General features: G+C 70.5%; 49 protein-coding genes (2 of these 49 cut by a window edge). 30 read left to right on the forward strand and 19 right to left on the reverse strand.

Annotated elements, in window-relative coordinates:
• Positions 1-371 carry the start of a DEAD/DEAH box helicase gene (locus tag AC5020_RS06180; RefSeq protein WP_464987600.1) on the reverse strand. The gene continues 1,603 nt to the left of window position 1, outside the view, so 371 of the gene's 1,974 nt are visible here — the first part of the coding sequence; it begins with the start codon at positions 369-371; the stop codon falls past the left edge of the window.
• Positions 372-679: 308 nt separating this feature from the next.
• Here AC5020_RS06180 and aspS point away from each other — a divergent pair, with 308 nt between their 5' ends.
• On the forward strand, positions 680-2,476 hold the full coding sequence (aspS, locus tag AC5020_RS06185; protein ID WP_464987601.1) for an aspartate--tRNA ligase: 1,797 nt from the start codon (positions 680-682) through the stop codon (positions 2,474-2,476).
• Positions 2,477-2,667: 191 nt separating this feature from the next.
• Here aspS and AC5020_RS06190 read toward each other — a convergent pair whose 3' ends face one another.
• Positions 2,668-3,258, reverse strand: a complete 591-nt coding sequence (locus AC5020_RS06190; RefSeq protein ID WP_377020079.1) for a DUF3043 domain-containing protein — start codon at positions 3,256-3,258, stop codon at positions 2,668-2,670.
• 104 nt (positions 3,259-3,362) lie between these two features.
• Here AC5020_RS06190 and AC5020_RS06195 point away from each other — a divergent pair, with 104 nt between their 5' ends.
• The 7 genes from AC5020_RS06195 (at position 3,363) to AC5020_RS06225 (ending at position 9,808) form a co-directional block, all read left to right on the forward strand.
• A complete protein-coding gene (locus tag AC5020_RS06195) occupies positions 3,363-4,778 on the forward strand; it encodes a dipeptidase (protein WP_464987602.1) in 1,416 nt (471 codons plus the stop codon).
• Entirely contained in the window at positions 4,775-5,056 is a 282-nt protein-coding gene (locus AC5020_RS06200; protein ID WP_464987603.1) for a hypothetical protein, read from the forward strand. The genes AC5020_RS06195 and AC5020_RS06200 overlap by 4 nt, the downstream gene beginning before the upstream one ends.
• Positions 5,057-5,249: 193 nt before the next feature.
• Positions 5,250-5,606, forward strand: coding sequence for an iron-sulfur cluster insertion protein ErpA (gene erpA, locus AC5020_RS06205; RefSeq protein ID WP_377020076.1), 357 nt, complete (start codon positions 5,250-5,252; stop codon positions 5,604-5,606).
• Positions 5,607-5,981: 375 nt separating this feature from the next.
• Positions 5,982-6,899, forward strand: a complete 918-nt coding sequence (gene ctaC, locus AC5020_RS06210; RefSeq protein ID WP_377020075.1) for an aa3-type cytochrome oxidase subunit II — start codon at positions 5,982-5,984, stop codon at positions 6,897-6,899.
• A 56-nt stretch (positions 6,900-6,955) separates the two neighbouring features.
• A complete protein-coding gene (gene ctaD, locus AC5020_RS06215; protein ID WP_494564404.1) occupies positions 6,956-8,611 on the forward strand; it encodes an aa3-type cytochrome oxidase subunit I in 1,656 nt (551 codons plus the stop codon).
• 1 nt (position 8,612) lies between these two features.
• Entirely contained in the window at positions 8,613-9,029 is a 417-nt protein-coding gene (gene ctaF / locus AC5020_RS06220; RefSeq protein WP_464987604.1) for an aa3-type cytochrome oxidase subunit IV, read from the forward strand.
• A gap of 503 nt (positions 9,030-9,532) precedes the next feature.
• Positions 9,533-9,808 (forward strand): hypothetical protein, encoded by a 276-nt coding sequence (locus AC5020_RS06225; RefSeq protein ID WP_377793853.1) that lies wholly within the window; start codon positions 9,533-9,535, stop codon positions 9,806-9,808.
• Between the two features lie 184 nt (positions 9,809-9,992).
• Here the strand turns inward: AC5020_RS06225 and qcrB are convergent, their stop codons facing one another.
• From qcrB to ctaE, 4 genes are all read right to left on the reverse strand, one after another.
• Positions 9,993-11,678 carry a cytochrome bc1 complex cytochrome b subunit gene (qcrB, locus tag AC5020_RS06230; RefSeq protein WP_377020072.1) on the reverse strand — a complete coding sequence of 562 codons (1,686 nt, stop codon included), beginning with the start codon at positions 11,676-11,678 and terminating at the stop codon, positions 9,993-9,995.
• 4 nt (positions 11,679-11,682) lie between these two features.
• On the reverse strand, positions 11,683-12,756 hold the full coding sequence (qcrA, locus tag AC5020_RS06235; RefSeq protein WP_464987605.1) for a cytochrome bc1 complex Rieske iron-sulfur subunit: 1,074 nt from the start codon (positions 12,754-12,756) through the stop codon (positions 11,683-11,685).
• An 8-nt stretch (positions 12,757-12,764) separates the two neighbouring features.
• Positions 12,765-13,565, reverse strand: a complete 801-nt coding sequence (gene qcrC, locus AC5020_RS06240; protein ID WP_377020070.1) for a cytochrome bc1 complex diheme cytochrome c subunit — start codon at positions 13,563-13,565, stop codon at positions 12,765-12,767.
• Positions 13,566-13,656: 91 nt separating this feature from the next.
• Positions 13,657-14,388, reverse strand: a complete 732-nt coding sequence (gene ctaE / locus AC5020_RS06245; protein WP_377020069.1) for an aa3-type cytochrome oxidase subunit III — start codon at positions 14,386-14,388, stop codon at positions 13,657-13,659.
• A 247-nt stretch (positions 14,389-14,635) separates the two neighbouring features.
• On the opposite strand from ctaE, the gene trpD reads away from it, so the two are divergent.
• Positions 14,636-15,718, forward strand: coding sequence for an anthranilate phosphoribosyltransferase (gene trpD / locus AC5020_RS06250; protein ID WP_464987607.1), 1,083 nt, complete (start codon positions 14,636-14,638; stop codon positions 15,716-15,718).
• Positions 15,719-15,728: 10 nt separating this feature from the next.
• On the opposite strand, the gene AC5020_RS06255 is transcribed toward trpD, so the two are convergent.
• The 3 genes from AC5020_RS06255 to AC5020_RS06265 are packed head-to-tail and all read right to left on the reverse strand — an operon-like array spanning position 15,729 to position 19,595.
• Positions 15,729-16,010 (reverse strand): Lrp/AsnC family transcriptional regulator, encoded by a 282-nt coding sequence (locus tag AC5020_RS06255; protein ID WP_377020067.1) that lies wholly within the window; start codon positions 16,008-16,010, stop codon positions 15,729-15,731.
• Between the two features lie 50 nt (positions 16,011-16,060).
• Positions 16,061-17,731, reverse strand: a complete 1,671-nt coding sequence (locus AC5020_RS06260; protein WP_464987608.1) for a DEDD exonuclease domain-containing protein — start codon at positions 17,729-17,731, stop codon at positions 16,061-16,063.
• 55 nt (positions 17,732-17,786) lie between these two features.
• On the reverse strand, positions 17,787-19,595 hold the full coding sequence (locus AC5020_RS06265) for an AMP-dependent synthetase/ligase (protein ID WP_377020065.1): 1,809 nt from the start codon (positions 19,593-19,595) through the stop codon (positions 17,787-17,789).
• A 214-nt stretch (positions 19,596-19,809) separates the two neighbouring features.
• Here AC5020_RS06265 and AC5020_RS06270 point away from each other — a divergent pair, with 214 nt between their 5' ends.
• Positions 19,810-20,745 carry an ROK family glucokinase gene (locus AC5020_RS06270; protein ID WP_377020064.1) on the forward strand — a complete coding sequence of 312 codons (936 nt, stop codon included), beginning with the start codon at positions 19,810-19,812 and terminating at the stop codon, positions 20,743-20,745.
• A 24-nt stretch (positions 20,746-20,769) separates the two neighbouring features.
• Here AC5020_RS06270 and AC5020_RS06275 read toward each other — a convergent pair whose 3' ends face one another.
• Together AC5020_RS06275 and AC5020_RS06280 are read right to left on the reverse strand one after the other, a co-directional pair.
• A complete protein-coding gene (locus AC5020_RS06275) occupies positions 20,770-21,372 on the reverse strand; it encodes a hypothetical protein (protein WP_377020063.1) in 603 nt (200 codons plus the stop codon).
• Positions 21,369-22,181, reverse strand: a complete 813-nt coding sequence (locus AC5020_RS06280) for an alpha/beta hydrolase (RefSeq protein ID WP_464987609.1) — start codon at positions 22,179-22,181, stop codon at positions 21,369-21,371. The genes AC5020_RS06275 and AC5020_RS06280 overlap by 4 nt, the downstream gene beginning before the upstream one ends.
• Before the next feature lie 58 nt (positions 22,182-22,239).
• On the opposite strand from AC5020_RS06280, the gene AC5020_RS06285 reads away from it, so the two are divergent.
• Entirely contained in the window at positions 22,240-22,974 is a 735-nt protein-coding gene (locus AC5020_RS06285) for a lysophospholipid acyltransferase family protein (protein WP_464987610.1), read from the forward strand.
• A 179-nt stretch (positions 22,975-23,153) separates the two neighbouring features.
• On the forward strand, positions 23,154-24,548 hold the full coding sequence (locus AC5020_RS06290; RefSeq protein WP_464987611.1) for a class II 3-deoxy-7-phosphoheptulonate synthase: 1,395 nt from the start codon (positions 23,154-23,156) through the stop codon (positions 24,546-24,548).
• 71 nt (positions 24,549-24,619) lie between these two features.
• On the opposite strand, the gene AC5020_RS06295 is transcribed toward AC5020_RS06290, so the two are convergent.
• Positions 24,620-26,776: a PASTA domain-containing protein gene (locus AC5020_RS06295; protein WP_464987612.1), complete on the reverse strand. Its 2,157-nt coding sequence runs from the start codon at positions 26,774-26,776 to the stop codon at positions 24,620-24,622.
• A gap of 202 nt (positions 26,777-26,978) precedes the next feature.
• Between AC5020_RS06295 and AC5020_RS06300 the strand changes: the two genes are divergently transcribed.
• Complete coding sequence (locus AC5020_RS06300; RefSeq protein WP_377020058.1) at positions 26,979-27,332, forward strand: Rv2175c family DNA-binding protein; 354 nt, start codon at positions 26,979-26,981, stop codon at positions 27,330-27,332.
• Between the two features lie 128 nt (positions 27,333-27,460).
• On the opposite strand, the gene AC5020_RS06305 is transcribed toward AC5020_RS06300, so the two are convergent.
• Entirely contained in the window at positions 27,461-28,594 is a 1,134-nt protein-coding gene (locus AC5020_RS06305) for a polyprenyl synthetase family protein (protein ID WP_464987613.1), read from the reverse strand.
• Between the two features lie 128 nt (positions 28,595-28,722).
• Here AC5020_RS06305 and AC5020_RS06310 point away from each other — a divergent pair, with 128 nt between their 5' ends.
• From AC5020_RS06310 to AC5020_RS06330, 5 genes are all read left to right on the forward strand, one after another.
• The gene (locus AC5020_RS06310) at positions 28,723-29,886 is read left to right on the forward strand and encodes a hypothetical protein (RefSeq protein ID WP_464987614.1); all 1,164 of its coding nucleotides are present in this window, start codon (positions 28,723-28,725) and stop codon (positions 29,884-29,886) included.
• A gap of 54 nt (positions 29,887-29,940) precedes the next feature.
• Complete coding sequence (metX, locus tag AC5020_RS06315; protein ID WP_464987615.1) at positions 29,941-31,149, forward strand: homoserine O-acetyltransferase MetX; 1,209 nt, start codon at positions 29,941-29,943, stop codon at positions 31,147-31,149.
• A 75-nt stretch (positions 31,150-31,224) separates the two neighbouring features.
• Positions 31,225-31,650, forward strand: coding sequence for a universal stress protein (locus tag AC5020_RS06320; protein ID WP_464987616.1), 426 nt, complete (start codon positions 31,225-31,227; stop codon positions 31,648-31,650).
• A gap of 257 nt (positions 31,651-31,907) precedes the next feature.
• Positions 31,908-33,266, forward strand: a complete 1,359-nt coding sequence (locus tag AC5020_RS06325) for an RNA polymerase sigma factor (RefSeq protein WP_377020053.1) — start codon at positions 31,908-31,910, stop codon at positions 33,264-33,266.
• Positions 33,267-33,338: 72 nt separating this feature from the next.
• Positions 33,339-33,914, forward strand: a complete 576-nt coding sequence (locus tag AC5020_RS06330; protein ID WP_464987617.1) for a GNAT family N-acetyltransferase — start codon at positions 33,339-33,341, stop codon at positions 33,912-33,914.
• Between the two features lie 178 nt (positions 33,915-34,092).
• Here the strand turns inward: AC5020_RS06330 and AC5020_RS06335 are convergent, their stop codons facing one another.
• On the reverse strand, positions 34,093-34,311 hold the full coding sequence (locus tag AC5020_RS06335) for a DUF7455 domain-containing protein (protein ID WP_377020051.1): 219 nt from the start codon (positions 34,309-34,311) through the stop codon (positions 34,093-34,095).
• Positions 34,312-34,441: 130 nt separating this feature from the next.
• Between AC5020_RS06335 and AC5020_RS06340 the strand changes: the two genes are divergently transcribed.
• From AC5020_RS06340 to AC5020_RS06350, 3 genes are read left to right on the forward strand one after another with little or no spacing between them, the layout of a single operon-like run.
• Positions 34,442-36,574: a DNA gyrase/topoisomerase IV subunit B gene (locus tag AC5020_RS06340; protein WP_494564402.1), complete on the forward strand. Its 2,133-nt coding sequence runs from the start codon at positions 34,442-34,444 to the stop codon at positions 36,572-36,574.
• A complete protein-coding gene (gene hisF / locus AC5020_RS06345; protein WP_377020049.1) occupies positions 36,571-37,356 on the forward strand; it encodes an imidazole glycerol phosphate synthase subunit HisF in 786 nt (261 codons plus the stop codon). Before AC5020_RS06340 ends, hisF begins: the two co-directional genes overlap by 4 nt.
• Positions 37,353-38,255 (forward strand): metallophosphoesterase, encoded by a 903-nt coding sequence (locus AC5020_RS06350; RefSeq protein WP_464987618.1) that lies wholly within the window; start codon positions 37,353-37,355, stop codon positions 38,253-38,255. Before hisF ends, AC5020_RS06350 begins: the two co-directional genes overlap by 4 nt.
• Positions 38,256-38,468: 213 nt before the next feature.
• On the opposite strand, the gene AC5020_RS06355 is transcribed toward AC5020_RS06350, so the two are convergent.
• From AC5020_RS06355 to AC5020_RS06365, 3 genes are all read right to left on the reverse strand, one after another.
• Positions 38,469-38,684 carry a hypothetical protein gene (locus AC5020_RS06355; protein WP_464987619.1) on the reverse strand — a complete coding sequence of 72 codons (216 nt, stop codon included), beginning with the start codon at positions 38,682-38,684 and terminating at the stop codon, positions 38,469-38,471.
• A 1,134-nt stretch (positions 38,685-39,818) separates the two neighbouring features.
• Complete coding sequence (locus AC5020_RS06360) at positions 39,819-40,691, reverse strand: D-hexose-6-phosphate mutarotase (RefSeq protein ID WP_464987620.1); 873 nt, start codon at positions 40,689-40,691, stop codon at positions 39,819-39,821.
• A 180-nt stretch (positions 40,692-40,871) separates the two neighbouring features.
• A complete protein-coding gene (locus AC5020_RS06365; RefSeq protein WP_464987621.1) occupies positions 40,872-43,328 on the reverse strand; it encodes a DNA gyrase/topoisomerase IV subunit A in 2,457 nt (818 codons plus the stop codon).
• A 120-nt stretch (positions 43,329-43,448) separates the two neighbouring features.
• Here AC5020_RS06365 and AC5020_RS06370 point away from each other — a divergent pair, with 120 nt between their 5' ends.
• The 3 genes from AC5020_RS06370 to AC5020_RS06380 all read left to right on the forward strand — a co-directional run bounded on the left by AC5020_RS06370 (position 43,449) and on the right by AC5020_RS06380 (position 48,035).
• Positions 43,449-46,166, forward strand: a complete 2,718-nt coding sequence (locus AC5020_RS06370) for a GNAT family N-acetyltransferase (protein ID WP_464987622.1) — start codon at positions 43,449-43,451, stop codon at positions 46,164-46,166.
• A gap of 139 nt (positions 46,167-46,305) precedes the next feature.
• Positions 46,306-46,881 carry a DUF5998 family protein gene (locus AC5020_RS06375; protein ID WP_377020041.1) on the forward strand — a complete coding sequence of 192 codons (576 nt, stop codon included), beginning with the start codon at positions 46,306-46,308 and terminating at the stop codon, positions 46,879-46,881.
• Between the two features lie 17 nt (positions 46,882-46,898).
• Positions 46,899-48,035, forward strand: a complete 1,137-nt coding sequence (locus tag AC5020_RS06380; protein ID WP_377020040.1) for an alkaline phosphatase family protein — start codon at positions 46,899-46,901, stop codon at positions 48,033-48,035.
• Positions 48,036-48,130: 95 nt separating this feature from the next.
• Here the strand turns inward: AC5020_RS06380 and sepH are convergent, their stop codons facing one another.
• Positions 48,131-49,510, reverse strand: a complete 1,380-nt coding sequence (sepH, locus tag AC5020_RS06385) for a septation protein SepH (protein WP_377020039.1) — start codon at positions 49,508-49,510, stop codon at positions 48,131-48,133.
• A gap of 512 nt (positions 49,511-50,022) precedes the next feature.
• On the opposite strand from sepH, the gene AC5020_RS06390 reads away from it, so the two are divergent.
• Positions 50,023-50,325, forward strand: a complete 303-nt coding sequence (locus AC5020_RS06390; protein WP_377020038.1) for a DUF4193 domain-containing protein — start codon at positions 50,023-50,025, stop codon at positions 50,323-50,325.
• 169 nt (positions 50,326-50,494) lie between these two features.
• On the opposite strand, the gene AC5020_RS06395 is transcribed toward AC5020_RS06390, so the two are convergent.
• Positions 50,495-51,031 carry a DUF3093 domain-containing protein gene (locus tag AC5020_RS06395; protein ID WP_464987623.1) on the reverse strand — a complete coding sequence of 179 codons (537 nt, stop codon included), beginning with the start codon at positions 51,029-51,031 and terminating at the stop codon, positions 50,495-50,497.
• Positions 51,032-51,092: 61 nt separating this feature from the next.
• Here AC5020_RS06395 and dut point away from each other — a divergent pair, with 61 nt between their 5' ends.
• The 5 genes from dut to acnA form a co-directional block, all read left to right on the forward strand.
• Positions 51,093-51,632, forward strand: coding sequence for a dUTP diphosphatase (dut, locus tag AC5020_RS06400; RefSeq protein ID WP_494564403.1), 540 nt, complete (start codon positions 51,093-51,095; stop codon positions 51,630-51,632).
• Between the two features lie 2 nt (positions 51,633-51,634).
• Positions 51,635-52,414 (forward strand): DUF3710 domain-containing protein, encoded by a 780-nt coding sequence (locus tag AC5020_RS06405; RefSeq protein WP_494564405.1) that lies wholly within the window; start codon positions 51,635-51,637, stop codon positions 52,412-52,414.
• Positions 52,411-53,184 carry a DUF3159 domain-containing protein gene (locus tag AC5020_RS06410; protein WP_377020035.1) on the forward strand — a complete coding sequence of 258 codons (774 nt, stop codon included), beginning with the start codon at positions 52,411-52,413 and terminating at the stop codon, positions 53,182-53,184. Before AC5020_RS06405 ends, AC5020_RS06410 begins: the two co-directional genes overlap by 4 nt.
• 257 nt (positions 53,185-53,441) lie before the next feature.
• Complete coding sequence (locus tag AC5020_RS06415) at positions 53,442-54,764, forward strand: class I SAM-dependent RNA methyltransferase (RefSeq protein ID WP_464987625.1); 1,323 nt, start codon at positions 53,442-53,444, stop codon at positions 54,762-54,764.
• 195 nt (positions 54,765-54,959) lie between these two features.
• On the forward strand, positions 54,960-57,671 hold the 5' portion of the coding sequence (acnA, locus tag AC5020_RS06420; protein ID WP_377020033.1) for an aconitate hydratase AcnA. It continues 78 nt past the right edge of the window; only the first 2,712 of its 2,790 coding nucleotides appear in the window; the start codon lies at positions 54,960-54,962; its stop codon lies off the right edge, out of view.

The raw sequence follows: 57,671 nt of genomic DNA on the forward strand, positions 1-57,671 counted from the left end.
GGATCGATCGCGGCCAGCAGCGGGAGGCCGAAGGCCGCGGTCTTGCCGGTGCCGGTCTGGGCGACGCCGATGATGTCGCGGCCCTCCAGCAGCGGTGGGATGGCGCGCGACTGGATGGCTGACGGGCTGGTGAAGCCGAGGTCGTCGACCGCGCGGCGCAGCGGGCCGGGCAGGTCGATGTCGTCGAAGCTGGGCTCGGCCGGCTCGGCCGACTCGGCGGGAGCAGCCGGGGCGGCCGCCTCTGCGGTGGGGACGGAAGTGTCGGAATCCTGGGCGGCGGTGACCGCGGAGTCTGCGGGGAGGCCGGCTTCGGAGGAGACGGCGGCTTCGGTGGACTCGGCAGGATCAGGGGCAGGGGCGGCGTCAGTCATTGCATCCTTCGGCGGTGGGGTGAAGATGGTGCCCTCACAGATCGCAGGGCGTGGGATCCCTGACAGATGGCAGGGCTGGGTGCCCTGACAGATCACTGGGCGAGGCTCGTGCGAAGCGCGCTCGAGGCTCGTGCGAAGGCGGGCGGGATGGACCCGCAATACCGCAGGTCGGACAACGTTCAGTCTACGGGCGCCGGGCTCGGACCGACAGGGGGCCATGGGCGAGATCGCTCACCCTGCGCGGTACGCTGGTGAGTCCACGCCCCCAGGCGTGCGGACCCCGTCGAACCCATCGTGAAGGACACCTCGTGCTGCGCACCCACTCCGCCGGCGAACTCCGCTCGGAGCACATCGGACAGACCGTCACCCTCACCGGCTGGATCGGCCGCCGTCGCGATCACGGCGGCGTGACGTTCCTGGATCTGCGCGATGCCAGCGGTGTCGCCCAGGTCGTCGTCCGCGAGGACGAGGCGATGCATCTGCGCGTCGAGTACGTGCTCAAGGTCGTCGGGACGGTCGATCGCCGTCCCGAGGGCAACGAGAACCCGCAGCTGCCCACGGGCGACATCGAGGTGACCGCTTCCGAGGTCGAGGTGCTCAGCTCCTCGGCGCCGCTTCCCTTCCAGCTCGATGAGCACTCCGAGGTCGGTGAGGAGACGCGTCTGCGCTACCGCTACCTCGATCTGCGCCGGCAGGGACCGGCCCGGACGCTGCGTCTGCGCTCCGACGTCAACCGCGCCGCGCGCGAGACGCTTCTGGGCCAGGACTTCCTCGAGGTGGAGACGCCGACGCTGACGCGCTCGACTCCCGAGGGAGCCCGCGACTTCCTGGTCCCGGCACGGCTCGCGCCCGGCTCCTGGTATGCGCTGCCGCAGTCGCCGCAGCTGTTCAAGCAGCTGCTGATGGTCGGCGGCGTGGAGAAATACTTCCAGCTCGCCCGCTGCTACCGCGACGAGGACTTCCGTGCGGACCGCCAGCCCGAGTTCACCCAGCTCGACGTCGAGATGAGCTTCGTCGACCAGGAGGACGTGATCGCCCTGGCCGAGGAGATCCTCACCGCGGTGTGGAGGACGGGTGGGCACGAGATCTCCGCGCCGTTCCCGCGCATCACCTACGCCGAGTCGATGAGCCGTTACGGGTCCGACAAGCCCGACCTGCGCTTCGACCTCGAACTGGTCGAGATGACCGAGTACTTCGCCGAGACTCCCTTCCGGGTCTTCCAGGCCCCGTACGTCGGCGCCGTGGTCATGGCCGGAGGCGCGTCCCAGCCGCGCCGGCAGCTCGACGCCTGGCAGGAGTGGGCCAAGCAGCGCGGCCACAAGGGCCTGGCCTACGTCCTGGTCCAGGAGGACGGCACCCTGACCGGGCCCGTCTCCAAGAACATCTCCGAGACGGAGAAGGAGGGCCTGCTGGAGGCCACCGGGGCGAGCACCGGGGACTGCATCTTCTTCGCCGCCGGCGAGCCGAAGTCCGCGCGCGCACTGCTCGGCGCCGCACGCCAGGAGATCGCCGAGCGCTTGGACCTGATCGACCACGACGCGTTCTCGTTCGTGTGGGTCGTGGACGCGCCGATGTTCGAGCCCGCCGCGGAAGCCCGCGCGGCCGGTGACGCGACCGTCGGTGGCGGGTCGTGGACGGCCGTGCATCACGCCTTCACCTCGCCCAAGCCCGAGTTCCTGGACACCTTCGACACCGATCCGGGCTCTGCCCTGGCCTACGCCTACGACATCGTGTGCAACGGCAACGAGATCGGCGGCGGCTCCATCCGTATCCACGACCAGTCCGTGCAGGAGCGCGTGTTCGAGGTCATGGGCATCGGCGAGGAGGACGCACGCGAGAAGTTCGGCTTCCTGCTGGACGCCTTCCAGTTCGGCGCGCCGCCGCACGGCGGCATCGCCTTCGGCTGGGACCGCATCGTCGCCCTGCTCGCGGGTGAGGAGTCCATCCGCGAGGTCATCGCCTTCCCCAAGACCGGCAACGGCTACGACCCGCTGACCGCCGCCCCCGCTCCCATCACGGCGCAGCAGCGCAAGGAGGCCGGTGTGGACACCAAGCCCGCCTCGCGCAGCGAGAAGGCCGCGACTGCGGAGCCCGACGACAGCTGAACGTCCGCGGGACCAGCCGCCCGTGAGGACAGGCCGTCCGAAGGACCGGACTCCCGGACAGACTGAACGGCCCGTGCTCGATGCACGGGCCGTTCAGTCTGTGAGGAGAAGGTGCTGTACCGGGAGCGGGCCGGCCTCTCAGCTGCGGAGGCGACCTCGTGGCCGCGCCGTGCCGTGCTGTTGCGCCGATCTCAGCGAGGTGACTCGCCGTGCTTGACCTGAGCGCGGGGGAGCCGGAAGCGACGGATCTGGATCGCTCGCATGATGCCGTAGCCCACCAGTCCACTGCCGACCTCGCCGTACTCCTCGGACAGGCGCCGGCGCAGACGGCGGCGCAGCATGAACGAATCGATCACGCACAGAGCGATGCCGCCCCACAGCACGACGATCATCCCCGTGCTCATCAGCATGTACAGATCCGGTCGGATCAAGGGCATGATCAGCGCGACCAGCATGAAGATCAGTGCGACGGGGAAGAAGTACTCGGCGATATTGCGGCGCGAGTCCACGAGGTCCCGCACCAGGCGGCGCTCGGGGCCGCGATGCTGGAGCGGCATCTTCTTCTCATCGCCCGTCATCAGCGCCTGCTGCGCTTCCGCGCGCTGCACCCGGGCGCGCTCCCGATCGCGCCGACGGGCTTCCTTGCGGTCATCGACCACGAGCGGACGCCGGCGGGCGGCTTCGGCCTCTTTGCGGGTACGGGTGGGCCGCCCCTTCGATCCGGGGCGGGTGGTCTGCACCGGTTCGGGGGGCTCGGGAGTCTCGGACTTGCGGAATATCACCGGGGCATTCTAGGCGAACCCACCTGGGATTACCCGGTGCGCGCCGCGCAGGGGCCTGGCCCGGCCGCCGCGGCTCGACCCGTGTCAGCGGTACCGTGGCGAGCATGACGAGCTCGAACGAACCTTCCCAGAACCCTGCCGTGACCGGCGATGCCACGTCGGTCGACGCGCTGCGTGAGCGGCTCGAGCCACTGCTGCCGTCGGCGATCGCGGACATCGAGGCCCTGGTGCGCATCCCGTCGGTCGCCTTCGACGGATACGACCGGGAACCGGTGCGGCGCAGCGCGGAAGCGGTCGCCGAGCTGCTCAGGGGCGCCGGGATGGCCGACGTCACGATCGAATCGGTCGCCGACGGGGCTCCCGCAGTCATCGGCCGCACCCCGGCGGCCGAGGGACGCCCGACCGTGCTGCTGTACGCCCACCACGATGTCCAGCCCACCGGCGATCCCGCCGACTGGAGCAGCCCGCCGTTCGAGCCGGTCCAGCGGGGGCGCCGGCTCTACGGCCGCGGCGCCGCCGACGACAAGGCCGGTGTGATGGCCCATGTGACGGCACTGCGCCTGGTGGGGGAGGAGCTGGCGGCCGATGGCATCGGGGTCACCGTCTTCGTCGAGGGCGAGGAGGAGGCGGGATCCCCGACCTTCCGCCCGTTCATCGAAGCGCACCGTGAGGCGCTCGCGGCCGACGTCATCATCGTCGCCGACTCGGCCAACTGGGCCGTGGGCACCCCAGCGCTGACCACCAGCCTGCGCGGCCTGGTGGATGTGGTCGTGGAGGTGCGCACGCTCGAGCATGCAGTGCACTCCGGCCTGTTCGGAGGACCCGTCCTGGACTCCCTCACCCAGCTCTCGAGGCTCCTGGCGACCCTGCACGACGAGAACGGCGAGGTCGCCGTCGACGGACTCGTACGAGGGCCGGACCCCGTGGTCGAGACGGACGAGGCGGATTATCGTCGTGACGCCGGCGTCCCGCAGGGCCTGGAGCTCGCGGGCACAGGTCCGCTCAGTGCACGGCTCTGGACCCGCCCCGCGCTCTCCGTCATCGGAATCGACGCGCCCCCTGTGCGGGAGGCCTCGAACACGCTGGTCCCGGTCTCCCGCGCGAAGCTGTCGCTGCGCATCCCCCCGGGCGAGGACCCGGATTCGGCAATGGAGGCACTGGTCTCGCACCTGGAGCGGCATACCCCGGCCGCGGCCGAGGTCACGGTCCATCGCGGCGAGACGGGCAAGCCGTACAGCGCCCGCCAGGACTCTCCGGCGATGAGGCTTGCCCGCGGCGCGCTCGCGGACGCCTGGGGGACGGAGGCGGTGGACACCGGACTCGGCGGCTCCATTCCGTTCATCGCCGACCTCCTCGAGGTGTTCCCGCAGGCCGACGTCCTGGTCACCGGTGTCGAGGATCCCGAATCGCGAGCCCATGGCATCGACGAGTCCCTGCACCTGGACGAGTTCGCCCGGGTGTGCCTCGCCGAAGCGCTGCTGCTGCGCGGCGCCGGCTCCCTCCGCGGCGACGACGCATGAACGGCTCCGACCGCCGACCCCAGCAGCAGCCGAGCCAGGGCCGGACCACCGTCTCGCCACTGGCCATCCCGCTGCTGTTCGCGGGGCTGATGATCGGCTTCTTCGCGGGATACTTCTTCCTGTGGTGGGGGATCCTCGCCGTCCTCGCCGTCGCCCTGGGCGCGCTGTGGATGGTGCTGGCCGGTCACAGCCGCGAGGCGGCCGCCTCCGCGATCGGCGGCGTCGCGGTCGGCTACGTGATCCTGCTTCTGCTGGCCGTCTTCCGCGGGGTGCTGTGACGGCGTGCTCGGACGGCTTCTCGCGCAGCGGGTCACGGCGTCCCGAGGTCACGGGCACGTCGGTCTCGGGGGGAGGCGGATGCCGCGAGTCCACCGGCGACACGCGGGGTGAGCGGGATCGCCCGCAGCGGGCGGTCCCCTTCCGCGCCGGCGAGGCGTACCCTGGGACCACACGAGCATCGAGGAGGACCTCATGACCACGACCACCGAGCGCCCCGCCGCGACGCACGGCGTCACCCTCACGTCCGGTGCGGCGGAGAAGGTCTCGACCCTGCTGGAGCAGGAGGGCCGCGACGACCTGCGCCTGCGTATCGCCGTGCAGCCCGGAGGCTGCTCCGGCCTGATCTACCAGCTCTACTTCGACGAGCGCCTGATGGACGACGACCTGGTCGCCGACTTCGAGGGCGTGGAGGTCATCGTCGACAAGATGAGCTCCCCGTACCTCACCGGTGCGGTGATCGACTTCGCCGACACGATCGAGAAGCAGGGCTTCACGATCGACAACCCCAACGCGCAGAGCTCTTGCGCGTGCGGCGACTCCTTCGGCTGATCCGCCCTCGCGACCACCCTCAGCAGGGGGTCGCGGCGCTCGGCGCACAGCATGATCGGGCCCGGCCCGGTGACGATCTCGTCACCTGGTCGGGCCCGTTTTTGGTCTCAGCACGGCCGTCTGCGCATCACAGGGCGATGACGGCCCGCCGACGGCGCGTGCCGGTGAGCAACGCACCCCGCGAAAGCCGTATGATGACGACGTGCCGTTATGTGCCGGGCCTGAGCGCGGCACTGCCCGCTCTCCGGAGCGGGCGCGGCACCGTGGGCAGGTCCCCGCCCACACCAGTACCAGCTCCGCAGTCCGGAACCTGGCTCGCGCATCGCGCGGGCCGGCCCCCGAGACACGGAGACGACGAGCGGAAGGTCATTCCCTGTGATCCCCCAGGTCCCCCAGCGCTCACGGCGCGGACGCCGCGTGGCCGCGGCAGGCCTCGCCCTGGCCACCCTGGTCCTCTCCGGCTGCACGGACGAGCAGCTGCGCGGCTTCTTGCCCGGCTACTCCGACGGCGAGGTCACCAACCAGACCGGCCGGATCACGGACCTGTGGGTCGGTTCCTGGGTCGTGCTGGTGGCCGTCGGCCTCATCGTGTGGGGTCTGACCATCTGGTGCGCCATCGCCTACCGTCGTCGCAAGAACGAGACGGGCTACCCGATCCAGCTGCGCTACCACGTGCCGCTGGAGATGATGTTCACCCTGCTCCCGGTGGTCATGGTGCTCACGTTCTTCTACTTCACCTCGCGGGACATCCGGGAGATCGAGCACCTCGAGGAGAACCCGGACGTCACCGTCCACGTCGTGGCCAAGCAGTGGAGCTGGGACTTCAGCTACCTCGAGGAGGACGTGCACGAGCCCGCCGGCGTGCAGTCCTTCGCCACCGGCGAGCTGGGCGCGGCCGAGACGCTGCCCGTGCTGTACCTGCCGGTCGATCGCACCGTGGAGTTCCGTCTGGACTCGCGCGATGTCGCGCACTCCTTCTGGGTCGTCGACTTCCTGTACAAGAAGGACACGCTGCCCGGCTTCACCAACGTCTTCCAGGTGACGCCGACGCGCGAGGGCACCTACTTCGGCAAGTGCGCGGAGCTGTGCGGCGAGTACCACTCCGACATGCTCTTCAACGTGAAGGTCGTCTCCCAGGAGGAGTACGACGCTCACATGCAGGAACTGCGCGAGCAGGGCAACACCGGGGAGCTGGGCGTGGACCTGAACCGCAATCAGAAGGAATGGAGCATGCGGGACGAGAACGACGACATCTATCCCGCACCGCGTGAAGACCAGGAGGCCGAGCAGTGAGCGCGCAGACCCCGGTGAGCAGCCCGCAGACGACTGCTCCGGAGCGGTTCGAGCCGGTGGGTTCCACCAGTCTCGGCAAGCGGATGTTCAATCTGCTGACCACGACCGATCACAAGCTGATCGGCATGATGTACCTCGGAATGGGCTTCGCCTTCTTCGGATTCGCGGGCATCCTCGCGCTGATGATGCGTACCGAGCTGTGGGAGCCCGGTCTGCAGGTGGTGGTCTCCAAGGACCAGTACAACCAGCTGTTCACCATGCACGGCACGCTCATGCTGCTGATGTTCGGCACGCCGCTGTTCAACGGCTTCGCCAACTATCTGATGCCGCTGCAGATCGGTGCGGTGGACATGGCGTTCCCGCGCCTGAACATGTTCGCCTTCTGGGTCACGCTGTTCGGCTCGCTCATCGTCGTCGCCGGCTTCCTCACCCCGCAGGGCGCGGCGTCCTTCGGCTGGTTCGCCTACGCACCGCTGTCGGACACCACGTTCACCCCCGGCCTGGGTGGTGATCTCTGGGTCTTCGGCCTGGCCTTGCAGGGCTTCGGGACGATTCTCGGCTCGGTCAACTTCATCACCACGATCCTGTGCATGCGCATGCCCGGCATGACGATGTTCCGGATGCCGATCTTCACCTGGAACACGCTGATCACTGCGGTTCTGGTGCTGATGGCCTTCCCGCCGCTGGCTTCGGCACTGCTGGCTCTGGGCGCGGATCGCCGTTTCGATGCGCAGATCTTCGACGCCGCGAACGGCGGCCCGATCCTCTGGCAGCACCTGTTCTGGTTCTTCGGCCACCCCGAGGTCTACGTGCTCGCGCTGCCCTTCTTCGGTATCGCCTCCGAGATCATCCCGGCGTTCTCGCGCAAGCCGATCTTCGGGTACAAGACCCTGGTGGGCGCCACGATCGCCATCGCCGCTCTCTCGGTCACCGTGTGGGCGCACCACATGTACACCACCGGCGCGGTGATGCTGGACTTCTTCGCCTTCATGACGATGCTGATCGCCGTGCCGACGGGCGTGAAGTTCTTCAACTGGATCGGCACGATGTGGAGGGGATCGCTCACCTTCGAGACCCCGATGCTGTTCACCCTCGGGTTCCTCACCACCTTCATCTTCGGCGGCCTGACGGGCATCATCCTGTCCTCGCCGGTCCTGGACTTCCACCTCTCCGACACGTACTTCGTGGTCGCTCACTTCCACTACGTGATGGCCGGGACCGTGGTGTTCGAGATGTTCGCCGGGTTCTACTTCTGGTGGCCGAAGATGACGGGCTACAAGCTCGATGAGGGACTGGGCAAGATCCACTTCTGGCTCATCACCATCGGCTTCCACCTCACGTTCCTGGTCCAGCACTGGCTGGGCGTCGAGGGCGCTCCCCGGCGCTACGTGAACTACCTGGCCGAGGACAACTTCGGCTGGTTGAACCAGGTCTCCACGGTCGGTGCCTTCGTCATGGGCATCTCGACGCTGCCCTTCCTGCTGAACGTGGTCCTCACCCACATCCGGGGTGAGAAGGTCGCCGTCGACGACCCGTGGGGCTACGGGGCATCGCTGGAGTGGGCGACGTCCTGCCCGCCGCCCCGGCACAACTTCGAGTCCCTGCCCCGCATCCGGTCCGAGCGTCCGGCCTTCGATCTCCATCATCCGGAGGTCGGAATTCAGGACCACATGACGGACCAGGAGCCCGCCGAGAACCCGAGGACGAACTGACATGCGAGCCCTAGCACAAATCTTCTGGATCCTGGGTGTCTTCATCCTGCTCTCCGCCATCGCCTACGGCTTCCTGACGGGTGCCTTCCAGCGATGGGGTGTCGAGACCGCAGGGTTCCCCGCCCTGCTGGCCGCGGCCGGGCTCTCGTTCATGATCGCGATGTTCGCGTCCCTGACCGGGCGCAAGCACAGCCTCGGAGCCTCGGACGACCTGGATGGTGAGGTGGCCGAGGAGCCAGGCGTCCAGGGCAGCTTCTCGCCGTACAGCTGGGCGCCGCTGTGGGCCGCGATCGGCGGAGGCCTGTGCTTCCTCGGCGTGGCCGCCGGCTGGTGGATCTTCGCCTTCGGCGTCCTCTTCGGCATCTACGGTGTGCTGAGCTGGGTGCTGGAATACTCCGTGGGCCAGCACGCGCACTGAGGTCTTTCGACCCTCCCGCCGAGACACCGCCCTTCGCCCTGATCGGGGAAGGGGAGTCGCGAAGGCCCCGCATCGATCCGTTCGACGCGGGGCCTTCAGCATGCGATGTCGCGATCGCTGAGCTCTCGTAGTCGGCTGCGGCGCAGTGGGGGGCACTTCGAACGGGACCCCCACACCTCCCCGGACCCCGCGGGTCCCACGGCCTCCACGGCTCCCGCGAGGCCCATGAGTCTCCCGCGTCCCGCGGGCCGCACCGCCGCCCTCGGGACGCTCCGCGGGCGGAGCCAGGGGAGCGTCCGGTTCTGGCTTCGCAGGTGGACAACCCACGCGGTACCGGTGAACAGCACGATAGCGCTGTAGCACTATGGACAGCAGTATTGAGCTGTATGGACCGCCCTGGTTCCTGGGGCGTGAGACGCTGCGGGTGCTAGCGTGTCGGCACGAGCCGTTGCACCGAGCTCAGCGCCCGAGCACCGGCACCGACGACGGACCAGGAGGCGTTCATGATGATCGGCGATGGAGCAGATCTTGTCGGCCGCGCCGAGCGCGAAGTCCGCGGCATCTTCGCGGACGAGGGTGCCCTCGAGCGAGCGGTCGCCTGGGCATCGGAGGTGCTCGCCAAGGACGGTATCGACCCGTCGGCCCAGCAGTTCCGGGCGATGCGGTCCTTGTGCCGCGCGGAGCGGCGGCTCAGCCTGACCGGTGCTCGCTATCTCGTCAACGCCACCTCCGGCCGGGGGAACCGTCGCGCGGCTCCACGCAGCCCGATCCTCGAGTAGGACCCGGCGGCTGGTGTCCCGGTCCTCGGCGAAGTGCCCGCGGTGTGCGCGGCGTCCGAGCCCTCTGAAGGGGCTCTCCGCCCACCGGACCATATAGCTGTGCCGAGACCTGCCGGCAGCATGATGAAGGGCCCCGGGAAACGTTCCCGGGGCCCTTCATGATGCTCAGCGAGGCGTCAGCGGATCATCCTGCGTGGTGCTGCTTCTCGGCCGGCGTGCGGTAGTCGCCGCCGGTGGCCTCGTCGATCTTGTGCTTCTCATGGTGCGAGTGCTCGAGGGCCTCACGCAGCTCGGCCGGGGTGACCGGCTCGATCTGATCCTTGAAGAAGAAGCTCGTCGCCTTGGCCCGGAGCGAGGAGACGCCCTTGCCGGCCTTGAGTGGCCGATAGTCGTCGTGCTGGACGAGGACCCAGCGGTCGTACTCGCTGAGCGGCTCATGGATTTCCAGCATCTCGCCGCCCTCGGTACGCACCACCCGAGAGGTCTCGCGGCCGTGCAGAGCCAGCTCACGCTTCTGTCTCTGGAGCGAGAGGCACAGCCTCTTGGTGATGAAGAAGCACAGGAAGGGCGCGACGAAGATGGCGATCCGGAATGCCCAGGTGAGGTCGTTGATCGACAGTTGCAGTGCGAAGGCGATGAGGTCGTTCGTCGCCGCCAGCGCCAGGATCAGATAGACGCTGATCCATGCGACGCCGAGCCCCGTGCGCACCGGCGCGTTGTACGGGAGGTCATTGAGGTGGTGCTCGCGGTCATCGCCGGTGACCCAGTTCTCGATGAAGGGGTACAGCATCAGAACGGCCAGCAGCAGCCCGTAGACCACCATCGGGATAAGGATGTTCAGCGACACCGCGTACCCGAAGATCGTGAACTCCCACCCGGGGATCAGGCGCAGGCCGCCGTCGGTCCACAGCATGTACCAGTCGGGCTGGGAACCCGCGGAGACGGGGGAGGGGTCGTATGGCCCGTAGACCCAGATGGCGTTGATGGCGGTGGTGGCCGAGATCAGCGTGATGATGCCGAAGACCAGGAAGAAGAAGCCGCCGGCCTTCGCGGCGTAGACCGGGAACACCGGGAAACCGACGACATTGCGCTCGGTGCGGCCGGGCCCGGGGTACTGGGTGTGCTTGTGCAGAACCAGCAGCACCATGTGGATCGCGATCAGTCCCAGGATCATCGCCGGGATGAGCAGGATGTGGATCGTGAACAGGCGCGGGATGATGTCGGTGCCGGGGAACTCTCCGCCGAACAGCAGCATCGAGAGATACGTGCCGATGACCGGGATGCCCTTCATGAGGCCATCGACCACGCGCAGACCGTTGCCTGAGAGCACGTCGTCCGGCAGGGAGTAGCCGGAGAAGCCGGCGGCCATGCCGAGGACCATCAGCAGGAACCCGACGACCCAGTTCAGCTCGCGGGGCTTGCGGAAGGCACCGGTGAAGAACACGCGGAACATGTGCACGAAGATCGCGACCATGAACACCAGTGCAGCCCAGTGATGCATCTGGCGGAACAGCAGGCCCCCGCGGACCTCGAACGAGATCTCCATGGTCGACTCGAACGCGCGGGACATGTGCGCGCCCTGCAGCGCCTCGTACGGACCGGCGTACGTGACCTCCTCCATGGAGGGGTCGAAGAACATGGTCAGGAACGTTCCCGAGATCAGCAGGATGACGAAGCTGTACAGCGCCACCTCGCCGAACATGAACGACCAGTGGTCCGGGAAGATCTTGCGCGCGATGAAGCGGACGAATCCGCCCCCGGCGACGCGCTGGTCGAGCCAGTCCGCACCGATCGCGCCGAGCTTGTACGCACGGCCGTCGGGATCGAAGTCGGAGGTCTGCTTCTGGGGAGTGGGAGTCGTGGTCGTCACGTGATCACTTGTCCTTGTGGATGTCCCAGAAGCTGGGACCGATCGGCTCGGGGAAGTCGCCGCTGGCCACCAGGTAGCCCTCGTCGTCGACCTCGATCGGGAGCTGGGGCAGCGGGCGGTGCGCGGGGCCGAAGATCACTTTGGCGCCGTCGGTGACGTCGAAGGTGGACTGATGGCACGGGCACAGCATGTGATGAGTCTGCTGCTCGTACAGCGCGACGGGGCAGCCCACGTGGGTGCAGATCTTCGAGAAGGCCAGGATGCCCTCGACCCCGTTCTTCATGCTCTCCTCGTTCTGGGCGAGCTTCGGGTCGATGCGCACGATGACGGCGGCCGCCTTCGCGCGCTCCTCGAGGAAATGAGGTGTCTCCTCCGTCAGGCCCTCGGGCATGACATGGAAGATCGAGTTCATCGCGACGTCGGCCAGCCGGATCGGCGTGCCGTCGTGGTCTCGGGCCAGGCGCTGGCGCGGGTTCTCGCCCCAGAAGGTGTGGTGGAGCTTGTTCCCCGGCAGCGGGCCGAGTGTCGACAGCGGGGCGAGGACGGCGACCGGCAGGGCGGCCATGGCGGCGACCATGGCGGTGACGATGACCGGGCGACGCCCGATGCCGGATTCGTTCAGCCCGTCGGTGATGATTCCGGCGGCGACCTCGCGGGTCTCCTCGGATCCGCGGATCGCGTGGCGCTCCTCGACCATCTCCTCATCGGGCATCAGGGTCTTGGCCCAGTGCACAGCCGCGGCGCCGATGAAGAACACGGCGATCGCGAGGCCGAGCCCGGTGATCAGGTTCGACCACCACAGCGCCTCCGGGCTCGCCTGCGCGGCGAAGAGGTTCGTGCCGGTCGGGGTCACCACGAAATACGCGGCGATGAAGATCGCGGTGCCCAGCACGGACAGCAGGAACATCCCGGCGACGAGACGCTCGGCGCGCTTGGCGGCGGCGGGGGACTCGTCGGCCTGTCGATGGACGTGCGGCGGCAGGCCCGGGTTCGGGAATCCTCCGCCCTCCTTCGGAGCGACAGCGCTGGCTCCGCGGGCGTGGGAGTCGGGGGAGGCCCCATCGTGATCGTGATTCATGCTCGCATTCACTTCGCCTTCGCCCCCAGCCAGACGGCGACCGACAGGAGCAGGGAGAGGATGATCGTCCAGGCGTACAGGCCTTCGGTCACGGGCCCCAGTGAGCCCAGGGAGATGCCACCGGGTGACCCGGTCTCCTCGAGGGATTCGAGGTAGGTGATCACGTCGCGCTTGTCCTCGGGGGTCAGGCTCGTCTCGTTGAACACGGGCATGTTCTGCGGCCCGGTGTCCATGGCCTCGTAGATGTGCTTGGGCTCGACGCCCTCGAGCTCCGGGGCGTACTTGCCGCGCGTGAGCGCACCGCCGGCGCCGGCCGCGTTGTGGCACATGGCGCAGTTGATGCGGAAGATCTCTCCGCCCTGGGTGGCATCACCCTGGGAGGTGTCGAGGTACTCCTCGTCGGGCACTGCGGGGCCGGGGCCGAGGGAGGCGACGTAAGCCGCCAGCTGACGGGTCTGCTCCTCGTTCATCTGCGGGGGCTTGCGCTGCGCCTGTGCGCCCGAGTTCTGCATGGGCATGCGACCGGTGCCGACCTGGAAGTCGACGGCCGCGGCACCCACGCCGATCAGCGACGGGCCCAGTGTGCTGCCGTCGGAGTCGGTCAGGCCCTGCCCGCTGCGACCGTGGCAGGTGGCGCAGTTGGCCAGGAACAGCGCTTCCCCGGCGTCGACGTCGTCCTGCGTGTAGGTCTCCGCCTGGGCTGTCTGCGGCTGGAACGCGGCGTACAGCCCGCCGGTCGCGACGAGGGCGAGCAGCAGGATCACGAGTAGCGCCATCGGATGATGACGTCGTGCGGCGAGTGCCTTCACGGTTCGGACCTCGATTCGTGGAGGGGACGAGCAGGGGCGGGAGGGGAGCTGCGGCGCGCACCAGGCGGGGGAGCCTGTGCGGGCGCGGGGATCAGAAGATGCTCCAGTCGAAGTCGACGGGCACGGCGTGGCCCGGGCTGGTGCCGGTCATGATCGGATCCAGCAGGTAGACCACGAAGAACAGGCCCACCCAGACCACATCGACGAAGTGCCAGTAGTACGAGATGCAGATCGCGGAGACCTGCTCGTGCTGGGTGAAGGACTCCGCCATGAAGGACCGCATCATCACCATCAGGAAGGCGATCAGACCGCCGACCACGTGGATGCCGTGGAAGCCCGTGGCGAGGTAGAAGATCGAGCCGAACGGGGAGGACGAGAGCGTCACGCCCTCGTGGATGAGCTCGGTGTACTCGTAGGCCTGCCCGGAGACGAAGACCGCGCCCATGACGAAGGTCAGCGTGTACCACTCGATCATGCCCCACCCGGCGACGTTGAAGATCGAGCCGGTGCGGGCCTTGCGCGGGGCGAAGGGCTTGCCCCAGGGGAACTGGCCCTCGGCCAGGAACACACCCATCTGGCAGGTGAACGAGCTGGCGACCAGGATGATGGTGTTCACCATGGCGAAGCCGTGAGTGAAGTTCGCCTCGCCGTCGGCGAACGTCTCCGGCGCCATCGAGCGCAACGTGAAGAACATGGCGAACAGCCCGCCGAAGAACATCAGTTCGCTGGCGAGCCAGACGATCGTGCCGATCTGCGTCGGGTTCGGGCGGCCTACCGCTGGGGCAGCGGCGGCGGAGCGCTCAGGCAGGGTCGCAGTAGTCACGTCACCATTATGTCGTGTCGTCAGATTCGGCGTGCCGGGTCACGACGCCCGACCACACCGCGGGGCAGCGCCCCGGGGCGGACGACGTCAGCATATCCCTCCTGACGGCCTGTCACGAACGGGGACACGCTCCGTCCGGCTCGCGGGATCGGTGCAGGTGATCGCCGCATGCGGGGTCGTGATCGCTCCGTGATCCGATCCGTGATCCTCGCGACGGCCGGGCGTCCCGAAGTGCCATGATCGGGGCATGAGCGAGAACATCCCGACCTGGCCCCGGATCACGTCGCGCCTCGTGCGTGGTGAAGAGCTCGAGGCCGGCGAGGCGTCGTGGGCGATGGACGAGGTCATGTCCGGAAACACGACGCCGGTCCAGCTCGCCGGGTTCCTGGTGTCGCTGCAGGCCAAGGGCGTCACCAGTGGGGAGCTCGCCGCTCTGGCGGATGCGATGGTCTCGCATGCGCGGCCGGTGCGCGTCCCGTCGCGCGCTGTCGACATCGTCGGTACCGGCGGCGATCTGGCTCATACCGTGAACATCTCCACCATGGCCTCCATGGTCATCGCCTCGACGGGCCGCGCGGTGGTCAAGCACGGAAACCGGGCCTCGAGCTCGAGATCCGGCTCGGCCGACGTGCTCGAGGCGCTCGGCGTGCGCCTGGACCTGCCCGTGCCCGCGGTCGAGGAGCTGGTCGAGGAGATCGGGATGACATTCCTGTTCGCGCAGGTCTTCCACCCGTCGATGCGGTTCGCTGCGGAGGCCCGCAAGGGGCTGGGCATCCCCACCGTGATGAACATCCTGGGTCCCATCACCAATCCCGGCCGGCCCCGGGCGAGTGCGGTGGGCGTGGCCGACGCCACGATCGCGCCGACCGTCGCCGGCGTGTTCGCCGCTCGCGGCACCAGTGCCCTGGTCTTCCGTGGCCAGGACGGGCTGGACGAGCTCACCGTCACCGCTGCCTCCGACGTCTGGGAGGTGCGAGGCGGCGAGGTCCGTGAGCACTCGCTGGACCCGGAGCTCCTGCTGGGTATCCCGCGCAGCGGTCACGACGCGCTGCGCGGCGGCACCGCCGAGGAGAACGCGGAGGTGACTCGGGAGCTCTTCGCCGGGGCCCGCGACGGGCGGATGGGGCCGATCCGTGACGCGGTGCTGCTGAACGCGGCGGCCGGCGTGCTCGCCTTCGACGGGATCGATCAGGCGGCGGCCGACGGGTTCGAGGAGCGGTTCGCAGCCGCGTTCGCGGAGGCCCGGGACGCGTTGGACTCGGGGCGTCCTGCGGAGCTGGTCCGGCGTTGGGCTATCGCCTCGCGGGAAGCGGCCGCCGAGGACGGCTGAGGCCGTCGGCTCAGCCCTCGATGCCGAGGTCGAACGCGGCGTCCAGATCTCGCGTGGAGTAGGTCTTGAAGGCGATGTTCGTCGTGGTGTCGAGGATGCCCTGGACCTTCCCGAGATGCCCCGCGATGACGTCCGCGAGATCCTCGTGACGGCGCACCCGCACGACGGCGATCAGGTCGACGTCGCCGGTGACCGAGTACACCTGCTCGACGCCGTCGAGATCGACGACGGCCTCGGCGACCTCGGGGATGCGGGCGGACTCGACGACGATCGAGACGATGGCGGTGATCATGGCTTCTCCTCGGACGGGGCGCAGGGCGCGCCGGGACGTGTGCTCCGAGCCTAATCCGCGATCGGCGCCGCGAGTGCGGTCGTCCGGGCGAAGCGCTCCGCGAGCAGCTCGGCGTCGAAGCGAGCCCTCGCGGGCACATGCCACTCGCCCTCCATCAGCACCGTGCGCACGCCCTCGCCGTCGAGCCAGCTGAGCAGGATCTCCGCCTCCTGGTGGTAGCCCTGGCACAGCGGGGCGGCGAGCTCCGCCTCCCCGGTGCCGGTCACGGCCAGGGAGCGCGCGACTGCCAAGGGGTCGGCGTGGGAGGGCACCAGAGCCGTGCCGGCGAAACGGCCGTGCCGCACCGCCAGCAGCTCCCATCCGCGCCCGCCGATCACGCCCTCCGTGCTGGGCCGGGCGGCGATCAGCAGCGGCACCTCGCAGATCGCCCGCAGCCGGGAGGCGCGACGCGCGGCCGCGAGGTACATCCCCGCCAGGCGCCGCAGCTTCTCGGCGTCCTCGTAGCGACCGGCCGAGACGTGGCCTCGCATGCGGGCGGCGACATGGTCGAGGACCTCGCGGGGGTCGGCGAGCATCGCGTGGCGGATGCGATCCCGGTGCCCGGCCTCAGCGCGGGCACCGCGCCCGGAGGCCTGCTCGAACGCCGCCCCGCGGCCCAGGATCGCGTCGGTGAGCAGCCCGCGCAGGGGCTCGACGTCGTGCCGGGAGGACAGCGGGCCGATCTGGGCGGAGCCGTCGGCCTCCGGGCGCGCGATCCGTGCCGCGCGCAGCCCCTCGGAGCCCGAGCCGAGACGGAGCCACACCGCCTTCTCGGGGGAGAGCCCATGCCGGTTCGTCGGCGGCTTCTTCGCCGCGATGATCCGCAGCTCGCGCACCGCGGCCTCGGTCGGCGTGGTGCACTCCAGCACGTCGACCGACTCGGCGCGCGGCAGCATGTCCAGCACCTTGCGCCGGGTCTCGGCCGCCGTGAAGTACGTGCGCACCCGGGAGCGCAGATTCCGGGAGGTGCCCACGTACAGCACGCCTCCGTGGGCGTCGAGGAACTGGTACACGCCGGGAACCGAAGGAACCGTCTCGGCCAGGTGCTTCTTGCGCAGCTGCACCGGTGTGGCGCGGCGATGCGCGGAGGAGAGGTCCTCGAGGGTGGCGGCGCCGCGCGGTCCCAGCCGGTCGATGATCGCGTGCAGGACGTCCACCGTGGCCCGGGCATCCGAGAGCGCCCGGTGGTCAGGGGTGATGCTCGCTCCGACGTGCGCCGCCAGGGTGGAGAGCTTGTGGTCGCGCACCTCGTCGCGCCGGAAGACCGTCCGCGCCAGAGCCAGGGTGTCCAGCACCAGCGGCCGCGGCCACCCGATGTCGCAGCGGGCGGCCTGGGCGGTCAGGAACGAGATGTCGAACCGTGCGTTGTGCGCCACCAGGGCGGCGTCGCCGACGAAGTCCAGGAACATCGGCAGCACTGTGCGGATCGACGGGGCACCGGCCACCGAGGCGTCCGAGATCCCCGTCAGGGAGGCGATGTACGCCGGGATCTGGCGCTCCGGATCGACGAAGGTGCGGAACTCGCCGAGCACCTCCCCGCCGCGCACCTTGACCGCCCCGATCTCGGTGATGGCGTCGGCCCTCGGGTCGGTGCCGGTGGTCTCGAGGTCGACGACGACGAGGGTGGCGTCCACCAGCGGGGTGCCGAGATCATCGAAGCTCAGCTGGCGGCGCGCGGACATGGCCGCACACTACGACGCGGCCCTGACCATCGGAGGTGCCCGATGGTCCCGGCGCTCAGGACACCGGCTTGGACCCGGAGTAAATGCGCTCGATGACCTCGGAGAGGTCCTGGACGACGACGTTGCGCTTGAGCTTCATCGAGGGCGTGAGATAGCCGTTCTCCTCCGTGAAATCCGTCTCGATGACCTCGAACGCGCGGATCGACTCGGCGCGGGAGACGGACTGGTTGGCCTTGTCGACGGCCGTCTGCAGCTCGGCGCGCACGGCCGGGTCCTGGGCCGCCTGCGCGATCGTCATCTCCTCCATCCCGTTGTTCTTCAGCCAGGTCGGGAGCATCTCGGCGTCCAGCGTCAGGATGGCGGCGACGAACGGCCGCTGATCGCCGATCACGACGCACTGGCTGATCAGCGGATGCGCGCGCAGCTGATCCTCGAGCTGGGCGGGCGAGATGTTCTTGCCGCCCGCGGTGACGATGACCTCCTTGCTGCGGCCGGTGATGGTCAGCGTGCCGTCCTCGCCCAGCGAGCCGATGTCCCCGGTGCGGAACCAGCCGTCGCGGAGGGCCTCGGCGGTGGCCTCGGGGTTGTTGTGGTAGCCCTTGAAGACCATGACGCCCTTGACGAGGATCTCGCCGTCGTCATCGATGGCGACCGTGGATCCCGGAAGCGGCGGGCCCACGGTGCCCGGCTTGACCGCCCAGGGCAGGTTCACGCAGATCGGGGCGGTGGTCTCGGTCAGGCCGTAGCCCTCGAGGATGGTCACGCCGATACCGCGGAAGAAATGGGCCAGGCGGGCGCCCAGCGGCGCACCGCCGGAGACGGCCCAGGTGACCTGGCCGCCCATGGCCTCACGCAGCTTCCCGAAGACCAGCTTGTCGAACACGGCGTGCCGGAGCCTGAGGGGCAGGGGCACCTTTCCGCTCGACTGCGCCCGGGAGTAGGCGATCGCGGTCTCGGCCGCGGCGCTGAAGATCTTGCCGCGGCCGCCGGCGATCGCCTTGGCCTCCGCGCCGTTGTAGACCTTCTCGAACACTCGCGGCACGGCGAGCAGGAAGGTGGGTCTGAAGGCGGCGAGATCCGGCAGCAGGTTCTTGGTGTCCGGGGTGAAGGCGGTGGTGATCGGCCAGGACGCGGCCAGGACCGAGATGAGCCGTGCGAACACGTGCGCCATCGGCAGGAACATCAGCATCCGCGACCCCGGGGGCAGCACGTGCGTGCCCAGCAGGTTCAGGGCGCTGCGCGTGGTGTCCACGAAGTTGGCGTGGGTGAGCTCGGCGCCCTTGGGGCGGCCGGTGGTGCCCGAGGTGTAGATGATGGTCGCCACGTCCGCCAGGCCGCGCGAGGTGCGCCGGGCTTCGAGCTCCTCGTCGCTGACATCGCGGCCGCGCTGCTTGAGCTCGTCCAGGATGCCGTCCTCGATGACGCCGATGCGTTCCAGCGCGGGCAGTTCGCCGCGCACCGATTCCACGTCCTCCGCGTGCCTCGTCGCCTCGACCAGGGCGTAGCGCGCCCCGGAGTCGGAGGCGATCCATTGGATCTGGCTGGGGGAGGAGGTCTCGTAGATCGGCACGCTGACCGCTCCGGTCCACCACACGGCCCAATCGGCGAGCGTCCACTCGTAGCGGGTGCGGGAGAGGATCGCGACCACATCACCGGTCTCGACCCCACCGGCGATCAGTCCCTTGGCGACCTGCTTGACGTCCTCGATGAAGTCGGCGGTGGCCATCGGGGTGTAGCCGCCGTCGGGGTTCGCGTGCTCGAAGATCGGCACGGAGGGGTTCGAGCGCAGTCGCCCGAGGAGGAGATCGGTGGTGTTCTCGTCGGGCCGGCTCTCATGCTGTGGGGCAGTGGTGTACTGCTTCATCGAATCTCCTTCGATCCGGGCCGGGCGCTCGTGCCCGGCGTACCGGCCGCCTGCCCGGAAGCGCTGGTGGGGTGACCACGATCTTACGGCAGGCCGATCTACGATGTACGACAGCAGGCTGACGGGCCGGCTGGCCGATCAGCGAGCATGCCTGCGCACGGGCGAGAGCGCGTACAGGGCCGGACATACGGGGTATCGACGCAGAAGGAGCAGCATGCTCTCCATCGGAGTGGACATCGGCGGCACCAAGATCGCCGCCGGCGTGGTCGACGAGGACGGCGCCATCGTCGCCACGACCACGCGCAGCACGCCGGCCACGGAGCCGGAGCTGATAGAGGCGGGCGTCGCCGATGCCGTCGCCGAGCTGCGGGCCGACCACGACGTGGTCGGGGTCGGCGTGGGGGCCGCCGGGTTCGTGGGCGCCGACCGTCGCACCGTGAAGTTCGCGGCCAACCTCGCGTGGCGTCACCGCGCGCTCGCCGACGAGCTGGAGCGACTGACGGGCCTTCCCGTGGTGGTGGAGAACGACGCGAACGTCGCCGGATGGGCCGAGTACCGCTTCGGGGCGGCCACCGAGGCGGCGCACATGCTGATGGTGACCGTGGGGACCGGCCTCGGTGGGGCGATCGTCCTGGACGGCCGGCTGCTGCGGGGCAGCGGGGGCTTCGCGGGCGAGGTCGCGCACATGACCGCCGTGCCCGATGGGCAATGGTGCGGCTGCGGACGCAAGGGCTGCCTGGAGCAGTACACGGCGGGCACCGCTCTGGTGCGCACCGCGAAGCGGAGGGCCTCGGCGGGCGACCCGCTGCTGGGCCCGCTGGTGCAGGCTGCCGGCGGGGCACGCAAGGAGATCGACGGTCCGCTGATCACTCGCCTCGCCCAGCAGGGCGATCCGGGGGCGCAGGAGCTGATCGCGGAGATCGGTACCTGGCTCGGGACGGGTATGGCGTCGATCTCGGCGCTGCTGGACCCCGAGGTGATCGTGGTCGGCGGCGGCGTCGCGGCGGCCGGCGACCTCCTGCTGGATCCCGCCCGCCGCGCCTACGCCGCGAACCTCACCGCCCGGACGCACCGGGACCTGGCACCGTTCGTGCTCGCGAAGATGGGGAACCGCGCCGGGATCGTCGGGGCCGCCGACCTGGCTCGCTGACGGCTCTGCCGTGGGCCCCAGCCCTCAGACCTCGGCTCCGTCATCGTCGCCGTCCCTGCTGCGGGGTACCCGCAGGAGCAGGGACACCAGGCCACCGATGGCCGCGAGCCCTCCCAGCCAGGCGAGGAAGTCCGGCAGCGTCGCGCTCGCGGTGACCACGAGCATCAGCACGAATCCACCGATCAGCGCGGTCCACGACCACAGCGCACCGGAGGACGGCTCCGGCAGATCGGGGTCCGGCGGCTCGAAGTCGCCGTAGAGCACCTCGTCGTCATCGAGCTCGCGCGGACCGGCGGTGCCGCGCACGCCGTCGGCCACGTCGGGCGGCCCGGCCGAAGGATGTGCGGCCCGGGAGCGTGCGCGCGATTCCGCACTGGGCGGTTCGGACGGGGAGTCGGCACTGAAGGACCACAGGTCGTCCTCGTCCGGACCGCCCGTGCCGGGGTCCTGGTCTGCGGGCGCGTCCCCGTCCTCGTCCGGGTCCCGTGGTGGCGGGCCGTGGTCCTCGGCCGCCGGCTCGTGGGGAGCCTCGCCGGGGTTGAGCATCATGCCCTCGCTCTCGAGCATGCGCGCGAACTCGGCGTCGACATCGCGCGGATCATGCGCGTTCGGACGGTCGGCGGTCATCGCGGGCCTCCGGCGAGCTGCGGACCGCCGGCCGGCCGGGCGCCGTCGAGAGGCCGGGGCACATGGGCGTCCAGGAAGCGCGCCGAGGTCTCGAACAGCAGGTCGGCGTCCAGATCCAGCGGGACCAGATGACGGCTGCGTGTCGTCGCCAGTCGCTGGACGGACCCGCTGACCCGCGCGGCGATGAGATCGCTGTCGGCGGCCGGGACGGTCCGGTCCGCGGGGGAGGTGGCCAGCAGCAGCGGGACCTCGACTGCATCCAGCTCGCGCCGGGTGCGCGCGAACAGTCGCCGCACCTCGGCGACGGCGCGCACCGGCATCCGGTCGTAGGCCTCCTCGGCCCCGCCCTCCCGGGCGATGTCGGAGCCGATCCCGGGAAGGGTGCGCACCACCGGGGAGATCAATCCCGCAGCCGCCGCGGTCGCAGGCAGGGCGATGCCGGGATTGACCGCGACCACGGCTGCCAGGCGCCCGCGCAGCATCGGATCCTCGGCCAGGGCGAGGGCGAGCGCGCCACCCATCGACAGCCCGCCGACCGCGATCGGGCCGTGCTGGTGAGACAGCGTCAGCGCGGCCTCGCACACATGGCCGTACCAGTCCTGCCAGGACCGTCCCGCGAGGTCCTGCCACGAGGTCCCGTGACCGGGCAGCAGAGGGAGGTCGACGGCCCAGCCCCGCGCGGCGTGATCCTCGGCCCACGGACGCAGCGACTGCGGGGTCCCGGTGAAGCCGTGGCACAGGAGCAGCCCGCCGCGCGGGTTAGAGTGACCTCGCGCGCGCCAGGGGCGGGACAGTTCGCTGAACGCCATGGGTACATCGTCGCACCCGCGCCCGCATGCTTCATCCCCTCGTCCCCAGGAGTTCGTCGTGCTGTACGAGGTCGCCAAACCGCTCGTGATGGCCGTGGTGCGCGTGATCTGGCGTCCTACGGTCAGCGGCACCGAGAACATCCCGGACGAGGGCCCGGTCATCCTCGCCTCCAACCACCTGGCCTACTCCGACACGGTCTTCCTGCCGGGGCAGGTGCGCCGCAGTGTGCATTTCCTGGGCAAGTCGGACATCTTCGCCGGTCGCTCCCCGCTGAACCGGGTCGTGGCCTCGGTGATGCGCGGCCTGCACGTGATGCCGGTGGACCGGACCGGGGGCAGCGCCGCACGCTCGGCCATCGATGCCGGCCTCGATGTGCTGGCGGCGGGCAAGGTCCTCGGCATCTTCCCCGAGGGCAGTCGCAGCCCTGATGGCCGTCTCCACCGGGGCAAGACGGGCGTCGCCCGGTTCGCGCTCGCCACGGGGGCTCCGGTGGTCCCCGTGGCGATGCTGGGCGCGTTCGAGGCGCAGCGCGGCCGGAAGTACTTCCCGCGCCGGAGGCCCCGGGTGCACGCCGTGATCGGAGAGCCGCTGGATGTGCGCGAGATCGTCGCGGATCTCGACGGCGCCGAGGAATCGAAGGTGCTCAGAGCCGTGACGGACGCGGTCATGGACCGGATCCACGAGCTCTCGGGCCAGGAGCGCAGCGGTGAGTACGCCGCTGAGGTCAAGAAGTGCATGAAGGCCGCGGCGGGACAGCCCCTGGGTGGCGAGGAACCCGATACGGCGGTGTGAGATACGGCGGCGACCGCGCCCGCGCCGTCGCCGTCCGCACTGCTGGACGCCTCCGGCGCCGACCCCGTCGGGCTCGGCCGGCTCCCGAGGTTCCGGCCGCGGAGCCGGCCTCCCACAGGCAGGGTTCCGAGCACTGGAAGCGGTCGGCCGCGCGCGCGGGTACTGCGTACCCTGTGGGGGTGACTCAGTACAGCCCCGATGCCCCTGCCCGCGCCCACGACTTCTCGCTCTCCTCGGCCGACGACGGCCTGGCGGCGCTGGGCGCGTGGCGCGAGTATCCGCGGGAGCAGCAGCCGGTGTGGCCGGACGAGGCCGAGCGGGCGCAGGTCTTCGAGGACCTGCGCGCCGCTCCGCCGCTCGTCTTCGCCGGTGAGGCCGACGTGCTGCGCGATCACATCGCGGCGGCCGCCCGCGGAGAGGCTTTCCTGCTCGCCGGCGGGGACTGCGCCGAGACCTTCGCCGACTCCACGGCCGATCGGATCCGCAACAAGATCCGCACCATCCTGCAGATGTCGGCGGTGCTGACCTATGGTGCGTCCGTGCCGGTGGTGAAGATGGGCCGGATGGCCGGCCAGTTCGCCAAGCCCCGCTCCTCGGACGAGGAGACACGGGATGGTGTGACCCTGCCCACCTACCGCGGGGACGCGGTCAACGACTACGCCTTCACCCCGGAGTCACGGATCCCGGATCCGCAGCGTCTGTGGAGGATGTACACCACCAGCGCCTCCACCCTGAACCTGCTGCGGGCCTTCACCGGCGGCGGCTTCGCCGATCTCCGGGAGGTCCATTCCTGGAACCGCGGTTTCACCTCCGGAAGCGGCTACGACCGCTACGAGGAGCTGGCGGCGCAGATCGACAAGGCCATCCGCTTCATGGACGCCATCGGCGCGGACTTCGACGCCCTCAAGGTCGTGGAGTTCTACGCCTCCCACGAGGCACTGCTGCTGGACTACGAGGAGGCCCTGGCCAGGATCGACTCCCGCACCGGAGAGATCTACGGCTGCTCGGGCCACTTCCTGTGGGTGGGGGAGCGCACGCGCCAGCTGGACGGGGCGCACGTGGACTTCATGGCGCGCCTGCGCAACCCGATCGGGGTCAAGCTCGGGCCGAACGCGTCGGTCGATGATGCGCTGCGCCTGATCGACAAGCTCGACCCCGAGCGCGAGCCGGGACGGCTCACCTTCATCACCCGCATGGGCGCCGGCACCATCCGCGATCGCCTGCCGGCACTGGTCGAAGGCGTGCGCGACTCCGGGGCCCAGGTGGCGTGGGTGACCGACCCCATGCACGGCAACACGATCACCTCCTCGAACGGGTACAAGACCCGCCGCTTCGAGGACATCCTCGACGAGGTCGTCGGCTACTTCGAGGTCCACCAGGGCCTGGGCACGATCCCGGCCGGCCTGCACATGGAGCTCACCGGTGACGACGTCACCGAGGTCCTCGGCGGGGCCGGGGAGATCGACGAGGAGGGACTGACGCGCCGTTACGAGACGCTCGTGGACCCGCGCCTGAACCACCAGCAGTCCCTCGAGCTGTCGTTCCTGGTCGCGGAGATGCTCTCGCGACGCTGAGGGTCCTGAGGTGCCCTGCATGCCGGCCGGTGCCGGTGCCCGCCCGGGTCTCGGCACCGGCAGCGGGCCGGTCAGAACACCGTGATGGTGACCGTCGAGCCCTTCTCGAGCTCGGAACCGGCTGCTGCCGACTGTTCGTAGACGAGCCCGAAGACCGGCTCACCCCGATCGTGCTCGACCGTGACGGCGAAGCCGGCGGCCTCGAGTGCCGCCTTGGCGTCGGCCTCCGGCTTGCGGAAGACATCCGGGACGACGACCATCTCGGGCCCCAGCGACGTCACCAGCTCCACGGTGTCACCGCGGTACCCGGTGCCGGAGGCGGGCGATTGGGAGATGACCGCTCCGGCGGGCACGCTGCTGTGGTGGGCCGAGGACGAGGTCACGGAGAAGCCTGCCGATTCCAGGGCGGACCGCGCCGCGTCGCCGTCCTTCCCGGTCTGATCGGGGATCGCCAGCGGCTGGCGCCCCTGCGAGGCGACGACGTGGACCTCTCCACCCTCGGGCAGTGCGTCGGCGGACTGCGACTGGGAGATGATCTGGCCCTCGGGCACGGTCTCGGAGTATTCGGCCTCCTCCTCGACGAGCACCAGCCCGACGGACTCCACCTCGCTGCGGGCCTCCTCCATATCCATCCCGACGAGGTCGGGCACGGGGAAGGTCTGCTGTCCCTTGGAGACGACGAGCTGCACGCTGGCGCCCTTCTTGACGGTGGTGCCGGCCGACGGAGTCGCCTCGATCACGTGTCCGGCCGGCACCGTGTCGTCGAAGCGTTCCTCGGTGCGCGTGCTGAGGTCCTCGGCCGAGAGAACGGCCTCCGCATCGGTCAGCTGGGTGCCGGCCAGGACCGGGATCGTCCGGTCGGCGCCGGGGCCCGTGTTGAGGTACCAGTCCCCGCCGGCCCAGGCTCCACCGGCCAGCGCGATGACCAGGCACAGGGCCGCCAGCATCGCGAGCGGGCGGGAGCGTCGGCGGGTGCCGAGGGGGAGGTGGCGGCCGCGGCGGGCTCTCGGTGCCCGCAGGACGACGGTGCGGGGCGCCGGATCATCCTCTCCCGGAGTCCCGGGCCGAGACGTCGTCCCCTCCTGCTCCGTGGCCTCCGCGGGGTCCGGAGCATCGCCCTCTCCGGCGGTGTCCTTCTCCCCGGGATGCCCGATCCCGTCCGCGTCCTCCACCCCGACAGAGCCCCCGGGCCGGGCGGACTCGCCGCGTGAGGCGATCGCCGGGGCGCCGTCGTCGGTCGTGGAGAAGATCCCGGCCGGGAAGGCGCGGGGGCCGTGACCGAGCTCGGCCACCACGTCGTCCAGCGGTGAGGTCAGGCGCGGGGTGTCCGCGGTGTCGGTGTCCGAGCGCTCCTCGGGACGCGCGTCCATGACGGCGGCGGGCAGGGTCTCGATCAGCTCGCGCACCGCCCGCAGCAGATCGGCGGCGGTCGCGGGCCGCTGCTCGACCGCCCGGGCGGCGGCCCAGGTCACCAGCGAGTCCAGTTCCCGGGGGATGCCGGAGACCAGCGTGGAGGGGGCGGGGATGTCGTCGTGGACGTGCTGGAAGGCGATATGGACGGGCTGTTCCCCGGTGAACGGCTGCCGCCCGGTGAGCATCTCGAACAGCACCACGCCCAACGAGTACAGGTCGCTGCGTTCGTCGCAGTGGCCACGGGTGACGACCTCCGGGCTGATATACGCCACGGTGCCCAGGAGTGTGGCACTGGCCGAGGAGTTCGTGGAGCCGACGGCACGGGCGAGTCCGAAGTCGGCGACCTTCACGACCCCCTCGTGGTCCAGCAGGATGTTCTCCGGCTTGATGTCACGGTGGACGATGCCGGCATCGTGGGCCGCCACGAGCGCCTCGAGGACCTGCGCCGTCACGTCGAGGGCGTCGGCCACTCTCAGCCGCTCCACCTCGCCGATGCGAGCACGCAGCGTCTCGCCCTCGATGAGTTCCATCGCCAGATAGATGCGGTCGGAATCCTCGCCCTGGTCGAACACACCGACGACATTGCGGTGCGCGAGCCGTGCCGCCGCACGTGCCTCACGGCCGAACCGGCGGCGGAAGTTCTCATCCATCGCGAGGTGCGGATGCATGATCTTCAGGGCGACGACGCGATCGAGGCGCTCGTCATGGCCGCGATGGACGGTCGCCATTCCGCCGCGCGCGATCGGCTCCTCGACCCGGTAGCGGTCGTCGAGGAGCAGGCTGATGCCGGGGGAAGTCGACGTCGCCGCGCTCACGTGGTCAATCTAGGCCTAGCATGCGCACCGACCACGCAGCGACACACTCGTGGCGCGTCGGCATTTCGGTCGAGGCGGGCGATCCGGTCGACCGGTCGATGCCGGCGACGCCTCTCGAGGGAGTGCAGATGAGTCACGTGAGCGGCGCCCCGGTGACGCCGGCATGGTGCACGGCGGGCCCCGGACGTGGCACGCTTGACCCGTGAACGACCTCGACGACCTCATCACCGACTGGCTCACCCTGCCCGACGTCGCCCAGCGACTGGATGTAGAGGTCTCGCGCGTGCGGCGCCTCATCGAGGAAGGCCACCTGATCTCGGTGCGCCGCGGTGATCCCGTGGTCCGCATGGTCCCCGCCGAGATGCTCACCGACGAGGGCGTGGCCCCGCACCTTCCCGGGACGATCACCGTCCTGCGGGACGGAGGATTCGACGACATCGAGCTGCTGACGTGGCTGTTCAGCGAGGACGAGAGCCTTCCCGGGCGCCCGATCGACCACCTGCGCCGCGGTCAGCGCGGCGAGGTGCGCCGGCGTGCGCAGGCACTGGCCTTCTGACGGAACACTCCGGACCGGGCTTATCGACCGGCCCCTCCGCGTGACCGGTCACTCCGTGCGGCCCTACTGACCGGACCCTCCGGACCAGGCTTCCGACCGGCCCTCCAGGTCAGCCGTCCGGCCCGGCCTCAGGCGGGCAGCGCCCTGACGTCGGTGGCCAGTCCCGCGAGCTCCGACAGGCCGGCTCGGCCGAGATCTCCCAGCTCCGCGGCGGCCGAGAGCAGGTCCCGTGCACGTCCGGCCCGCTGCGTCACCTCCTCGGTCACGGAGGCGACCGCCCCGGTGGCAGTCATGAGTTCGTGGACGGCGGCGATGTCCCCGGCGTCGGCGTCGGCCCGTCCGATGACACGCGCCAGCAGCTCGCGACCGGCGTCGTCGGCGGCCGCCTCCGTGCGCGCGAGCAGTACCGTGCGTTTGCCCTCGACGATGTCCCCGCCGGTCGGCTTGCCGGTCTCGTCCTGATCCCCGACCACGCTGAGCAGATCGTCGCGCAGCTGGAACGCGGTGCCGACCTCGACCGCCCACTCGGCGAGCGACTCCAGGGCGGCATCGTCCCCGCCCATCAGTGCTGCCCCGATCCGTACCGGTCTCAGGACCGTGTACGGCACGGTCTTCCAGCGGATCACCGACAGGGCGGCCTGCTCGGCGTCGGTCGCCGAGGCGAAACCGCCCGCCTGATGGAGGATGTCCAGGAACTGGCCGGACATCACCTCGGTGCGCAGATCGTCGAACTCACGACGCGCACGCGAGAGGCGATCCTGATCCCCGGGGACATCCGCTGCGGTCTGCTCGGCCCAGCTCAGAGCCAGATCACCCAGCACGATGGCGACGGCGATGCCGTAGTCGCCGGCGGAACCGGCCAGTCCGTCGCGCTGATGCCGAGAGGCGGCGCCGACATGGAGGGCGGGCCGCCCGCGACGGACGGGGGAGTGATCGATGACGTCGTCGTGCATCAGCGCCGCGGCCTGGACGAGTTCGATCGCTGCCCCGCAGCGGGCGAGGGCATCCAGCTCCTGCTCGCGGGGCTCGCGGTCCAGCGCGGTCACGCCTCCCCAGAAGCAGAAACGGGGCCGCAGCAGCTTTCCGCCGCGCAGGTAGTCCTCGAGCGCATCCACCAGGGCGGCCGTCTCCGGGGAGATCTGCTCGAGCTGGCGCCGCCGCGCGGCGAGCTCCGCACGGGTGATCGCTTCGACCCGATCGACCAGCCGGTTCTCGAGCTCACGCAGACGATCGCCGTCGGCCGGCCCTTCAACAGCGGACATGGATGCTCCCTCTCCCGTCGACCCCACGATCTTCCCACGTCCTGCCATCGTTCCTCCCCACTCGGGCTCCGTCCCCAGGATCGCCCGCCGCCTCCCGTCGGGGCCGTGCGGTGGCGCAGGGTCGCCTCATGACGACGAACACCACACCCAGCGACCCCGGGCCGCGAGTCCTGCATCCCGACGATCCGGCGGAGCTCCTCGCCGAGGCGCGTCTCTGCCTTCGTGAGATCCCCACGGACTGCCTCATCCTGGTGGGCCATGCGGGCGACGGCACCGCACCGATGCTGACCTGCTCACCCCTGACAGACGTCATGTCTCCCGAAGGGCCGGAGCACCTCGAGCACCATCTCGGGCTGATGCGCGAGCACGGCAGCTCGCGGGCGCTGGCACTGCTCGTCATCGACGACGGCTACGAGCCGCTCGCGCCCCAGGTGGCCATCGACATCTCGATCCTCGCCGGCGGCCTGGTCCTGACCACCGCCAGTCGCCTGCTCCCGGAACCGTTCGAGATCGACGTGCTGTGGGCCGTGGGTGACTCGCGTGCGCGGCAGGTGCTCCTCTCAGGCGCCGGGCAGGACGGGGACGAGAGCCTCCTCGTCTCCCCGCCCGGTCCGCTGAAGCGCTTCTCCGAGACCAGCGCCGCAGCGAACGCCGTCTTCTCCGGCGCCCCCGTCCCGCAGGAGCGCGAGGAGGAGCCGGTGCTCGAAGCGATCGGGCGCAGCATCACACTGGCGCGCACCGAGCTCGGCGCCTCGTGCGACCCCGGAGCGCTGTTCGAGACGGCGCGCGGCGCGCTGGGCAGGCTGCGGACGTGCCACGGCGACCCGGCCGGGAGCGACTTCGTGACGGACTGTGAACACGTCTCCGCGCTGCTCTCGGCAGTCGCCGTCGACCGCCTCCATTGGGAGCTGCTGGCGCAGTGCGTCGAACACGGCAACGCCGGCAGCATCGACCGCGAGGAGCTGCTGCAGGTGCTCGTCAGCGCTCCCCAGTGGTCCCCGCATCCTGATATCTGCGCAGGTGGGAGCTGGTATGAGGCACTGGAGAAGCTACGTGAGGTCGCCGCCGCGGCGATGGACGCTGCGCCCGCTGCCCGGCGCTCCACGCCCCGGGCAGCCTGGCGGGGCCTCACCGCGATGCTCGTGATGCTGGCGTGGTGGAACCATCGGTTCGCCACCGCGGGAGGCTTCGTCGACGATCTCTGGGGCCGCGAACCGGACTCGACTCTGGCACCCTTGCTGGCACGAATGACCGACACGCCGATCTTCCCGGCCTGGTGGCCCAGCACCTGATCCCCAGGACCGCTGGACCCTGCCGCGCAGGGGAGCAGGGAGGAGCAGCCGCCGATGACGATGCTCGGAGCACGGAGCGCCCGGCACCGGTCCGCTGCCGACGCCGATGCCGTCGGCTCCCCCCAGCCCGGGACCGCTGCTGAACCTCCCCCGGTGACGGGCGCGTGGAGACCGGAGCACGGCGACGGGGACCGCCGCTTCGTCGAGATCGGTCCGCTGGCCCTCGAGGGCGGCGACGTGCTCGAGGACGTCACCATGGCGTACGAGACCTGGGGCCGGCTCGATGCTGATCGCGGCAACGCCGTCCTGGTGCTGCACGCGCTGACCGGTGACTCCCACCTGCGCGGCCCGGCGAGCAGAGCGCACCCCAGCCCCGGATGGTGGGAGGAGATGGTCGGCCCGGGCCGCCCCGTCGACACCGACCGGTACTTCGTGATCGCCCCCAACGTGCTGGGCGGCTGCCAGGGGACCACGGGCCCGAGCTCCCCGGGGCCCGGCGGCGACCCGTGGGGATCGAGGTTCCCGCTGGTGACCGTGCGTGACCAGGTGGAGGCGGAGCGTCGGCTGCGCGACAGGCTCGGCATCGACAGCTGGGCACTGGTGATCGGCGGATCGATGGGCGGGATGCGCGCGCTCGAGTGGGCGGTGTCCCATCCCGACGAGGTCGAACGGCTCGGTCTGATCGCCACCTCGGCCCGAGCCACGGCAGACCAGATCGCCTGGAACAGCGCACAGATCGCTGCTATCCGCGTCGACCCCGGCTTCCATGGCGGCGATTACTACGACCAGCCGAACGGTCAGGGACCCGATTCAGGGCTCGGGATCGCCCGCCGGATCGCGCACACCACCTATCGCACGGCGGCGGAGCTCGAGACGCGTTTCAGCAACCGGCCGCAGCCGGGCGAGGACCCGCTGGACGGTGCAGGCAGGCATCAGGTGACCAGCTACCTCGATCACCACGCCGGAAAGCTCGTGCGCCGGTTCGACGCGAACTCCTACCTGGTCCTGGCGACCTCCATGAACACCCACGACGTCGGACGCGATCGCGGCGGCATCGCCGCCGCACTGTCCAGGGTCACAGCTCGCACTCTGGTGGTCGCGATAGATTCCGACCGGCTCTTCCCGCCGGACCTCGTCGGCGAGATGGCCCACCACATCCCGGACGCCCGATGGCATGTCGCGAACTCGGTGATCGGGCACGACGCCTTCCTGCTGGCGCATCCGGACCTCGGCGAGTGGATCGGTGCCCTGCTGGATGATTAAGCTGGCCCGACCGATCGGCGCCATCGAGGATGACGACGCGGGAGAGTCCAGCACAGCCACGAGGGGAGCGTTCGCATGACCATCGTCGTGGGGTACTCCCCATCAGGCCAGGGGCGCGCGGCGCTGCAGGCCGCCATCCGGCACGCCCGCCGGACCAAGGACGACCTGGTCATCGCCTCCCACCAGTACAACGATCCCGACAGCGGCCCGGCCGCCGCCTCCGAGGGCGAGGTGCGCGAAGCGCTCGCCGACGCCGGCGCCGATGACCTGGACGTGGCGGTGCGCAGCAACTCTCAGCAGGACATCGGCGAGTTCCTGCTGACGGTCGTCGACGAGGTCTCGGCCAGCCTGCTGGTGATCGGACTGCGCCGGAAGTCCCCGATCGGCAAGCTCAACCTCGGAGCCTCCGCCCGCCGTGTCGTGCTCGGTGCCCCCTGCCCGGTCCTCACCGTCAAGGACGGATTCGCCCACGGCGAGGACGGCCCCATCGCACGCTCCTGAGAGATGCGTCATCCCTCGCGGGTGCACCACGGCGGACCGCGAGTTCGTCGGCGCCGAGTGGTCCCGACGGGCCGGGAATAACACCGCGCGCCGGGCGTTATACTCGTAAGGCTTGACGGCACCGTGCCTTCGTGCGCCGTGAGACCGGTTCGTTCCGGGATGACGGCGCCAGCGGGATCCGCGAGCCGCGCCGAGATGACTGATCGCCCGAGTGTGGCGGTGCGCTCCCAGGGAGCACCGCCGGAAGAAGGAACTCTGTGACCTCCTCCAAGACCGCCGAGACCGCCACTGACACGACCGTTGCCGCGGCCGGGTCCGAGGCGGACGCGCCCTCGAAGCGTTCCGCGTCGACCGCGAAGCCCGCGTCCGCGACCGCCCGGAAGAAGCGCACCACCAAGACCGACTCCGCCGTCGAGCCCGACGCGAGCGTCGAGGCCGCCGCGCCCGACGCCGTCGAGACCGACGGCGCCGAGAAGCCGGTCGAGAAGAAGACCGCTGCCAAGAAGGCCGCTGTGAAGAAGGCGGCCAAGGTCGCCGAGACCTCCCCGGACGTGGCCGAGGAGCCCGACGCCGAGGCCGAGGCCGAGGAGGGCGAGACCAAGAAGGAGCCCTCGGAGACCGACGTCAAGGTCGAGGAGTCCGGGGGCTTCGTCTTCAACGCCACCGAGGACGACGCGCCTGCCCAGCAGGTCGTCACCGCCGGCGCGACCGCAGACCCCGTCAAGGACTACCTCAAGCAGATCGGCAAGGTTGCGCTGTTGAACGCGGCCCAGGAGGTCGAGCTCGCCGAGCGCATCGAGGCCGGCCTGTACGCCGAGCACAAGCTCAAGGAGGACGAGTCCATCGCCAAGACCAAGGCCGGTCGCGAGCTCGCGATCGTGGCCGAGGACGGTCGCGCGGCCAAGGACCACCTGCTCGAGGCCAACCTCCGTCTGGTCGTCTCCCTCGCCAAGCGCTACACCGGCCGCGGCATGCTCTTCCTGGATCTCATCCAGGAGGGCAACCTCGGTCTGATCCGCGCCGTCGAGAAGTTCGACTACTCCAAGGGCTACAAGTTCTCGACCTACGCCACCTGGTGGATCCGTCAGGCCATCACCCGTGCGATGGCGGACCAGGCTCGCACCATCCGCATCCCGGTGCACATGGTCGAGGTCATCAACAAGCTCGCCCGCGTCCAGCGCCAGATGTTGCAGGATCTCGGGCGTGAGCCCACCCCGGAGGAGCTCGCCAAGGAGCTCGACATGACCCCCGAGAAGGTCGTCGAGGTCCAGAAGTACGGCCGCGAGCCCATCTCCCTGCACACCCCGCTGGGTGAGGACGGCGACAGCGAGTTCGGCGACCTCATCGAGGACTCCGAGGCCGTCGTCCCCGCCGACGCGGTCAGCTTCACCCTCCTGCAGGAGCAGCTCCACTCGGTGCTGGACACCCTCTCCGAGCGCGAGGCCGGCGTGGTCTCCATGCGCTTCGGTCTGGAGGACGGCCAGCCCAAGACCCTCGACGAGATCGGCAAGGTCTACGGGGTCACCCGCGAGCGCATCCGGCAGATAGAGTCCAAGACCATGTCGAAGCTGCGCCACCCCTCGCGGTCGCAGGTCCTGCGCGACTACCTCGACTGAGCCACCGCCTCGACAGAGCTCGGGGGTGCGCCCTCGAGGGGACTGCACGCTCGAACGAGAGAACCGACCGACGTGACGACGCTGCATGAGCACGGCGCCGGGCACCCCCGTGGGGAGCCCGGCGCCGCGTCTGTGACCGTGATCCGGATGGGCCCGGAGGACTGGGTCGCCCACCGCGACCTGCGCCTGGCGATGCTCCGCGATGCTCCCGACGCCTTCTGGGCCCGACTGGAGGACGTGCAGGGCCGCAGCGAGGCGGAATGGCGCACCGAGCTCGCCGGCCCGCGCCTGCACCTCCAGGCCCGGCGGGGCGATCAGGTCCTCGGCGGAATCGGTGTGCTGCCCGAGGGGTACACCACTGACGAACCCATCGGCGAAGACGAAGCGCATCTGGTCTCGATGTGGGTGGACCCGCGTGAACGCGGCAGCGGGATCTCCCGGCTGCTCATCGGTGCCGCGGCGGAGCTCGCCCTCGAGCTCGGACGGCCGCACCTCACACTCGACGTGGACTCCGCGAACACGCGCGCCCAGAGGAGCTACGAGCGGCTGGGATTCACCGCCACCGGCGTCGAGGACCCGCGCGAGGGCCACGAGACGAGCTGGGTCCAGTACGCGGCCGAGGCGCACGACCTCCTCGAGGGCAGCTGACCCGCGAGCCGCTCCGCTCTCGAGACACCGCGAGCCCCGCCCTGCTCAGCAGGACGGGGCTCGCGACGTTCGGACGCTGCCGTCAGATCAGGTCGTGGCTATTCGTCCGATCTCCTCCCGTTCGCCCTGCGCGGTCCGCTCGTTCCTCGCGGACCTCTCCGGGCTCACAGTTCGTCGATCAGTCCTCGACCGGCTCCGGCTTGGCGTGGAGGCGTTCGGTCTCGTCGATGACCTCGGAGACGATGCCCTTGAGGGCGTCCTCGTGGGCGCGTGCGTGATGGGCGCAGAACATCAGTTCACCGCCGGCCTCCAGTCGCACCTTGACGTACGCCTGGGCGCCGCAGCGGTCGCACCGGTCGTGGGCGGTCAGCCGGGGAGCTTCAAGAGTCAAATTCATGGTCCTTTTCTAGCACCCCGCAGGTGCCCGGGGGGAGAGCTTCGCGCCCTGGTTCGCTGGTGGCGCAACGAACCTGTGAGCGGGGCCCCAATACCGGGATCGGGCGGTGCGGCCACGTAGAATCGCCAGGGTGTCCACCTCCACCGCATCGAACTCCAGAACCCAGAACAAGACCGCCTACGACGCCCGGAACCTCCAGGTGCTCGAAGGGCTCGAGGCCGTCCGCAAGCGCCCGGGCATGTACATCGGCTCGACGGACTCCCGCGGGCTCATGCACTGCCTCTGGGAGATCCTCGACAATGCTGTCGATGAAGCGCTCGGCGGCTACGGCGACTCCATCGCGGTGATCCTCCACCCGGACGCCTCCGTCGAGGTGCGCGACACCGGCCGCGGCGTCCCCGTCGACATCGAACCCCGCACCGGTCTCAGCGGCGTCGAGGTCGTCTACACCAAGCTCCATGCGGGCGGGAAGTTCGGCGGCGGCTCGTACGCGGCCGTCGGTGGTCTCCACGGCGTCGGCGCCAGCGTCGTCAACGCCCTGTCCGGGCGGCTCGACGTCGAGGTCGACCGCGCCGGCAAGACGTACGCGATGAGCTTCAAGCGCGGGGTCCCGGGCGTCTTCGACGACGGTGGGACCCCCGATCCCGAGGCCCCGTTCACCCCGGCCGACGGGCCCGGTGAACTGCGTGTGGTGGGCAAGGCCAAGCGCGGGGTCTCCGGCACCCGGGTTCGGTACTGGGCGGATCCGCAGATCTTCATCAAGGGCTCCCACTTCGCGCTGGACGATCTCCACCGTCGCGCCCGCCAGACGGCGTTCCTGGTTCCGGGACTGGAGATCTCGGTGACCGACCACCGGCCCGAGGCGACCCCGGACCAGCCGGCCACCCGCACGTACAAGTACGAGGGCGGCATCAGCGAGTTCGTCGAGTATCTCGCCCACGACGAGAAGATCACCGATGTGATCCGCCTGCAGGGCTCGGGCGAGTACACCGAGACCATCCCGGTCCTCGACAAGAACGGCCACATGGTTTCCACCGACGTCGACCGCAAGTGCGAGGTCGACATCGCGCTGCGCTGGGGCGCGGACTACGAGTCCACTGTGCGTTCGTTCGTGAACATCGTGGCCACCCCCAAGGGCGGCACCCACGTCACCGGTTTCGAGCAGGCGCTGGTGAAGACCATGCGCAAGCAGGTCGAGAACCAGGCGCGACGGGTCAAATTCAACACCAAGAACGAGAAGATCGAGAAGGACGACACCCTGGCGGGCCTGACCGCCGTGGTCAGCGTCCGGATCGACGAGCCGCAGTTCGAGGGTCAGACCAAGGAGGTGCTCGGCACCCCCGCGATCCGCGCGATCGTCTCCAAGGTCGTCGAGGACCGCCTGACCGACTTCCTCACCTCCACCGCGAAGGGGGAGAAGGAGCAGGCCAACCTGGTCATCGACAAGGTGGTCTCCGAGATGCGGGCCCGTATCGCCGCCCGCATGCACAAAGAGGTCTCGCGCCGCAAGAACGCGCTGGAATCCTCGACGATGCCGACCAAGCTCGCCGACTGCCGCAGTACCGAGATGGAGCGCTCCGAGCTGTTCATCGTCGAGGGTGACAGCGCCCTGGGGACCGCGAAGAACGCCCGCAACTCCGAGTTCCAGGCTCTGCTGCCCATCCGCGGCAAGATCCTCAACGTGCAGAAGGCGTCCATCACGGACATGCTCAAGAACACCGAGTGCGCCGCCATCATCCAGGTGCTCGGGGCCGGCTCCGGCCGCACCTTCGACCTCGACGCCGCCCGCTACGGCAAGATCATCATGATGACCGACGCCGACGTCGACGGCGCCCACATCCGTACTCTGCTGCTGACCCTGTTCCACCGCTACATGCGGCCCCTGGTCGAGGAGGGCCGGGTCTACGCCGCGGTGCCGCCGCTGCACCGGGTGGAGATCATCCACGGCGGCTCGAAGAAGAACGAGTACGTCTACACCTACTCCGAGGCGGAGCTGAACAAGCTGCTGAAGAACCTCGAGCGGCGCGGCAAGCGGTTCAAGGAGCCGATCCAGCGCTACAAGGGGCTCGGGGAGATGGACGCCGATCAGCTGGCCGACACCACCATGGATCCCGGGCATCGCACCCTGCGCCGGGTGCGCATCGAGGACGCCGAGGCGGCCAGCTCCATGTTCGAGCTGCTGATGGGCTCGGAGGTCACTCCGCGCAAGCAGTTCATCATCGAGGGCGCCGAAGAGCTCGACCTGGAGAGGATCGACGCATGAGCGTCGCCGTCCGCGTGATCCCGTGCCTGGACGTCGACGCGGGACGCGTCGTCAAAGGTGTCAACTTCCAGGGCCTGCGTGATGCCGGCGACCCGGTCGAGCTCGCCGCCCGCTACGGCGCCGAAGGGGCCGACGAACTCACCTTCCTCGACGTCACCGCATCCTCCGGGGGCCGCGAGACCATGATCGACGTGGTGCGCGCCGCCGCCGACCAGATCTTCATCCCGCTGACCGTCGGTGGGGGAGTCCGCTCCGCGGAGGACGTCGACCAGCTGCTGCGCGCCGGGGCCGACAAATGCGGCGTCAACACTGCCGCCATCGCGCGCCCCGAGCTGATCAGCGAGATCACGCGCCGGTTCGGCAACCAGGTACTGGTGATGTCGATCGACGCCCGCCGCGTCACCGAGGACACACCCGAGGGCACCGCACGCACCGGGTCGGGCTTCGAGGTCACCACGCACGGGGGCCGCCGCGGCACCGGGATCGATGCGATCTCCTGGATCCGGGAGGTGACCGAGCGCGGCGCCGGCGAGATCCTGCTGAACTCCATGGATGCCGACGGCACCGAGGCGGGCTTCGACCTGGAGCTGATCCGCCTCGCCCGCGAGGCCACCACCCTGCCGCTGATCGCCTCCGGCGGTGCCGGGAAACCGGAGGATTTCCCCCCGGCCGTGCATGCCGGGGCCGACGCCGTGCTCGCCGCGAGCGTCTTCCACTTCCGTCAGCTGACCATCGCCGATGCGAAAGCGGCGATGGCGGCCGACGGCATCGCCGTGCGGTGAGCGCGCCCCTGTCGGTCGCTTCCCTCGAGCCTGCCAACCGGCGTCCCCGTCGCCAGCGTGCCGCCGTCATTCTGCTGGCGGGCCTCCTGGCACTGCTCGTGGGGGCCGGCTGGCTGCTGTGGGACAACCGCCGTCTGGACGTCACCTCCTATCAGGTTCCCGTCCAGCAGCTGCCTGCCGCGGCCGACGGAGTGCGCATCGCCCAGCTCTCCGATGTCCATGCCGCCTCATTCGGGACGTTCCCGGACCGCATCGTCTCCGCCGTCCGGTCGGCCGAGCCCGATCTCATCGCGCTCACCGGGGATCTCATCGACATCCGCACCGCGGATCTGGGCGCCTCGCTCGACCTCGCGGAACAGCTGGCCGGTATCGCGCCCGTGTACTACGTGCTGGGCAATCACGAGGCCGACTCCCCACTGCGCACCGAGCTGCTGGAGGGTCTGGAGGAACGAGAGGTCCATGTCCTGCGCGACGAGGCGACGACGCTGGAGCTCCCGGAGACGACGCTGACCCTCGTCGGTCTCGACGATCCGCGTGTGGATCACGCGGCTGACCGGGAGGCGACGCCCCCGGAGACGACCCTGGCCGGGCTCGACCTGCCGCGACAGAGCCCGACGGTGCTGCTGGCGCACCGGCCCGAGCTGTGGTCCGACTACGCCGCAGCGGACGTGGACCTCGTGCTGTCGGGCCATGCCCACGGCGGCCAGGTGCGCGTTCCGGGCCTCGGCGGGCTCTTCGCCCCGCACCAGGGCTGGCTCCCCGAGCTCACCGACGGGGTCCATACGCGCGAGGGGACCACGATGGTCATCAGCCGAGGCCTCGGCAACAGCATCGCCGGAGTGCGCGTGAACAATCCGCGCGAGCTCGTGGTGGTGGAGCTGACCTCAGCCGCCGACTGAGACGTGGCTGGAACGGGAGGCGCGGCGGACGGCGCGATCGTCCGGGAGTGCGGCGCCTGACTGTGTGAACGCGGCGTCTGACGGGGCCGCAGCGCCTGACTCGGACCACAGCGCCCGGCCAGCACGCCGGCGCCCGTTCGTGCTGCCCCGGCCCACGGGCGCGACCGGGAGGTCACGGCCCGGGGCCAGGGGAACAGGACGGAGTCGCCCTCGTCAGCGGTGGATGAGTCCGGCGTTCACGAGCGCCCGCGCGAACACCGCCTCCTGTTCGCGGCGTGCCTGCGCGGCGGCCTGCTGGCGCAACGCCTGGTCGACGGCGCGCTGCCGTCGGGTTTTCTGGGCGACGCGGCGACGAGAGGTCCGGTTGTCCAGCGCGGACCTCTCCGGCTCCGACGGCAGAGCCGCTGAGGAGTCCTGCTCGACCGGCAACGGTGGGATAAGCGTCGAGGAGGTCTGTGCGGCTGTCGAGCTGGGGACGGCCGCGCCCGCCTGCGTGGGACGGGCAGGACTCTGCGTGAGGGGCGAAGCCCCGGTGAATGCAGTCGTAGGGGGTTCGGGTCGGACGGATTGCAGGCGCTCATCTGTGCGCATGGTGCATCTCCTGGGACGTGGTGGTGCCAAGTCTTCTCGGCAGGAAGGACACGAGGTGTCCGCGAAGTGGGGACCGCCGGACGCGATGTGCCCATGGGGTCGAGATAGGCGTCGCCGACGATGCGAGAGAGGGGTGGCCGTCTCGTCGCGATCGATGGGCGATGCCACGTTCGGGCTGCGCCGAAGCGCAGCAAAGGGTGCCGACCGCTGCCCAGAGCGGGCTCGCCTCACGGCGCGATGCGACGCGACCCGCCGGGGGCAGGTGTCGAAGTCACGCAGTGCGCAACGAGGCGTTGGCGCTCGGTGTGGTGCGGTGTGGTGCGGTGCGGTGCGGTGCGGTGCGGTGCGGTGTGGTGCGGGCGGCCGTGCCGAGGCCTACGCCGCGGGGCTCGGAGCCGGCTACGGCGTCAGCGGGCTACCTGGCCGGCGCCCGCCGTCGGCTGCGCAGCGGCCCCCATCGGCCTCTGTCGCCTCCACGGTGGAGCCGGGGTGCCGGGCGGGGGATGCCGCGAGGCCGAACAGCGACGCGGCCAGGTCGGCCGGTGTCGGATTCGGGGTCGTGTGCATCTCCATATGGACAGTCGACCATCACGCTGGATTGGGCACAACTGAATTATTGGCCTCTGGGTCGTCGTCCGCGGACTTCCGTCCGCTCCGGCGGGGTGGCACGGCCCGCGTCGCTCATGGGCTGCGGCTGGTTGCTCGTCAGGTCAATATGTCGGATCACTCGTGAGCGTGCTGATCCCGTTCCGATGGATACCGGGAGAGATCGATACCGCGACAGTTGTCGTTATCGGAGCCCGATAGCGACAACTCAGGCGGTATGGAAAGCCGGCTGCGGCACAACCGGCGGCGTGTGGGCTGCGGCGCTATTGGGGGCGTGCAAGCGCGGGGCGCGGCGCGAAGTGCGAGGCGCGGGGCGGCCTGGGGCGCGGGGTGCGAGGCAGCTGGGGAGCGCGGGGCGCGGGGCTCTCAGTGCTCGATGCGGTAGCTGACGCCGAGGGTGTACGACTCCTCGGGAGCGAGCGCGACGAAGCGATCCTTGGCGACGGCCGGCTCGACGCAGACGAACTGCGGCCACGCATCGTCCGGGACATCGTCCATGCCGCGCGCGAGTTCGTCCCAGGGATTCCAGACCACCGTCTTGGTGGTGCCGCGCGGGATAGAGACGATGCGACGGGTCCGGTCACTGACGGTGACCTCGCCGGCGGCGTCGACGATGCGATCCGTGGAACCGGTCAGCTGCAGGGGCTCGTCCCCGAGGACATCGGCCGCGAGACCCCGAGTGTTGTCGAGGTACTCGGCGTTCTCGAGGCCCGCGATCTCGATGCTGCGCACGTCGCTCACGGAGAGGTACGTGTGCAGGGCGGCCTCCAGCTCGAGAGGCTCCTCACCGGCGATGACGGTCAGGTCCACGGAGAGACCGGCCCCGAGGCGGAACACCGCCTTGGCGGTCAGTTCGTCGGTCTCCTCCGGGGTGGACAGCTCCAGGACCACGTCGTCGCCCTCGAGCGCTGCGGAGACGAGGTCCCAGCGCACGTTGCGCAGCCAGCCGTGCTTGGTCGGCCGGTCGCCGTCACGGCCGGGGCCGAACCACGGGCCGATCAGCGGGATCCCGCCGCGGATCGCCGCGCCGCGACCGAAGTGGGAGTCGGGGCTGAGCCACAGCAGGTCGTCCTCGCCGGCGGGGATCCAGCTCGTCAGATGCGCGCCGTCGAGGTGGAGCACGGCCTCGGCAGCCGGTGTGCGGACCACGATCGCGTCGCTGCCGTGGACCTGCTCGAGGCGAACCCCGTCGGGCAGGGGAGTGGACGGAGTCGGTGCGTCAGTGCTCGCTGGGCTCATGCCGACCATCGTGGCACGGGAGCGTGAGCCCTGCACGTCCGGCCGCGCGGGCCCTGCATGGCCGGACGCTCGAGGTCGCGACGGTCCACGCCCGGCCGTGGGCCGTCAGCCGATGACAGCGGCGCGGAGGCTGGCGGCCGCGGCCCGTCGTCGACCGCGGGCCGGAGCGGACGCCGGGAGTCAGCCGACGGCGGCGATCGGCACCGAGACCGGCGTGCCCGACCCGTCCCGGCGGCCCGTGGGCTCGGGCAGGTCGATGGGCTGGCCGGCCTCGGAGGAAGCACGCGCCGGATGCGGCACCACCCACGCCCCGATGAGCGAGTCCTCGCCGCGCAGGAAGCGGTGGCAGCGCAGGCCGGCGGTGGCCCGGCCCTTGGCGGGGAACTCGGTCAGAGGGGAGACCTTCAACGAGCCCGTCTGCAGCAGAGGCAGGGTCGAGGAGCTGCCGGCGACGGTCACCACATCGGCGTCCGCGGTCACGTCGATCACGCCGAAGGAGACCACCTCGGCGCCCGGCGCGAGCTTGATCCCGGCGACGCCACCGGCACCGCGGCCCTGGGGGCGCACGCCGGAGGACGGGAAGTGGAGCAGCTGGGCATCGGAGCTGATGAACACGAGATCCAGATCGGTGTCCTCCTCGAGGTCGGCCACGCCGACCACGGAGTCACCGTCCTTGAGCGAGATGATCTCGAAGCCCTCGGACCGCGGGAAGTCCAGTTGGACCCGCTTGACCACGCCCTGTCGGGTGCCCAGGGCGATCGCCCCGCCGCGGGCCACGTCGGCCTCGGCGATCCGGATCAGGCCCAGGGCCCGCTCCTCGCGCTCGAGATCGATGAGGTCGGCCAGCCGTGCCCCGCCCGCCAGCGATGGCGCACCGTTGGTGGGGGCGAGCGACGGCAGATCCACGACCGACAGGTGCAGGACACGACCGCGGTCGGTGACGACTCCGACGGTGGAGCGAGTACTGGTGCGGGTGTGCGAGACGACCACGTCGTGTGAGCCGCGCGGCCCTTCGCGCACCAGTGGGCCCTGCCCGGCGATGCGGGCGACCAGCCCGGTGCCCGTCAGCAGCACCGAGCAGGGCTCGTCGGCCACCTCGAGGGAACCGCCGGCTGCGGCGACGGGCTGTTCGGCGGCCTCCAGCAGGACGGTGCGGCGGGAGTCCCCGTGCTCGGCGGCGACGGCCGCCAGCTCGTCGGAGACCAGCCGGCGCAGCGCTTCCTCGGAACCCAGGATGGTCTGGAGCTCCTCGATCTCGCGGCGGAGGTCGTCGCGCTCGGCCTCCAGGTCGATCTGCGAGAAGCGCGTCAGACGGCGCAGACGCAGCTCGAGGATGTAGTCGGCCTGCAGCTGGGTCAGGTCGAACACGCCCATCAGGCGGGTGCGGGCGCTCTCCGCGTCGTCGCTGGAGCGGACGATCTGGATGACCTCGTCGATGTCGACGATCGCCAGCAGCAGGCCCTCGACCAGGTGCAGGCGCGCCTGGTGCTTGGACAGACGGTGCTCGGTGCGCCGGCGCACCACCTGCAGACGGTGGTCGACGAACACCTCCAGCAGCTGCTTCAGACCCATCGTGCGCGGCTGGCCCTCGACCAGGGCGACGTTGTTGATCCCGAAGGACTCCTCCAGCGGGGTGTACTTGTACAGCTGCTCGAGCACGGCCTCCGGGTCGAAGCCCGACTTCACGGTCAGGACCAGGCGCAGGCCGTGGTGACGGTCGGTGAGGTCCTGGTAGTCGGTGACGCCCTGGACCCGCTTGGACTGGACCGCGTCGCGCAGCTTCTCCGCGAACCGCTCGGGACCCACCTGGTAGGGGAGCTCGGTGACGACGATGCCCTTGCGGCGGGAGGTGACGTTCTCGATGCGCGTGGTGGCGCGCATCTTGAACGAGCCGCGCCCGGTGCGGTACGCGTCCCGGATCCCGGCGAGCCCGATGATGCGACCGCCCGAGGGAAGATCCGGTCCGGGCACGAAGCGCATCAGCTGCTCGAGGTCGGCCTCGGGGTTCTCGATGAGGTGGCGGGCGGCGGCGATGGTCTCGACCAGGTTGTGCGGGGCCATGTTCGTGGCCATGCCCACGGCGATCCCGGACGCCCCGTTGACCAGCAGGTTCGGGTACTGCGCGGGGAGCACTTCGGGCTGGGTCAGCTGATTGTCGTAGTTGGGCACCGTGTCCACGACGTCCTCGTCCAGCGATGCCGTCATCAGCAGCGCGGAGGGAGCCGGGCGTGCCTCGGTGTATCGGGGCGCAGCGGGGCCGTTGTCCAGGGAGCCGAAGTTGCCGTGCCCGTCGACCAGGGGCATGCGCATCGAGAAGTCCTGGGCCATGCGCACCAGGGCGTCGTAGATCGCGGTGTCGCCGTGCGGGTGGAGCTTGCCCATCACCTCGCCGACCACGCGCTGGCTCTTGACGTGGCCCCGATCGGGGCGCAGCCCCATCTCGGCCATCATGTAGAGGATGCGGCGCTGGACCGGCTTCAGGCCGTCACGAGCATCCGGCAGAGCCCGCGAGTAGATCACGGAGTACGCGTACTCCAGGAACGAGGACTCCATCTCACTGGTGACGTCGATGTCGACGATCGTCTCGTCGACCGCGTCGTCCCCGGCGGGCGGCTGCGTGCTTCGTGATCGGGCCATGAGGGACATGATGGCGCATGACCGGCCACGATCCCGGGAACCGGGCGGCGTGAGAGACGTGAATCCCGTCAACTCCACCAGCTCCGAGCGCCTCTGCGCGGGCGACGATAGGATCCCGGCATGGCGGAGAGGCGTGAAGGACTGCGGTCCCTGCGCCGTCGCGCCACGGGCAGCGGTGGCTCGTCGGCCCCGGCGTATCCGGCCCACTGGGAGGCCGACATCGCGCTGCGCGACGGCTCCGCCGCGCATCTGCGCCCGATCCTCCCCGAGGACGCCGACGCTCTCCAGGCCTTCCACCAGCGCCAGTCGGAGCGGTCGAGGTACCTGCGGTTCTTCGCGCCGATGCCACGCCTGTCCCCGCGGGACCTCGAACGCTTCACCGTGGTGGATCACCACGACCGGGTGGCGTTCGTGGTGCTGGTGGGGGACGACATCCTCGCCGTCGGCCGCTACGACCGGGTCGAGCAGGACGCCGCCGAGGTGGCCTTCAACGTCTCCGACGCCCACCAGGGCACCGGGCTGGCCTCCGTCCTGCTCGAACATCTCGCGGCGGCCGCCCGCGAGCGGGGGATCAGGGTGTTCACCGCGGAGGTCCTCCCGCAGAACTCCCGGATGATCAACGTCTTCACCGACGCGGGCTTCGACGTCGAGCGCACCCTGGACGACGGCGTGGTCCTGGTCTCCTTCCGGATCGATCCCACCGTCCGCTCACTGGCTGTGATGGCAGAGCGTGAGCACCGGGCCGAAGCCCGCGCCATGGAACGCCTGCTGCATCCCGAGTCCGTGCTGCTGGTCGGCGTCTCCTCGCGGGCGGACTCCGCCGGGGGACGCTTCCTGACCGCCCTGGAGCTGTCCGGATACACCGGCGCGGTCCACGTCATCGCCCGCGAAGCACTGGAGCTGCGCGGCCACAGCACCTACGCCCACATCGGGGACGTGCCCGGCACCGTCGACCTCGCCGTGATCGCCCTGCGTCCGGAGTCCTGCCTCGCGGCCATCGAGGAATGCGCCGCCATCGGCGTCCACAGCGTCGTGATCCCCACCGAGGGTTTCACCGACAGCGAACAGGGCGGGCGGCTGCAGCGTGAACTGGTGGCCCGCGCCCGCCTGCATGGCATCCGCCTGCTGGGCCCCGGCTCCCTGGGCTTCCTCCGCACCGGCGAGGACGCCATCAGCCTGTCCCTGGCACCGGCGATGCCCCGCCGCGGCCCCGTGGCGCTCGCCGGGCAGTCCAGCGCACTGTCCGCCCTGCTGCTGGCCGGGACCGACACCCGGGGCGTCGGCATCCACGAGTTCGTCGGCGTCGGCAATCGGGCCGACGTCTCGCTCAACGACACCCTCCAGCATTGGGAGGACGACGAGAACGTCGGGGTGATCGGCCTGGCGCTCGAGTCGATGGGCAACCCCCGCAAGTTCACGCGCATCGCCCGTCGCCTGACCCGTCGGGTACCGGTCATCGTGCTGCGTCCGCCGGGCGTGGGCTCGACCGCACCGCCCGGGCACGACGTGCGCTCCTCCACCCTCCCGCGCCGTGCCCTGGACCAGGTGCTGGACTCGGCCGGTGTGGTCCAAGCCGGGGGAGTGGACCACCTGATGGACATCGTCGATGCCATCGGGCGCCAGGGCCTGCCGCCCGGTGCCCGCGTGGGCCTGCTCTCGAACACCGCGGCCCTCGGTGCCGCCCTGCGCGGCGCCACGGACCAGGCGGGCGTCGAGGTCGTGGCCGACAACCGCAGCGTCCCGCTGTCCTCCGACCCGCGCCTGGTCCAGCGCGCCTTCACCTCCATGGCCGGGCGCGGTCAGACCGACCTGCTCATCGCCGGGATGCTCGACCCGCTGACCGGGGACCCGGTCGAGGTGATCCGGCAGATGGCGACCGTGGCCCGGCACAGCGAAGTGGCGCTGCTGGTATGTCTGATCACCAGCGCGGAGCGCTACGCCGAGGTCCAGCGCGCCGTGCGGCAGGACCCTTGGCTGCCCCCGGTCCATGCCACCCCCTTCGGCGCGGTCCGCGCCGGTGCCGGGATGCTCGCCGCCACGCTGCGACCGGCCGCCGACGACGACGCGCCCGCCCAGCGCGAGGACATCGACCGCCTCGCCGCCCGGGACCTCGTCGAGAGCCACCGCCCCGAGGGCGGTCAGGAGAGCACCGACCTCGCGCCCGAGAACGTGAGCGCGCTGCTGGCGGCCTACGGGATCAGCGTGCTGCCCGCCCGGACCGTGCAGGACGCCGAGGACGCCGTCGAACAGGCGTCCCGGATCGGATACCCGGTGGTCCTCAAGAGCACCGATCCCGTGCTGCGGCACCGGCCGGACCTCGGGGGAGTGCGCTCCGGCATCCCCGATGCCGTCCAGCTGCGCCACGCCGTCTCGGCGATGCGCCATGACCTGGCCTTCTCCACCGCCCCGCTGGAGGTCCAGGCGATGGCGCCGCCCGGTGTGCCGATGGTGGTGCGCAGCGTCGAGGACCCCTCCCTGGGCCCCGTCCTCTCGCTGTCCGTGGCCGGCGATGCCACCGATCTGCTCGACGACATCGCCTATGCGATCCCGCCGTTCAGCGAGAGCGCCGCAATGCGCCTCGTCGATGCTCCCGCCTCGGCGGTCAAGCTGCGCGGGACCCGCGGCCTCCCTCCGGCGGACCGCGGCGCCCTGGCCGATCTCGTCGTGCGCGTCGGACTGCTCGCCGAGGACGTCCCGGAGCTGGCGGCACTTGAGCTGCATCCGGTTCTGGTCGGCCAGGACGGTCTCACCGTCGTCAGTGCCACCGCCCGTCTGGATGCGGCACCGAACCGCACCGACAGCGCACGGCGGGTGCTGTCGGGCCCAGCCGGGGTGTGAGCATGAGCGTCGGCGGCCGCCTCCCTGTCGAGTGTTCCGTGGTGGTCCGCAGCGGCCGGCCCGTGGTGCTCCGCAGCGGCCGGCCCGTCGTGGTCCACAACGACTGCTCCGGCCGCGCTGCGCGTGGGACAATGGACCGATGACCACCGCTCTTCCCGCCGAACTTCTCGCGGATCTCGAGACCGCCGGGTACTTCCCGCAGACGGCCGCGCAGAGCCTCGAGCGCTCTCTGCGTGGAGCCGCCCTCCTGGCCTACCTGGTGCGGCCGGAGACGACGTTCGATGGCCCCGAAGTGCGGCGCCACCTCACCGTCGTCGTGCTGACCGGGACGCACCTGCTGGTCACCCACCTCGACGACGACCCGGCCGATGCGATGAACCCCAGCCAGGTCGTCTCCACCACGGAGCGGATCCGGCTCCAGCGGATCACCGGCACCGGCCTCTCCCAGGTCTTCGACACCGACGGACAGCAGACCCCGGCCCGGGAGGCCGAGGTGACCCTCGGGATCACCTGGAACGGGTCGCGGCGCGTGGATCTCGAGCGCGCCGTGTGCGAGGACCCGAACTGCCAGGTCGACCACGGATATACCGGCACGATCGCACCCTCCGATCTGGCACTGCGCGTGAGCGCGCTGGCCGACGGCGATGACGCGGTCGAGGCAGCGCTGCGATTCCACGCCGAGCTCGTGGACGCCATCGACGCGCTCGACGCCTGAGCGCTGTGCCTGAGCACATGCCCGCCCGCGCCTGCGTGCCCGAGTGGCCCGAGGATCTCCTCGTCCCGCCCTTCGCCGGCGGCGCGCACCCTGGGATCCTCGACGTGCTGTCCCCACTGGTGGGATCTCCGCAGCCGGGACGCGATGTCGTGGTGCTCCTGGACGGCTTGGGGGCGGATCTGCTCGCCGAGCACCGCGCTGTGACGCCCACACTGCGCCGCCTGGAGTCGGAGACCGCACGCATCCGGACGGTCACCCCGGCGACCACCGCGACCGCCATGGTCTCGCTGCACACCGGCCGGGCGCCCCTGGACCACGGCGTGCTCGGATATCTCACCCACGACCCGGCCAGCGGCCAGGCCCTGAACCAGATCAAGGGCGACCCGGGTGTGGACCCGCGGCAGTGGATGCCGGAGCCGACACTGGTCGAGCTCGGATCCCGCCGCGCCGTGCAGGTGGGCCCCGCGAAGCACGCGGGATCCCACCTCAGCGGCGTCGCCTACCGCGGCTGGGAGTTCCTCGGCCACGGACGGGGAGACCGCGTCGAGGCGGTGCGCACGGCTGTCCACCGTGCCGGCCCCGACGGTCTCGTCCACCTCCATGTCGACGACGTGGACCACATCGGGCACCATGCCGGCGTGGACAGCGAAGACTGGCGGACCGCCCTCTCGGAGGTCGACGCCCTGGTGGGAACCCTGCTGCGACGTCTGCCCCGCGGCACCCGGGTCCATCTCACCGCCGACCACGGCATGGTCGACACCTCACCGGGCACCACGATCGATCTCGCCGCCCACCCGCGCCTGCACGCGCTGGTCGCCGGCGTGGCCGGGGAGGCGCGGGCGCTCGCGCTGCGCGCCATCGAACGGGTCGGTGCGGCGGAGGACCTCGCCGCCGGACTCAGGGAGCTGCTCGGGCCACGAGCACTCGTCCTGACGCGGGATCAGATACTGGCTGCCGGCCTGCTGGCGCCGGTGGGGACAGAGGTGCCCGCACGCGTCCGCGGACGCATCCCGGACGTGCTGGTGCTCGCACGCGGACGCTGGAGCATCGACGACTTCTCGCGACGTTCCGATACCGCCCGGGCCATGATCGGCGTGCACGGCTCGCTCACCTCCGCCGAGGCGTGGGTGCCGCTGATCCGCACCACGGTCTGAGGCCGGCGCCTAGGCGCTGACGAGGCGCCGCCGAACGCTACGGCTCGGGCACGGCCGAGCGGGAGAACGTCACCGTCCGGACGGGGCCCGGGGTATCAGTCGTGCTTGGACCCGAAGACGATCTCGTCCCAGCTCGGCATGGAAGCCCGCTTGCTCTTGGACTTCGCCGGCTTGCTCGGCTTGCTGGGGTTGGTGGACTTATCGTTCTCGTGCTTCTCGGCCGGCGTCCGGGAGGAGGCGTCGTCATCGAATCCCGGCAGCGGTGTGAGATCGACCGTGTCCTGGTACTCCACGGGAGCGCCTGCGGACCCGTCACTGCCTTCCCCGGCGCTCGCGGCTCCGTCCGCCTCCAGCGCGGACTCGGCCGGCTCCGCGCCACCGGAGACAGCAGCATCGGCCTCATCGGAGTGGACGGGGTCGACGGAATCCGGGGAACCGGCAGCACGGGCGCCGCTCCCCGTCGTCTGGTCGGAGGCGGAATGCTCCAGCAGCGCTTCGCGATCCGAATCCTCGAGGTCCTCGCCGGTCTCGTCCGCCGCATCGCGAACAGCGACGCGGCGGGGACCCTCGGGCGCGGAGGTCCGGGTCGCCGCGTCCTCGGCTGGGCCCACGGCGGCGCCATCGGGTCCGTCGGTGAACTCGTCCTCGTCGGTGACGTCCTCGTCCAGGCTGGCCCAGACGGTCGTGGAGTCATCCGGCGGCGGGACCGAGCGCAGCCCGCGGCGGGCGTTGAGCGCATCCAGCTCGCCGTCGTCGATGGCGGAAGGGTGGTCGCCGGAGACGGAGGGCTGGCCGGAGCTCCGTCCGCGGCCGCGGCGGGGCCCGGCGCTGTTCTCGTCGAAGGCCCCGTCGGCCTCGAGATCGTAGACCGAGCTCTTGACCGCCTGCAGGCGGGCACGGCCCCGGGTCGGCTCCGGCGGGGCGTCCTCATCGCTGATCCAGCGCGCCTCGTCGTCGACCGAGGCCACCGAGCGGTTGTCGAGATCGGCGACCCAGTGCGCCTGCCGGGTCCGGCCCGCTGCGGAGAAGGTCAGCTGGAGCGTCCAGGTCCCGTCACCACGTCGCCAGGCGTCCCAGGTGGTCTCGCCGGTGGCCTCGCGGGCGGCCAGCCGCTCGGCGACCACCTCGTCGAGGCTGGGGCCGCCGCGGCCGACGGGGAACGTGCGTACGCGCTGTGCGGTCCATTCCCGTTCGGCGAGCACAGGGCCCTCGTACCGACGTACGTGCTCGAGGGGGATGTCGGCGGCTTCGGAGATGTCCTCGGCGCTGCGCCCGGAGCGCAGCATGGACTGGATCTCCCGGGGCCTGACCGGTGCGGAGTCCGCCGCCTGGATCATGCCCAGGGCCGGGCGGTCCCGCCGCACCGCTGCACGCAGGGCCTTGTCGATGCGCAACGTGTAGCGCTCGCCGTCGGAGTCGACCAGGATCACATGCTCGCCGTCGTCATGGATCCCGTCGAGTTCGAGCTCTCGCATCGTCGTCCTCTCCGTCGGAGCCTGGTCCCTCGCGGGCAGAAGTTCTCGCGTCCGCGACTCCTCGCATGCAGAAGTCTAGGCGGTGACCATATCGCGGCCCGCTGTCCACCGCCTGCGTTCGCGCCTGGAACGGGGGCGTGTTGCGTGCATCTGTGGATCCGGGACGCGCAGGGGCCGACGTGATGCGGTGGGCGCGGTCTGCTCCCGCGCTCGGCTCTCGCGGATGAACCGAGCGGAGCCGGCGCCGGCGTCGACGTCCGCTCCGGAGTCCGGGCAGTGGCCCGGACCTGGACCACGCCCGGCCGAGGACCGTCCCGAGACCGGCGCGAGACCTTCCCGAGACCTCCCCGAGACATTGCGTTGCCCGTCGCAGACCTCTCTGCAATAATGCCGCCGCATTCAGCGTTGCGACCAGGACCGACCCGCAGGGGGCACGGGCAGTCTCGCCAGCGCAGGACCGCCGCACGCACCGAGGTCGGACGACCGCCGAGACAACCAGGAACGGACCGTAGATGGCCACAGATTACGACGCCCCGCGCAAGAACGAGGACGAATCGAACGACGACTCCATCGAGGAGCTCAAGGGCCGCCGGAGCGAAGCGGCGGCCCCCACGGTGGACGAGGACGAGGCGGAGGCGGCGGACTCGTACGAGCTCCCCGGCGCCGATCTCTCCGGCGAGGAGCTCTCCGTGAGAGTTCTTCCCCGTCAGGCCGATGAGTTCACCTGCGCCAGCTGCTTCCTCGTGAAGCACCGCAGCCAGATCGACCACGTCGAGGGCACCCTCATTATCTGCAAGGAGTGTGCCGCCGCTTGAGCGGCGATCACTTCCGCGCACGATCTCGCCAGGACGGCGCCGCATCCATGTCGGATGCGGCGCCGTCCTGCATGTCGTGGGGCCCAATGCCGCAGCGTCGACCGTCTCCGGCGTCCGGTCTCCCGTGCCGCGGGAGTCCGGCTCGAGCCCGCTGAGGCGTTCGCCCCGCTCAGCCGCTTCGCGAGTCCCGTCGGGCGCTGCGCAGTGCGAGCGCGAGGTCGTCGGGACGGCGTGAGGAGCCGACCCACGCGGTGGTGGGATCCTCGTCATCGAGCACCTCGACGCGGAAGCCCGAGGAGACCCAGCCGCGCACGCAGTGATGCGCAAGAGGCTCGAAGCCCTGACCCATCGTGGTGCGCCACTCGTCCCCGCGCAGCACCGTCGCCTCACCGAGCTGATCGACCTCGATCCGAGCGCGGCCCATCGTGAACCAGCCGTCCTTGACCTCCAGGACGGGGGAGTAGAGCACGGCGAGGATCACCGCGACGATGATCGAGACCACTCCGACCACGAGCGCGGTCGTGAGATGCAAGGGCACGATGACCACCCCGAGGATGGAGCCGAGCGCCACCACCACGACCCAGGTCCCCGGGCCGGGCAGCAGGCGCTCACGGAAGAGAGGCTCCTGGTCACGGGGGCGATTCGGGGCGGATGGTGCGGGCTCTCCGGTTGGCGAAGCGGTGTGGGGATCGACGGCGTCGGGCATGCGCTCATCGTCTCACGCAGCCTCTGGACGCTCCAGCGCGCTGACGGCATACCCTGTGCCCATGCCTGCTCTGCCTGACTTCACGACCGAGGACGCGGACGCCGCACCCGCCCCCATGGGGACGCAGCCGTTGCGGATCCGTCTCGCCCCCGGCACGCCGATGCCCCACCGCGCCCACGCCGACGACGCCGGCCTGGATCTCTCCAGCGCCGAGGACGTCGAGATCCCCGCCGGGGGGCGAGCCCTCGTCGACACCGGGGTCTCGCTCGCACTGCCCCCCGGCACCGTGGGACTGGTCTGCCCCCGCTCGGGACTGGCCTCCCGGCACGGCATCACCGTGCTGAACGGTCCCGGTATCGTGGACGCCGGATATCGCGGGCCGATCAAGGTCTCGCTGCACAACACCGACCTGTCCGAACCGTTCGCCCTCGCGGCGGGGGACCGGATCGCCCAGCTGGTCGTGGTTCCGTTCCTGGCGCCGGCGCTGCAGCAGGTCGATGACCTCGACGCCACCGATCGTGACGCCTCCGGCTTCGGGTCCAGCGGCGGCTTCGGCCCCGGACCGGCACCGGCCGGCACCGACGAGCACAAGGAGGGATGACCGTGGGACTGTTCTCCCGCAGGAAGCGCGCGGAGTCCGACGAGGGCGAGCACGCCGTCCCCGAGGACTCCCTCGAGGACGTCGGTCTCGGCCAGGACGAGGACGACGCCGAACCGACCGGGGCCGACGAGCCGGAGGCCGACGAAGCGCCCGGCGAGGCGCCCCCGCGAGCCGAACACCTCGACGAGGGGCCCTTCGACGCCCCGGACGCCCCCGACGAGGACCGCATCGACCTCGGCGGCCTCCAGGTCCCCACCATCGAGGACATGGAGCTGCGGATGGAGGTCGACCAGCGCACCGGAACCGTCACCGGCGCGAATCTGGTCATCGGCGGCTCGTCCCTGCAGGTCCAGGCGTTCGCCGCCCCGAAATCGCGCGGCCTGTGGGACGAGGTGCGCACGTCGTTGCGCGACTCCGTCGTCAAGCAGGGCGGCACCGCCGAGACCCGGCCCGGCGTCTTCGGGACAGAGCTGATCACCCGGCTGCCCGTCAAGCGCACCGATGGCCGTACCGGGTACCGCCCGGCGCGCTTCATCGGCATCGACGGGCCTCGCTGGTTCCTCCGCGCGATCCTCACCGGCAAGGCGCTGTCCGACAAGGAGCAGGCCAAGAGCTTCGAGACCCTGGTCTCCCGCCTGGTCGTGGTACGCGGAGGCGAGGCGATGGCGCCCCAGGAACTGATTCCGCTGACGTTGCCCGGCCAGCGCCCGGGCCTCACCCAGACCGGCGCCGGCCCGCTGGATCCGCTGGCGCGCGGCCCCGAGATCACGCAGATCGGATGAGCACGCCCTCCCCGGGCCCCGGCCCGTCCCAGCCCCCACGGTCCGGTGGACCGGCCGACCCGGCGCGACCGGGCGAGAATGCCGAGCCGGCGCGACCGACCCCTGCCCGCTCGCCCGGAGCGGGAGAAGGCGATCCGGTCAAGCGCGGCCTCGGAGGCGTCCTGCATCAGGAGGAGTTCTCCGTCGCCGACGCGATCGGCGGGCCGCGCGGCATCGCCGAATCGGTGCTGCCGACGCTGCTGTTCATCGTCCTGTACGTCGCCACCCGGTCCGTGACCCTCGCCTCCGTCTCGGCGGTCGCGGTGGTGGCAATCTTCCTGGTGGCACGCCTTATCCAGCGCCAGAGCCCCTCGACCGTGCTCGGCGGCCTGATCGGGGTGGGCCTCGGGGCGGTCCTCGCGATCCGTTCCGGGGACGGCTCCGACTTCTACGCGCCCGGCCTCGCCATCAATGCCGTGGCCCTGGTGGTCCTGGCGATCTCGCTGCTGGTGCGGCGGCCGCTGGTCGGGTACTTCATCGGTGCCCTGGATCCGCGCGTGAAGGACTGGGCGCAGGATCCCGACGCCCGCCGCGTCTACGGCCGGGCCACTGTGCTGTTCCTGGCGCTGTACGCCGCGAAGCTGGCCGTCCAGGTGCCGCTGCTGCTGACGGGTCAGGTGGCGGCGCTCGGCGTGGCCAAGCTCGCCATGGGCCTGCCCGCCTTCGCGGTGATCGCCTACCTGGTGTGGTTGATGCACCGCTCGCTGCTCTCCCGCGGCGGGTACTCCTGAGGCTCCGTCTCGAGCTCTGAGCCCGCAGCTCGACCACCCGGCGCCTCGTCCTTCCGGTGCCGAGACGTAGGCTTCTGCTGGGCCTCAGCTCGCCCGGGCGGGAGCGTGCCGGTCCCCGCAGGGGTCCGCCTGGTGGGACACTGGGGGCCGAAGAGTTCCCGGGCGTGAGCCTCGGCCGGCGCCGGAACTCGCCACGAGATCGAGGAGCTGCGGTCCGCGACGGCACGAGTGCGCGCGGACGGAGGAGGAGTGGTCCGATGAGCCCGGACGCCGAACGAGTGCCCAGCCCCGCCGTCGGCGGCCGACTTCTGACTCTCGCCGTCGGACCACCCGCGGCCGGCGGCACCTTCGTCGCCCGCCACGAGGGACGAGTGGTCTTCGTCCGTGGCACCACACCGGGAGAGACCGTGACGGCCCGGCTGCTCGATGACCCCGAGGAGAACGCCTCGGCCCGGTTCTGGCGCGCCGAGGCGATCGATGTGCTCGAGGCCGGCGTGGACCGGGTGCCCTCGGTGTGGGAGGAGGCCGCCGCTGACGGCGTCGGCGGGGCGGAATGGGCCCACATCGCCCTCCCCGCCCAGCGCCGCATCGCCAGCGAGGTCATGCAGGAACTGCTGCGCCGCGCCGGAGTGACCAGCTACCCGATCGAGGACGTGCAGGTCGAGCCCGCGCCGCACGATCTCGACGGGCTCGGATGGCGCACCCGCGTGCGCTTCGCCGTCGATGCCGACGGGCGCGTCGGGATGCGCGGATGGCGCTCCCACGAGGTGCGCGACGCCGGCGAGAACCCGTTGGCCGCCCCGGCCATCCGGGACCTGCGCCTGGGGGAGTGGACCGCCCCGGAGGGCACCGAGGCGATCGACGCCGTGGCCCCGTCGGCGGGACCCGCCTCCGTGGTGCTGATCGGTCGCGAGCTCGACCCCGCCTCGGTCGTCGTCCCGGACAGCTGGGGCGATGCCGGGGTCGCCGTGCGCACCGGCCGCGGCCTGGTGCCGCTGCGCGGGGACGGAACCGTGCGCGAACGGGTGGGCGAGCGCCTGTTCGCCGTCAGCGCCACGGGCTTCTGGCAGGCTCACCGCCGCGCGGCGGAGCTGCTCAGCGAGGTCGTCGAGTCCACCCTTCGGGCGCCCCACGGCGGCAGTGCCTGGGACCTCTACGGAGGTGTGGGCCTGTTCGCTGCGACCGCGGCGGAGCAGGTCGGCCGTGACGGCAGCGTCATCACGGTCGAGGGCAACCGCCGCGCCTCCCAGCTGGCGGCCGAGAACCTCGAGGATCTGCCCCAGGTCTCGACCGCCACGGCCGACGTCACCGACTGGGTCAGAGCCCGTCGTGGCGGCGTGGACGTGGTCGTGCTCGACCCGCCCCGCAACGGCGCCGGCACCGAACTGATGGGTCTGCTGGCCAAGGCGGTGCGACAGCGGATCGTGTACGTCTCCTGCGAGCCCTCCACCCTGGCCCGCGACCTCGCCGCGATCGAGAAGGCCGGCTGGAAGATCTCCGAGCTGCGCGCCTTCGACCTCTTCCCGCATACCCACCACGTGGAGTCGGTGGTGGTGCTGGAGCGCGACAGCGAGTCCTGAGCCCGGCGCTCCCGTGGTAGGCTTTATCTTGACGTCAAGATATCTACCGGAGATCACTCCGGAGACCCCCGTGGCCACGCCCGGCGAGCGTCGTGCACCTGCGCGCCGCCCGGGACGGTCACGGCGTTCGCCCGTCCGCCCCGGCGGGCGCGCATACGATGGAGGGGTCGCCTCATCACCCAAGGAGTTCGCCTCATGAGCACTGTCGACTCATTCGCCGCGAAACAGGATCTCACCGTCGGCGGCACCGACTACGAGATCTTCGCGCTCGACGCCGTGGAGGGCGCCGACAAGCTTCCCTACAGCCTCAAGATCCTGCTGGAGAACCTGCTGCGCACCGAGGACGGTGCGAACATCACCGCCGACCACGTCCGCGCGCTGGCGAACTGGCAGCCCAGCGCCGATCCCTCGGTCGAGATCCAGTTCACCCCGGCCCGCGTGATCATGCAGGACTTCACCGGTGTGCCCTGTGTGGTCGACCTCGCCACCATGCGCGAGGCCATGCAGGAGCTCGGCGGTGACCCCGAGAAGATCAACCCCCTCGCCCCGGCCGAGATGGTCATCGACCACTCCGTGATGATCGACGTGGCCGGCAGGCTCGACGCCCTCGAGCAGAACATGGAGCTGGAGTACGAGCGCAACAAGGAGCGCTACCAGTTCCTGCGCTGGGGCCAGACCGCCTTCGACGACTTCAAGGTGGTGCCCCCGGGCACCGGCATCGTCCACCAGGTCAACATCGAGTACCTTGCCCGCACCGTCATGACCCGCGAGGTCGATGGCGCACTCCGCGCGTACCCGGACTCCTGTGTCGGCACCGACTCCCACACCACGATGGTCAACGGCCTGGGCGTGCTGGGCTGGGGCGTCGGCGGCATCGAGGCCGAGGCCGCCATGCTCGGCCAGCCGGTCTCCATGCTCATCCCGCGCGTGGTCGGCTTCAAGCTGACCGGCGAGATCCCGCCGGCGGCGACTGCGACCGACGTCGTGCTCACGATCACCGAGATGCTCCGCGAGCACGGCGCCGTCGGCAAGTTCGTCGAGTTCTACGGCGAGGGTGTCGCCCAGGTCCCGCTGGCCAACCGTGCCACCATCGGCAACATGAGCCCCGAGTTCGGCTCCACCTGCGCGATCTTCCCGGTCGACGAGGTCACCGTGGACTACCTGCGCCTGACCGGCCGCTCCGAGGAGCAGCTGGCCCTCGTCGAGGCCTACGCCAAGCGCCAGGGGCTGTGGCACGACCCCTCGAAGGAGGCCGAGTACTCCGAGTACCTCGAGCTGGACCTGTCCACCGTGGTCCCCTCGATCGCCGGCCCCAAGCGCCCGCAGGACCGCGTGGCCCTGACCGAGGCCAAGGAGAACTTCCGCGAGGTCCTCCCCTCCTACGCCGGCGACGGCGTTCCCGTCCACGAGATCGATACGCCCGAGTCCGGCACCTTCCCGGCCTCGGACCCGGCCGCCCAGGGCTCCGACAACGACTCCGGCGGCGAGGCCCCCGTGGAGGTGCCCGCGGCTCAGGGCCGTGCCTCGAACCCGGTGCAGGTCAAGGGTCAGGACTTCTCGATCGACCACGGCATCGTCTCGATCGCCTCGATCACGTCCTGCACCAACACCTCCAACCCCTCGGTGATGATGGCGGCCGGCCTGCTGGCCCGCAACGCCGCCGACCGGGGCCTGACCTCGAAGCCGTGGGTGAAGACCTCCATGGCGCCCGGGTCCCAGGTGGTCACGAACTACTACACCAAGGCCGGCCTGTGGCCCGCGCTCGAGGAGCTCGGCTTCCATCTCGTCGGCTACGGCTGCACCACGTGCATCGGCAACTCCGGCCCGCTGTCCCCGGAGATCTCCGAGGCCATCGCCGAGAAGGACCTCGCCGTCACGGCAGTGCTCTCGGGCAACCGCAACTTCGAGGGCCGCATCAACCCCGACGTGAAGATGAACTACCTGGCCTCCCCGCCGCTGGTCATCGCCTACGCGCTCGCGGGCACGATGGACTTCGACTTCGAGAACGACCCGCTGGGCACCGACAAGGACGGCAAGGACGTCTACCTGCGCGACATCTGGCCCAGCCCCACCGAGGTCGAGCAGGTCATCGCCGAATCCATCTCCCAGGAGATGTTCACCGACGACTACAAGGACGTCTTCACCGGAGACGAGCGCTGGCGCAACCTCGACACTCCCGAGGGTGCGACGTTCGCGTGGGACGAGGAGTCCACCTACGTGCGCAAGCCCCCGTACTTCGAGGGCATGGAGCTGCGCCCGGAGCCGGTCACCGACATCGAGGGTGCCCGTGTCCTGGTCAAGGTCGGCGACTCCACCACCACCGACCACATCTCGCCCGCGGGCGCGATCAAGCTCGACTCCCCGGCCGGTCGCTACCTCCAGGAGCACGGGGTCGCGCGCAAGGACTTCAACTCCTACGGCTCGCGCCGCGGCAACCACGAGGTGATGATCCGCGGCACCTTCGCCAACATCCGTATCCGCAATCAGCTCCTGGACGGGGTCGAGGGCGGCTACACGAAGAACTTCCTGACCGGTGAGCAGGAGTTCATCTACGACGCCGCCCAGGCCTACGCCGAGCAGGACATCCCGCTGGTCGTCCTCGCCGGCAAGGAGTACGGCACCGGCTCCTCCCGGGACTGGGCCGCCAAGGGCACCAAGCTCCTCGGGGTGCAGGCCGTGATCGCCGAGAGCTTCGAGCGCATCCATCGCTCCAACCTCATCGGGATGGGCGTGCTGCCGCTGCAGTTCCCGGCCGGCGAGTCCGCCGAGTCGCTGGGCCTGGACGGCAGCGAGACCTTCTCCATCGCCGGCGTCTCCGCCATCAACGAGGGCGCCAGCCCCAAGCAGGTCGCCGTCACCGCACAGAAGGAGGACGGCACCACGGTGGAGTTCGATGCGGACGTCCGC

It is taken from the genome of Brachybacterium sp. SYSU DS0246 (genome assembly GCF_059391765.1).

Excerpts from the sequence above, each read along its gene's own strand:
- AC5020_RS06280 (WP_464987609.1), bottom strand. The coding sequence starts at position 22,181 with ATGGCGTTCAGCGAACTGTCCCGCCCCTGGCGCGCGCGAGGTCACTCT.
- AC5020_RS06360 (WP_464987620.1), bottom strand. The coding sequence starts at position 40,691 with ATGAGCCCAGCGAGCACTGACGCACCGACTCCGTCCACTCCCCTGCCC.
- qcrA (WP_464987605.1), bottom strand. The coding sequence starts at position 12,756 with ATGAATCACGATCACGATGGGGCCTCCCCCGACTCCCACGCCCGCGGA.
- AC5020_RS06365 (WP_464987621.1), bottom strand. The coding sequence starts at position 43,328 with ATGGCCCGATCACGAAGCACGCAGCCGCCCGCCGGGGACGACGCGGTC.
- AC5020_RS06370 (WP_464987622.1), top strand. The coding sequence starts at position 43,449 with ATGGCGGAGAGGCGTGAAGGACTGCGGTCCCTGCGCCGTCGCGCCACG.
- metX (WP_464987615.1), top strand. The coding sequence starts at position 29,941 with ATGACGATGCTCGGAGCACGGAGCGCCCGGCACCGGTCCGCTGCCGAC.
- AC5020_RS06195 (WP_464987602.1), top strand. The coding sequence starts at position 3,363 with ATGACGAGCTCGAACGAACCTTCCCAGAACCCTGCCGTGACCGGCGAT.
- trpD (WP_464987607.1), top strand. The coding sequence starts at position 14,636 with ATGAGCGAGAACATCCCGACCTGGCCCCGGATCACGTCGCGCCTCGTG.
- AC5020_RS06390 (WP_377020038.1), top strand. The coding sequence starts at position 50,023 with ATGGCCACAGATTACGACGCCCCGCGCAAGAACGAGGACGAATCGAAC.
- AC5020_RS06265 (WP_377020065.1), bottom strand. The coding sequence starts at position 19,595 with ATGAAGCAGTACACCACTGCCCCACAGCATGAGAGCCGGCCCGACGAG.
- sepH (WP_377020039.1), bottom strand. The coding sequence starts at position 49,510 with ATGCGAGAGCTCGAACTCGACGGGATCCATGACGACGGCGAGCATGTG.
- AC5020_RS06225 (WP_377793853.1), top strand. The coding sequence starts at position 9,533 with ATGATGATCGGCGATGGAGCAGATCTTGTCGGCCGCGCCGAGCGCGAA.
- AC5020_RS06305 (WP_464987613.1), bottom strand. The coding sequence starts at position 28,594 with ATGTCCGCTGTTGAAGGGCCGGCCGACGGCGATCGTCTGCGTGAGCTC.
- AC5020_RS06200 (WP_464987603.1), top strand. The coding sequence starts at position 4,775 with ATGAACGGCTCCGACCGCCGACCCCAGCAGCAGCCGAGCCAGGGCCGG.
- AC5020_RS06255 (WP_377020067.1), bottom strand. The coding sequence starts at position 16,010 with ATGATCACCGCCATCGTCTCGATCGTCGTCGAGTCCGCCCGCATCCCC.
- AC5020_RS06310 (WP_464987614.1), top strand. The coding sequence starts at position 28,723 with ATGACGACGAACACCACACCCAGCGACCCCGGGCCGCGAGTCCTGCAT.
- ctaF (WP_464987604.1), top strand. The coding sequence starts at position 8,613 with ATGCGAGCCCTAGCACAAATCTTCTGGATCCTGGGTGTCTTCATCCTG.
- AC5020_RS06320 (WP_464987616.1), top strand. The coding sequence starts at position 31,225 with ATGACCATCGTCGTGGGGTACTCCCCATCAGGCCAGGGGCGCGCGGCG.
- erpA (WP_377020076.1), top strand. The coding sequence starts at position 5,250 with ATGACCACGACCACCGAGCGCCCCGCCGCGACGCACGGCGTCACCCTC.
- AC5020_RS06270 (WP_377020064.1), top strand. The coding sequence starts at position 19,810 with ATGCTCTCCATCGGAGTGGACATCGGCGGCACCAAGATCGCCGCCGGC.
- AC5020_RS06335 (WP_377020051.1), bottom strand. The coding sequence starts at position 34,311 with ATGAATTTGACTCTTGAAGCTCCCCGGCTGACCGCCCACGACCGGTGC.
- AC5020_RS06395 (WP_464987623.1), bottom strand. The coding sequence starts at position 51,031 with ATGCCCGACGCCGTCGATCCCCACACCGCTTCGCCAACCGGAGAGCCC.
- AC5020_RS06260 (WP_464987608.1), bottom strand. The coding sequence starts at position 17,731 with ATGTCCGCGCGCCGCCAGCTGAGCTTCGATGATCTCGGCACCCCGCTG.
- AC5020_RS06410 (WP_377020035.1), top strand. The coding sequence starts at position 52,411 with ATGAGCACGCCCTCCCCGGGCCCCGGCCCGTCCCAGCCCCCACGGTCC.
- AC5020_RS06380 (WP_377020040.1), top strand. The coding sequence starts at position 46,899 with ATGCCCGCCCGCGCCTGCGTGCCCGAGTGGCCCGAGGATCTCCTCGTC.
- AC5020_RS06275 (WP_377020063.1), bottom strand. The coding sequence starts at position 21,372 with ATGACCGCCGACCGTCCGAACGCGCATGATCCGCGCGATGTCGACGCC.
- dut (WP_494564403.1), top strand. The coding sequence starts at position 51,093 with ATGCCTGCTCTGCCTGACTTCACGACCGAGGACGCGGACGCCGCACCC.
- hisF (WP_377020049.1), top strand. The coding sequence starts at position 36,571 with ATGAGCGTCGCCGTCCGCGTGATCCCGTGCCTGGACGTCGACGCGGGA.
- AC5020_RS06375 (WP_377020041.1), top strand. The coding sequence starts at position 46,306 with ATGACCACCGCTCTTCCCGCCGAACTTCTCGCGGATCTCGAGACCGCC.
- AC5020_RS06415 (WP_464987625.1), top strand. The coding sequence starts at position 53,442 with ATGAGCCCGGACGCCGAACGAGTGCCCAGCCCCGCCGTCGGCGGCCGA.